The 57,671-nt window shown below is 39.9% G+C and carries 47 protein-coding genes (1 of these 47 running past the window's edge); 23 read left to right on the forward strand and 24 right to left on the reverse strand.

Going from position 1 to position 57,671, the window contains the following annotated elements; genetic code table 11:
* The first annotated feature begins 192 nt into the window (after positions 1-192).
* The gene (locus B3600_RS10160; protein ID WP_286752851.1) at positions 193-423 is read left to right on the forward strand and encodes a hypothetical protein; all 231 of its coding nucleotides are present in this window, start codon (positions 193-195) and stop codon (positions 421-423) included.
* A gap of 906 nt (positions 424-1,329) precedes the next feature.
* On the forward strand, positions 1,330-2,352 hold the full coding sequence (locus B3600_RS10165) for a LacI family DNA-binding transcriptional regulator (RefSeq protein ID WP_286752852.1): 1,023 nt from the start codon (positions 1,330-1,332) through the stop codon (positions 2,350-2,352).
* 147 nt (positions 2,353-2,499) lie between these two features.
* On the opposite strand, the gene uxuA is transcribed toward B3600_RS10165, so the two are convergent.
* The 9 genes from uxuA to ettA form a co-directional block, all read right to left on the reverse strand.
* Entirely contained in the window at positions 2,500-3,660 is a 1,161-nt protein-coding gene (gene uxuA / locus B3600_RS10170) for a mannonate dehydratase (protein WP_286752853.1), read from the reverse strand.
* A gap of 12 nt (positions 3,661-3,672) precedes the next feature.
* The gene (locus tag B3600_RS10175) at positions 3,673-4,491 is read right to left on the reverse strand and encodes an SDR family oxidoreductase (protein WP_286752854.1); all 819 of its coding nucleotides are present in this window, start codon (positions 4,489-4,491) and stop codon (positions 3,673-3,675) included.
* Between the two features lie 79 nt (positions 4,492-4,570).
* Positions 4,571-4,762: a cbb3-type cytochrome oxidase assembly protein CcoS gene (gene ccoS, locus B3600_RS10180; protein WP_286752855.1), complete on the reverse strand. Its 192-nt coding sequence runs from the start codon at positions 4,760-4,762 to the stop codon at positions 4,571-4,573.
* Positions 4,763-4,767: 5 nt separating this feature from the next.
* Positions 4,768-7,161 carry a heavy metal translocating P-type ATPase gene (locus B3600_RS10185; RefSeq protein ID WP_286752856.1) on the reverse strand — a complete coding sequence of 798 codons (2,394 nt, stop codon included), beginning with the start codon at positions 7,159-7,161 and terminating at the stop codon, positions 4,768-4,770.
* Between the two features lie 9 nt (positions 7,162-7,170).
* Entirely contained in the window at positions 7,171-8,541 is a 1,371-nt protein-coding gene (gene hemN, locus B3600_RS10190; protein ID WP_286752857.1) for an oxygen-independent coproporphyrinogen III oxidase, read from the reverse strand.
* Between the two features lies 1 nt (position 8,542).
* The gene (locus B3600_RS10195) at positions 8,543-8,959 is read right to left on the reverse strand and encodes a lactate dehydrogenase (RefSeq protein WP_112374205.1); all 417 of its coding nucleotides are present in this window, start codon (positions 8,957-8,959) and stop codon (positions 8,543-8,545) included.
* A 369-nt stretch (positions 8,960-9,328) separates the two neighbouring features.
* A complete protein-coding gene (locus B3600_RS10200) occupies positions 9,329-10,396 on the reverse strand; it encodes a response regulator (protein ID WP_286752858.1) in 1,068 nt (355 codons plus the stop codon).
* Positions 10,397-10,450: 54 nt separating this feature from the next.
* Positions 10,451-11,653, reverse strand: coding sequence for a PAS domain-containing sensor histidine kinase (locus tag B3600_RS10205; RefSeq protein WP_286752859.1), 1,203 nt, complete (start codon positions 11,651-11,653; stop codon positions 10,451-10,453).
* 12 nt (positions 11,654-11,665) lie between these two features.
* A complete protein-coding gene (gene ettA / locus B3600_RS10210) occupies positions 11,666-13,348 on the reverse strand; it encodes an energy-dependent translational throttle protein EttA (RefSeq protein ID WP_286752860.1) in 1,683 nt (560 codons plus the stop codon).
* A gap of 185 nt (positions 13,349-13,533) precedes the next feature.
* Between ettA and B3600_RS10215 the strand changes: the two genes are divergently transcribed.
* On the forward strand, positions 13,534-16,059 hold the full coding sequence (locus B3600_RS10215) for an ATP-dependent Clp protease ATP-binding subunit (protein ID WP_286752861.1): 2,526 nt from the start codon (positions 13,534-13,536) through the stop codon (positions 16,057-16,059).
* Between the two features lie 135 nt (positions 16,060-16,194).
* Positions 16,195-16,614, forward strand: a complete 420-nt coding sequence (locus B3600_RS10220; protein WP_046672220.1) for a hypothetical protein — start codon at positions 16,195-16,197, stop codon at positions 16,612-16,614.
* Between the two features lie 47 nt (positions 16,615-16,661).
* Here B3600_RS10220 and recN read toward each other — a convergent pair whose 3' ends face one another.
* Complete coding sequence (gene recN / locus B3600_RS10225; RefSeq protein WP_286752862.1) at positions 16,662-18,323, reverse strand: DNA repair protein RecN; 1,662 nt, start codon at positions 18,321-18,323, stop codon at positions 16,662-16,664.
* A 287-nt stretch (positions 18,324-18,610) separates the two neighbouring features.
* On the opposite strand from recN, the gene B3600_RS10230 reads away from it, so the two are divergent.
* Both B3600_RS10230 and B3600_RS10235 read left to right on the forward strand, forming a co-directional pair.
* Positions 18,611-19,249, forward strand: a complete 639-nt coding sequence (locus B3600_RS10230; protein WP_286752863.1) for a sprT domain-containing protein — start codon at positions 18,611-18,613, stop codon at positions 19,247-19,249.
* A 67-nt stretch (positions 19,250-19,316) separates the two neighbouring features.
* Positions 19,317-19,730, forward strand: a complete 414-nt coding sequence (locus B3600_RS10235) for a hypothetical protein (protein WP_070567195.1) — start codon at positions 19,317-19,319, stop codon at positions 19,728-19,730.
* A 175-nt stretch (positions 19,731-19,905) separates the two neighbouring features.
* Here B3600_RS10235 and B3600_RS10240 read toward each other — a convergent pair whose 3' ends face one another.
* From B3600_RS10240 to B3600_RS10250, 3 genes are all read right to left on the reverse strand, one after another.
* Positions 19,906-20,166 (reverse strand): hypothetical protein, encoded by a 261-nt coding sequence (locus B3600_RS10240; protein WP_070567197.1) that lies wholly within the window; start codon positions 20,164-20,166, stop codon positions 19,906-19,908.
* 167 nt (positions 20,167-20,333) lie between these two features.
* Complete coding sequence (locus B3600_RS10245; RefSeq protein WP_286752864.1) at positions 20,334-21,347, reverse strand: PDDEXK nuclease domain-containing protein; 1,014 nt, start codon at positions 21,345-21,347, stop codon at positions 20,334-20,336.
* A gap of 170 nt (positions 21,348-21,517) precedes the next feature.
* Positions 21,518-23,698, reverse strand: a complete 2,181-nt coding sequence (locus tag B3600_RS10250) for a S41 family peptidase (RefSeq protein ID WP_286752865.1) — start codon at positions 23,696-23,698, stop codon at positions 21,518-21,520.
* 205 nt (positions 23,699-23,903) lie between these two features.
* Here B3600_RS10250 and B3600_RS10255 point away from each other — a divergent pair, with 205 nt between their 5' ends.
* From B3600_RS10255 to B3600_RS10265, 3 genes are all read left to right on the forward strand, one after another.
* Positions 23,904-24,107, forward strand: coding sequence for a hypothetical protein (locus B3600_RS10255; RefSeq protein WP_286752866.1), 204 nt, complete (start codon positions 23,904-23,906; stop codon positions 24,105-24,107).
* A gap of 142 nt (positions 24,108-24,249) precedes the next feature.
* Positions 24,250-25,035, forward strand: coding sequence for an esterase/lipase family protein (locus tag B3600_RS10260; protein ID WP_201639501.1), 786 nt, complete (start codon positions 24,250-24,252; stop codon positions 25,033-25,035).
* A gap of 10 nt (positions 25,036-25,045) precedes the next feature.
* The gene (locus B3600_RS10265) at positions 25,046-25,600 is read left to right on the forward strand and encodes a hypothetical protein (RefSeq protein ID WP_286752867.1); all 555 of its coding nucleotides are present in this window, start codon (positions 25,046-25,048) and stop codon (positions 25,598-25,600) included.
* Here the strand turns inward: B3600_RS10265 and B3600_RS25575 are convergent.
* Complete coding sequence (locus B3600_RS25575) at positions 25,597-25,800, reverse strand: WGR domain-containing protein (protein ID WP_083296024.1); 204 nt, start codon at positions 25,798-25,800, stop codon at positions 25,597-25,599. The genes B3600_RS10265 and B3600_RS25575 overlap by 4 nt on opposite strands.
* A 74-nt stretch (positions 25,801-25,874) precedes the next feature.
* On the opposite strand from B3600_RS25575, the gene B3600_RS10270 reads away from it, so the two are divergent.
* Positions 25,875-26,753 (forward strand): hypothetical protein, encoded by an 879-nt coding sequence (locus B3600_RS10270; protein ID WP_201639503.1) that lies wholly within the window; start codon positions 25,875-25,877, stop codon positions 26,751-26,753.
* A gap of 394 nt (positions 26,754-27,147) precedes the next feature.
* A complete protein-coding gene (locus B3600_RS10275) occupies positions 27,148-27,675 on the forward strand; it encodes a hypothetical protein (RefSeq protein ID WP_070567618.1) in 528 nt (175 codons plus the stop codon).
* Between the two features lie 69 nt (positions 27,676-27,744).
* Here B3600_RS10275 and B3600_RS10280 read toward each other — a convergent pair whose 3' ends face one another.
* Positions 27,745-30,096, reverse strand: a complete 2,352-nt coding sequence (locus B3600_RS10280; protein WP_145327573.1) for a BamA/TamA family outer membrane protein — start codon at positions 30,094-30,096, stop codon at positions 27,745-27,747.
* 8 nt (positions 30,097-30,104) lie between these two features.
* Here B3600_RS10280 and B3600_RS10285 point away from each other — a divergent pair, with 8 nt between their 5' ends.
* A complete protein-coding gene (locus B3600_RS10285) occupies positions 30,105-30,854 on the forward strand; it encodes a TrmH family RNA methyltransferase (protein WP_070567214.1) in 750 nt (249 codons plus the stop codon).
* Positions 30,855-30,879: 25 nt separating this feature from the next.
* Here the strand turns inward: B3600_RS10285 and B3600_RS10290 are convergent, their stop codons facing one another.
* Entirely contained in the window at positions 30,880-31,260 is a 381-nt protein-coding gene (locus B3600_RS10290; protein WP_112374217.1) for a VOC family protein, read from the reverse strand.
* 221 nt (positions 31,261-31,481) lie between these two features.
* On the opposite strand from B3600_RS10290, the gene B3600_RS10295 reads away from it, so the two are divergent.
* The 5 genes from B3600_RS10295 to B3600_RS10315 all read left to right on the forward strand — a co-directional run bounded on the left by B3600_RS10295 (position 31,482) and on the right by B3600_RS10315 (position 37,808).
* Complete coding sequence (locus B3600_RS10295) at positions 31,482-32,657, forward strand: MFS transporter (protein WP_286752868.1); 1,176 nt, start codon at positions 31,482-31,484, stop codon at positions 32,655-32,657.
* A gap of 108 nt (positions 32,658-32,765) precedes the next feature.
* Positions 32,766-33,680 carry a hypothetical protein gene (locus tag B3600_RS10300; protein ID WP_286752869.1) on the forward strand — a complete coding sequence of 305 codons (915 nt, stop codon included), beginning with the start codon at positions 32,766-32,768 and terminating at the stop codon, positions 33,678-33,680.
* Positions 33,677-34,354, forward strand: coding sequence for an ATP-binding cassette domain-containing protein (locus tag B3600_RS10305; protein WP_286752870.1), 678 nt, complete (start codon positions 33,677-33,679; stop codon positions 34,352-34,354). The genes B3600_RS10300 and B3600_RS10305 overlap by 4 nt, the downstream gene beginning before the upstream one ends.
* Before the next feature lie 26 nt (positions 34,355-34,380).
* Positions 34,381-34,929: a GNAT family N-acetyltransferase gene (locus B3600_RS10310; RefSeq protein ID WP_201639506.1), complete on the forward strand. Its 549-nt coding sequence runs from the start codon at positions 34,381-34,383 to the stop codon at positions 34,927-34,929.
* A 143-nt stretch (positions 34,930-35,072) separates the two neighbouring features.
* Complete coding sequence (locus B3600_RS10315) at positions 35,073-37,808, forward strand: DNA gyrase/topoisomerase IV subunit A (RefSeq protein WP_286752871.1); 2,736 nt, start codon at positions 35,073-35,075, stop codon at positions 37,806-37,808.
* A gap of 96 nt (positions 37,809-37,904) precedes the next feature.
* Here the strand turns inward: B3600_RS10315 and msrA are convergent, their stop codons facing one another.
* Positions 37,905-38,420, reverse strand: a complete 516-nt coding sequence (gene msrA, locus B3600_RS10320; protein ID WP_286752872.1) for a peptide-methionine (S)-S-oxide reductase MsrA — start codon at positions 38,418-38,420, stop codon at positions 37,905-37,907.
* A 151-nt stretch (positions 38,421-38,571) separates the two neighbouring features.
* The gene (locus B3600_RS10325) at positions 38,572-39,603 is read right to left on the reverse strand and encodes a N(4)-(beta-N-acetylglucosaminyl)-L-asparaginase (protein WP_070567228.1); all 1,032 of its coding nucleotides are present in this window, start codon (positions 39,601-39,603) and stop codon (positions 38,572-38,574) included.
* Between the two features lie 420 nt (positions 39,604-40,023).
* On the opposite strand from B3600_RS10325, the gene B3600_RS10330 reads away from it, so the two are divergent.
* The 4 genes from B3600_RS10330 to B3600_RS10345 all read left to right on the forward strand — a co-directional run bounded on the left by B3600_RS10330 (position 40,024) and on the right by B3600_RS10345 (position 47,133).
* Positions 40,024-41,250 carry an NlpC/P60 family protein gene (locus tag B3600_RS10330; protein ID WP_112374222.1) on the forward strand — a complete coding sequence of 409 codons (1,227 nt, stop codon included), beginning with the start codon at positions 40,024-40,026 and terminating at the stop codon, positions 41,248-41,250.
* Positions 41,251-41,258: 8 nt separating this feature from the next.
* Positions 41,259-42,314, forward strand: coding sequence for a dipeptide epimerase (locus B3600_RS10335; RefSeq protein WP_112374223.1), 1,056 nt, complete (start codon positions 41,259-41,261; stop codon positions 42,312-42,314).
* Between the two features lie 122 nt (positions 42,315-42,436).
* Positions 42,437-45,628 carry a SusC/RagA family TonB-linked outer membrane protein gene (locus tag B3600_RS10340; protein WP_286752873.1) on the forward strand — a complete coding sequence of 1,064 codons (3,192 nt, stop codon included), beginning with the start codon at positions 42,437-42,439 and terminating at the stop codon, positions 45,626-45,628.
* Positions 45,629-45,645: 17 nt separating this feature from the next.
* On the forward strand, positions 45,646-47,133 hold the full coding sequence (locus B3600_RS10345) for a RagB/SusD family nutrient uptake outer membrane protein (protein WP_286752874.1): 1,488 nt from the start codon (positions 45,646-45,648) through the stop codon (positions 47,131-47,133).
* A 54-nt stretch (positions 47,134-47,187) separates the two neighbouring features.
* Here B3600_RS10345 and B3600_RS10350 read toward each other — a convergent pair whose 3' ends face one another.
* The 6 genes from B3600_RS10350 to alaS all read right to left on the reverse strand — a co-directional run bounded on the left by B3600_RS10350 (position 47,188) and on the right by alaS (position 55,913).
* Positions 47,188-48,591 (reverse strand): M14 family zinc carboxypeptidase, encoded by a 1,404-nt coding sequence (locus tag B3600_RS10350; protein ID WP_286752875.1) that lies wholly within the window; start codon positions 48,589-48,591, stop codon positions 47,188-47,190.
* A 1-nt stretch (position 48,592) separates the two neighbouring features.
* Positions 48,593-49,648: a S66 peptidase family protein gene (locus B3600_RS10355; RefSeq protein WP_286752876.1), complete on the reverse strand. Its 1,056-nt coding sequence runs from the start codon at positions 49,646-49,648 to the stop codon at positions 48,593-48,595.
* A 9-nt stretch (positions 49,649-49,657) separates the two neighbouring features.
* Complete coding sequence (locus B3600_RS10360; RefSeq protein ID WP_286752877.1) at positions 49,658-50,995, reverse strand: dihydroorotase; 1,338 nt, start codon at positions 50,993-50,995, stop codon at positions 49,658-49,660.
* Positions 50,996-51,232: 237 nt separating this feature from the next.
* Entirely contained in the window at positions 51,233-51,928 is a 696-nt protein-coding gene (locus B3600_RS10365) for a response regulator transcription factor (RefSeq protein ID WP_046672195.1), read from the reverse strand.
* 103 nt (positions 51,929-52,031) lie between these two features.
* Positions 52,032-53,129: a TlpA family protein disulfide reductase gene (locus B3600_RS10370; protein ID WP_070567241.1), complete on the reverse strand. Its 1,098-nt coding sequence runs from the start codon at positions 53,127-53,129 to the stop codon at positions 52,032-52,034.
* A gap of 168 nt (positions 53,130-53,297) precedes the next feature.
* Complete coding sequence (alaS, locus tag B3600_RS10375) at positions 53,298-55,913, reverse strand: alanine--tRNA ligase (RefSeq protein WP_286752878.1); 2,616 nt, start codon at positions 55,911-55,913, stop codon at positions 53,298-53,300.
* Positions 55,914-56,335: 422 nt separating this feature from the next.
* Here alaS and B3600_RS10380 point away from each other — a divergent pair, with 422 nt between their 5' ends.
* Both B3600_RS10380 and B3600_RS10385 read left to right on the forward strand, forming a co-directional pair.
* Positions 56,336-57,184, forward strand: coding sequence for a universal stress protein (locus tag B3600_RS10380; protein ID WP_070567245.1), 849 nt, complete (start codon positions 56,336-56,338; stop codon positions 57,182-57,184).
* A 10-nt stretch (positions 57,185-57,194) separates the two neighbouring features.
* Positions 57,195-57,671: the 5' portion of a universal stress protein gene (locus B3600_RS10385; protein ID WP_286752879.1), read on the forward strand. It continues 366 nt past the right edge of the window; 477 of the gene's 843 nt are visible here — the first part of the coding sequence; its start codon is at positions 57,195-57,197; the stop codon falls past the right edge of the window.

The following is a 57,671-nucleotide window of genomic DNA, read 5'->3' on the forward strand; positions in this document are numbered from 1 at the left end:
ATTTTAAATCCTGCCAAACTCACTTAAACCCTTCTTTTTTTCATGATTCCTTCTTTCGAAGTAACCGTCCCTCCCTTGCGGAGTGGTGCAAAGATAGGGAGTTTACTAACAAACTTCCAAGCCTTTTGTTCTTATTTATTTCATTTTGCCCTTAACTACCTGTAACGGTGCGAGATTCTTTTTGTAAAACAGGTGATCGGAAGGCTGGGAACGTCGGCTCCGGGACAGAATGGGGACGGGAACCGGGATCTAACCTGGACATTGCAGGGGAACCGCGGCGAGCTGCGTACATACCGGGAACCGGGCTTTGGCACAGGCTTCCCTGGGGAAAAAGGAATGGTGCTGGAAATTGGATCGTACCGCGGAAACCGGGCTAACCCTGCTGTGTTCCCACTTCCCGGGGAAAGAGAAACGGTATCGTGAACAGTAAAGGGGGTATTGTTAGGCCTGAAAGATGCAAAGGGCATTCTTCGCTCTGCTTTTGCCCAATTGAAAACGGTGTGCCGGCTATTGATAAAGCCAGAACAATGGCAGAACACAGGCTGCCGGAATACCTTCTTCTGTAGCTATACTTTTCTACCTGTTTACTTAGGTTTAGTTTAGAGTTAACTTAGGGTTTGTTTAGGTATAGTATAGGTCAGAGCTAAACTAAACCTAACTTAATACTAAGCTAAATATAAACAAAAGCTAAACTAAGGAATAAAGCATCCTTAACTCTCCTTTATTTACTGGGGAAGCATGGCTCATTTAGGGCAAACTAGGGTTCTGCCTCGTGGACAGGGCTCCGGCTGCTACGCAGGGCTTGCGGGAACCTTCGACTCCCCTCCCCACCTGCTTCGTACCATGCTCGGGGCAGATTTGCCCTGCAACCGTGTTCTGTCCGTGTTGAGTCCGTGTTGAGTCCGTGTTGAGTCCGAGTCTGGCATGGATTCAGGTTACTTTCAAGGTAGCCGCACCCTGCCCGCAGGGCGAAACTAAGCCCTAGCTAAACCCTCGCTAGGCCCATTCAGGATGGATTCTGGACTGGTTCAAGATCGAAAACGAAACGAACCGCAGCGCGACATCTTACCTAGAAATACCGAAAAATAGCCAAAAAAACACCAAACACTCGGACTCGCATAGGTTACATGGGCCGAAAAGCCCTTGGTTAGCTTCGTGTATGTTGAACTTCTTTTTAATTTTGAAGAGGGATTGGAAAAAGGAAATCCTGCCAATCAAATCCATTGGCGAAGTCCCAGCCGACCATAGATAATGGCTAATTATGAAGATAAAAACGCATTTATACATTTTTTTATGTAGATTTATCTTCTTAAAATAACCACCAGAGCGATGAGCAGAACTACCCTGAAAGATATAGCGTTGGCACTCAATATTTCTGTTTCGACGGTTTCCAAAGCATTATCAGACAGCTACGAAATAAGTGAAGCGACTAAAAAGATGGTTCAGGAATATGCCAAAAAGCATAATTTCCACCCAAATAAGTTGGCACGGAGCTTAAAAATAGGTAAATCCAATACAATAGGGGTTATTGTATCCAACATTAGCAATACATTCGTTTCACAAATCCTCGATGGAATTCAAATAGCCTCTCAACAGACGGTCTATGACGTTATTTTCATGCAAAGCCGGGAAGACGAACGGATCGAAAAAAATTGTATTGACGTCTTACGCATGCGCGGTATTGATGGCTTAATGATATCTCCAGTCTCTTCTGATTCAAATATTGAAGAACTAAAAGCACTGATAAAATCGCAGATACCTGTGGTTATTTTTGATCGCATCAATCACCAGCTTGATACATTCAAGGTCGGGGTCAATAATTTCCAAGGTGCATATAACGCCACAAAACACCTCATCGAACAGGGCAAAAAAAATATTTTGCATATCACGGGAAAGAACTTAGGGGTGGCAGCCGAACGATTAAATGGCTTTAAATCTGCTTTATCAGATGCGGGTATTCCTTTTGATAATAGGCATTACATCGAATGTAGCTTTAATAATACCACGGATATCGACCAAACAATAAGAGAGATTTTGCTCAAAGAATATCTTGAACATAAAAATATTGATGCAATTTTTGGAGCAACAGATATTATTACAACCCGAACATTGGGTATCTTGGCTGAACTTCAGATTCAAGTTCCTTCCGAAGTTGCCGTTATCGGTTTTTCAAACACACAAATTGCTGCTTCGTTAAATCCAGCGCTATCCACCGTTGTACAACCTGCAACAGAAATTGGAGAATTAGCAACAAATAAATTAATGGCGACCATTAACCAAACAAGACCAGTGCATGAATTTGAAACGATTGAGCTTCCGACACAGCTCATCATTCGTAAATCTTCTTTATAATTTCAGTCACTATAAGCTTCGAAGAGGCATTTAAAAGTAAAACAGCCGAGAAACATGAAGAACATCGCTTCTAATTTCCCGGCTGTTTTTTTTATTAACGGTCCAGACCAAAAGTTATTAATCACAAATTAAACTTGCCCCTTGGTATTATTCACCGATAATACCATATTCCAAGCCCCGTAATTCTGCAAGCCCTCTCAATCTTCCAATAGCAGAATACCCAGGATTTGTGACTTTATTCAGATCATCCAACATCTGATGACCATGATCTGGTCTGAATGGAATAGCGGTAGATCTCAATTGATTTTCAGCGACCAAAATTTTCATAACTTTAAACATATTTACATCACCATCCAAATGGTCTGCCTCGTAAAAACTCCCGATAGCATCTTTCTTCACATTACGCAAGTGAACAAAATTTACCCGCCCTTTGATATTTTCCAAGATCGCTGGCAAATCGTTGGTCTGACTAGCCCCCAAAGATCCCGTGCAAAAACAAACGCCATTAAATTGCTGCGGAACTGCATTCAGAAAATACTCAAAATCCTCACCGTTACTGGCTATGCGAGGCAAACCTAATATCGGATATGGTGGATCATCCGGATGAATCGTCATGCATATACCATTCTCTTCGCAGGTTGTCGCAATTCCCTGAAGAAAATAAACCAGATTATTGCGCAAACCGTCTTTTCCAATATGCTTATAGGTATCAATGCTTGCTTTCAATGCCTCCAATTCCACATTCTTCTCCCCCGGAATTCCCATTAAGACAACATTTGCCAATTCATCTTTTTGCTGTTCCGAAATTTCATCAAATCGCAAAGATGCACGTTTTACAACATCTTCGGGATACGCTGCTCGAGCTTCATCACGTTTTAATATAAATATATCAAAGAGTGCCAAATCAATCCAATCAAAATACAATGCTTTTGAACCATCCGCCATGGTTAAGTCCAATTGTGTACGTGTCCAATCCAGCACGGGCATAAAATTATAACAGATTGTTTTGATACCACATTGGGCGAGATTGATTAATGTCTCATTATATTTCTGGAGGTATTCTTCTACTTGAGCTCCTTTTGTCTTAATCTCCTCGTGTACTGTCACACTTTCCACCACAGACCAGGTAAGACCCGCATCTTCTATAATGCGTTTTCTTTCTTGAATATCGGCAAGTGGCCATACCTCACCGTGAGGAATATGATGTAATGCCGTAACAATGCCAGTAGCTCCAGCCTGTTTGATATCCTGTAAAGATACGGGGTCATTGGGCCCATACCAACGCCAGGTTTGTTCTAATTTTTTCATCTTAAAATTTAATTAAACGCCACACCATGCATTAAAACCACCATCGACAAAGACAGTCTCTCCCGTCACAAAGGCAGATGCATCGCTCAATAGATAGATTAAAGTACCTTTTAACTCACGGGGGTCGCCCAAACGGTTATAGGGCGTTCCATGAAGGATACGTTTGGTACGGTCGCTATAAGTACCGTCTGGATTGATCAATAAGTTTTTGTTCTGCTTGGTTAAGAATACGCCGGGAGCGATTGCATTAACCCGGACTTGATCGCCATAACGCTGAGCGAGTTCGGTGGCCATCCATTTTGTATAACCATCGATACCGTGTTTTGCCACAGTGTAGCCCAAAACACGTGTAAAAGGACGACTGGCTGTGAGGGATGATATATTGATGATGACACCCTTTCCGCTTTCGGCAATCACACGACCAATAATATGCGTAGGAATCATTGTACCATACAGATTAAGCTCAATTGCTTTAATGGTATCCTGAATATTGCTCGCGAATAAATCTTGATCGGCACCAATTGTTGCACCGGGAATGTTGCCTCCAACGGCGTTTACTAAAGCGTCTATCCTACCCCACTTTTGCAAAACTTCATCTTTCGCCCGAGTGACATCCTGTTCGTTCATGATGTCAACTTCAACAAATATAGCTTCGCCACCAACGGACTCGACCTGTTGGACACGCTCTGCTCCGATTTGTCCATTACGTCCAAGGATCGCGACTTTGGCTTCTGCCTCGGCCAAAGCCTCAACAAATGCCTCGCCTAAAATCCCTGTACCTCCCGTAATTACAACTACCTTATCTTTTAATGAAAATGGATTATTATGCATGTATTTTTATTTCAAATTGGTATTTATCCCCAATTTTATTGATAATAACCTTAATTACAAAAAAAAGTAATTGATTTAATTACGATAACGTTTTAGTTACGCCGCCCTCCTTATCTTCTTCTTCTTCTGTCGTTTCATCATCAAACAGAATCCGTATAGAAGGTGTATAGGTATCATTATGCTGACCGGTTTTATTTGCCCAGAAAAAAGCACATAGAAAAATCAACGCCAACAAAACACTACAACCGATCAAAATATACATTATTTCCATAACAACTATAGTTTACGGCGTTTGGCATACCATCTCGTCATGAGACTTGTAAAGGAGATGATCGTTACCGTACTGATTGGCATTAGAATCGCTGCAAATAATGGCGACATAATACCCTGCACGGCAAAGCTCAATCCAATTACATTATATAAAAGAGATATTCCAAAGCTCATATGTATTACTTTCACCGCATCTTTACTAAAAGCAAAGAAATCTGGCATTTTTGAAAACGACTCCCCATCCAGTATTGCATCGCAACCAGGGGAGAAGTTATTGATATCATCACTCACGGCGATGCCCAAATCTGCTTTACGCAATGCCCCTGCATCATTAAGGCCATCACCAATCATACAGACATGCTTTCCGTCTACCTGAAAATTTTGAATTGTTTTCAGTTTTTCCATGGGTGATTGATTAAAAAGCAAACTTGCGTTTGACGGAAAAATTAACTGCAGCGCATCCAGGCGTCTATCGTTATCGCCCGAGATCAAATGAAGGTCATATTCAACTTTAAAATCTTCAATCAACGCCGAAAGGCCATCACGCCAGGATTGCTCCATGGTAAAATACCCTTTTAACTCCTCACCTATGCGAATAAAAACCACAGACCCATCTGTTTTAATATTACCGATATTCAGAAAGTTAGCACTACCGATTTTAATTTCCTTACCACTTACATTAGCCTGCATCCCCTTTCCCGGAAATTCCTTAAAATCCTGTACCGAAATATCAGCAGAGACATTCAGCCACTTGACAATCTCACGGCTCAATGGATGGCTAGAGTTTCTACATACCGCATTCAGTAACTTTTTGTCAATTGCTGAAAGACTACCTTCAAAATAAATTGAAGTTGCTTTAGGCGATGATATTGTGCCAGTTTTATCGAACACCAAAGTATCAATCGTTGCCATCTGCTCAATTGCGGCCGTATTTTTCACATAGAACTTATTTCGATCAAAAATACTTAGCGCTGCAGAAAGGGTAAATGGAGAGCTCAACGCCAGCGCACATGGGCATGCAATAATCAATACCGCCGTAAAAGCTCCCCAAGCCCTACTTGCACTACCATCAACGGCCCAAAATAAGGCAGCCAATAGTGCAATAGCCAATAAAACAACAGTAAAATATTTACTTATAAAGTTGACAAATGTTTGAAAATGTTTGTCATAATCTTTATAATTCTCATTATTCCATAATTTGGTCAAATAGGACTGTGAAATCGGTTTGACCACTTCAAGTTCTATCGCTTCCCCCGTCTGGCGTCCGCCGGCATAGATAATTTCGCCTAAGGTCTTACTGACCGGACTTGATTCTCCCGTTACAAAGCTAAAATCTATCGCAGCATCGCCTTTTAAAAGCATGGCATCAGCGGGTATAATTTCATTGTTCCGAACCAAGATACGGTCACCGATATGAACGTCAGCTAATTGTACAGGTTTGTCCCCTGATTCCGTCAATACTGTTACAGCCACGGGGAAATAACTCCGGTAATCCCGTTCAAATGAGATATGATAATAGGTACGTTGTTGTACCCATTTTCCGATCAATATAAAGAATACAAGACTACAGAGTGTATCCGTAAAACCAGCTCCTGTCTGTGTGATCACCTCAAACGCGGAACGCAAAAATAACACGAGGATTCCTAGAGCTAATGGCACATCCAGATTCAATCTCTTTTGTTTCAGACTCCAATAGGCCGATTTGAAATAATCCGATGCACAATACAATAAAACAGGGAGACCAAAGGCCAGGTTTATATAACCAAAGAAATTGGCATATTCCTTTTCAAAACTCCCCATTCCAAAATAATCAGGGAAACTGAATAACATAGAATTTCCAAAACAGAAACCGGCAACAGCAATTTTTGCGACCAAAGGATTCAAATTATTTCTATTCCCTTCCTTTACAACATCCTGCAAAGTGATTTTAGGGTCATAACCGATATTGACCAAAAGATAAACCAGGTCTTTCAATGGCAGCTCATTGTGATTGAATGTAATGCTCGCCTGTTTCTTCATAAAGTCCACGCGCGACTGCAGTACGTTGGGATTTAGTTTATATAAATTTTCCAGCAACCAGATACAAGAGCTACAGTGAATAGCCGGAATATAAAAGGTGATGATAGTCATCTTATCATCTTTATAATCCACTAATTTACCGGCAATCTGTGGTTCATCCAGATAGGAAAAATCTTCTTGCTTGGATTTATTTGATTTACCCGGGTGCTGATTATAGCGATAATATTGCTGCATACCACTATCGTTCAGTACTTGGTAAACGGTCTGACATCCCAGACAGCAAAAATCATGATGATCGAGCTGATAACCCGTTTCCTCAATTTTATCGCCGCAATGGAAACATTTTTCTGCAAGTTGTATTTCATCCCTTAGCTCTGCCATACCTTCGTTCTAAATTGCCTGACTAAATAATTGATTTTGTGCTTTTGAACGCAATAATCGCTGATCAAAGGCCATACAGATATTTCTTAAAAAAGAGCGTCCAATAGCAGTACATTGAATTAAGTCGCCGGTTATGGAAACTAAACCATCTGCAACAAGTTCAGACAATTCGTCGATAATCTGCCCATTCAACGGCGCACCTGTCGGCAACTGCACTTTACCTTTACACATCATATCGAGGATATAACGCCTTACAAGAAGATCCTCCTCGTTGAGTATATGTCCTTTTACAACGGGCAATACCCCTGCGTCGATAAGTTTATGGTATTCTTCTACGGTCTTCACATTTTGGGCAAAAGCCCCCCAAGCATCACTGATCGAAGAGACGCCAATACCGATTAACAGGGGGCTAAACCGATCAGCATACCCCATAAAATTGCGATGTAATCGCTCTTGTTGAAAAGCCACAAATAACTCGTCCTCTCTTTTCGCAAAATGATCCATACCGACATCTTCATAGCCATGGGCTAAAATCATTTTTTTCCCAAGATTATACAGGGCAAGTTTGGCCGCACCATTCGGTAGATCTGCTTCGGTATAATGTCGTTGACCGGGTTTTATCCAAGGCACGTGGGCATAGCTATAAAAAGAGATCCGGTCTGGAGCGAGCAGCATCGACTTTTGAATGGTATCGGCGACGGTCGCAAGCGTCTGCTTAGGCAATCCGTAAATCAGGTCAAAATTAATGGACTCAAATCCGATTTTCCGCGCATTCAGCATAACCTCTTCCACTTCCGCTGATGTTTGATGCCGGTTGATCACAAACTGTACAAGTGGATCAAAATCCTGTATTCCCAGGCTCAAGCGCCGAAATCCCAGGTCAAATAAAGTTTGTAGATGCGCGATCGTTGTATTGGCGGGGTGAGCTTCAAAAGAGAATGAATGATCAGGAGCCAGGTCTGAAAGTTTAAGGATTTCCTCAATCAGTACCCTCAAATTATCTGGGTGGAAAAAGGTCGGAGTTCCACCACCCAAATGTATTTCTGCCAATAACGGTCTTTCTCCTTTAAATAGAGCGACGTACATTTCCCATTCCTTCAAAAGAGACGCAATATAAGGTTCTTCAACGCGATGGTTTTTTGTAATGCGCGTATTGCAGCCACAATACGTACAGAGGCTTTCACAAAAAGGAAGATGGATATACAGGCTGATTCCTTTCTCCTTCGATTGCCCAAAGGTATGATAGACTTGATTAGTCCATGCCGTCCGGGAAAATGCTTCATTATCCCAAAAGGGAACGGTTGGATAACTTGTATAGCGCGGTGCGGCAACATTATATTTCTGCACCAATTCTTCCATTATAACCTGCGATGTAATCATTTTATTTTATTTTTTTTGCACAGTCGTTTAGACAACAACAGGCTTTACCCACACATTTTTCTATTCCCCATAAGTTGAGATTCCGGACGGTCTGCTCAGCCAGTCCTTTGGGACTCTGATCTTCGAACGGCGCATTGGCAATCTGAATATGCAGATCTCCAGCTTTCACTAAATCGATATGAGCAGTATCTTTACTCCGGGTCATAATTTTATTGATCCCTAACCCTTTTAAATTAAGTAGCATGCTCTCGTCCAAAATATCGCTCACGGAAATAACTACCGCATCTTTTCCACGCGCATAATTCTGTGTCTCCGCATTTAATCCATTTGAAATCAAAGTTAAGTCATGTTGTTTGGCATTTGCCAATGCCCAAAACTCTTTTTCAAATGACCTTACATTATATACTACTACTTTCATTCTGATTCTACAATCACCAATTAAGGTTTATCCTAAGAACAAAAGTAAATTATGCATATGGGCAAAAAGATGATGTAGCACCACACCTTAAAATGATATTTATCACAATTCACAAAAACTTGCATGATTTCGCAAATACCAACAGCTGTGAAATCAACCGAAAGCTATTATCTGGCCAATAATCGCGTACAACACGGTCATTGAAACCAATGAAACCAAATTAGTTCAATAAAACGGCAAAGCGAGCTCGCATTGATACTTTAATGAAAGGACACAAATAAATAAACATAGACTATCAGAAAAAAGGCGTGTTCAGAAAAACTGAACACGCCTTTTTTTTGTTGATTTTTAAATCTTCGTTTCTGTCACCTACTGCTTCACATCCCGCAGGTTCTTGATGGAATTGATGTATATTTTGCCTTTTTCTTTTGAAATCAATTTTTCTTCTTTAAAATCAGAGAGCATACGGGAAACAGTTTCATTGGCTGTCCCTGCAATTGAAGCCAGACCATCCCGTGTCACGTCAATTGTACATGCATTGACCTCGTTTATATTGATTCCACTTTTTTCAGCAACACTGATCAACGCGTTTGCGACCCGCTTACGGACAGAATGATAGGCAAAGCCAAGCAATTGTTCTTCCTTTTCCCGTAAATCGACAGAAAGAAGCTTAATAAATTTACTGGCTATTGCAGGCTTTTTCCATAACAGCTCCAGAAAACTGTCTTTTGGTATCAAGACAATTTCACTTGGCTCAACTGCTTCGGCGTAGTCTTCATAATTATCATTCAACAAAATCGAGGCATAGCCAAAATAATTTCCTGAAATAAAAATACCCGTAGACAGCTCGCGTCCATCTTTATAAGACTTAAAACTGCGCACCTGTCCAGATTTCACAAAATAGACATATGTTGGCGAATCGTCTTTTTCATAAATAGACTGTTTTTTCTTCACGGTTTTCACGCGTGAATTAGCGAGAAGTTCATGTAGCAATAATACCTGCTCTTCAGCACTCAAACTCAAATCATCTTCCTGCGAAACATCTGCTGCCAGCTGCTCATGTCTTTTGAGGCGCACATCTATTGCATTCATCAATTCAACATCATCAAAAGGTTTGGTCAGATAATCGTCCGCTCCCATCTCCATCGCTTTGCGCATATCTGCGCGTTCCGCTTTGGCGGTCAGAAAAATGAACGGAATTTTGGCTGTACTTTCAATTTTGCTTAACATAAATAAGACGCCATAACCATCTAATTCAGGCATCATGATATCACAGAGAATCAGATCAGGTATATGTCTTGTTGCCAGGTCGACTCCAACACGTCCATTTTCGGCAGTAATGACATCATACCTTCCTGTCAACTCCAATATTTCGGTAGTCCCCTCTCGGATATCAATATTATCTTCAATAATTAGAATTGTCTTTTTATTTCTCATCTGCAATTATTTATTCTGTCCTTTTTATGTTTTAGACCCTTTTATGCTTTGCCTCTATTTATCAACACCGCTCTCCTTGAAGCGCACGCGGAATGAAGTTCCTTTATGTACTTCCGATTCAAATTCCATCTGACCTTCCATCAATTCGATATACCGTTTTACGATATTCAGGCCTAATCCTGTACCAGGGATATTACCTGTATTATGTGCTCTAAAAAAAGGCTCAAACAAATGTACTTGATCTTCCTCGGGTATACCAATACCATTGTCTTTCACGGATATTAAGCAGCCTTCGTCGTCAATACAGGTTGTAAATTCGATCAATGTGTCTTCTCCGGAATATTTGATTGCATTGGAAATTAAGTTGACCAAAGCGTTTTTCAACAGATTTGGATCTAAGGTAAAATGTCCAATTTCTCCCGTATGTTGGTATACAATATGCTGATTTTTCTTACAGATCAATTGCATTTCTTCGGTAATCTCTTCCGCCAATTCGACCAGATTGATGTATTGCTTATTCATGACAACGATACCAGCTTCCAGTTTCTCTAAGGATAGGAAATCATTCAGAATGCTGGTCAGCAATTGAACTGCACCTTTGATTTTATTGGTATGTTTAATGATATTAGTTTTATCATCCGGTCGCTCGGCATACTTTTCAATCAGCGAAGCTGAAAGCTGAACGGAGCTTAGAGGCGTACGAAACTCATGCGAAGCCATAGACACAAAACGCGATTTTAGTTGGCTAAGCTCAATTTCTTTTTCCAAGGATTTAGAAACCTCTGCCTTCGCCTTTTCAAGTTCGGACACCAAGGAGATCAGATCGCGCGTACGTTCACTGACTTTATGCTCGAGTTCGGCAGCATGTTGCTTGAGCATATCCTCGGCAGCTTTCTCACGCGATAAATCGTGAATAAAGCCTGTAAAGATATTCTTATCTTTTAACCAAACCTCACTGACTGCTAAGCGAAATGGAAATGTTTCTCCATTTTTCTTTAAGCCCATCACTTCGCGGCCGATTCCGATAATCTTCTTGTGGCCTGTGGTTTGGTAATTATGGATATAACCATCGTGATTGCCGCGATCAGGTTCAGGCATTAACATGGATATATTGTGTCCGATTACCTCTTCAGCCTGATAACCGAACAATTCCAAGGCAGCAGGGTTAATGCTTTCCACATTCCCCCTGTTGTCTATGGTTATTATTCCATCAATAGCGTGGTCTATTATAGCAGCCAAAAGCCTTCCGCTCTCCATGATCCACTCCTATTATTTAACTAATTTTTTGTATTTAATACGATGTGGCGTTACATCACCCACGCGTTTTTTACGGTTGTCTTCATATTCAGTATAGTTACCTTCGAAGAAATAAACCTGAGAATCGCCCTCAAAAGCAAGGATATGGGTACAAATACGATCCAGGAACCATCTATCGTGGGAAATAACAACGGCGCAACCGCCGAAGTTCTCCAAGCCTTCTTCCAGTGCCCGCAAGGTATTTACATCAATATCATTGGTCGGCTCATCGAGCAAGAGTACATTTGATCCCTCTTTAAGCGTGATAGCTAGGTGAACACGATTGCGTTCTCCACCCGAAAGCACACCTACTTTCTTTTGTTGATCAGCACCGTTAAAATTGAATTTGGAAACATAAGCTCTTGAGTTCACCGAGCGGTTACCCAACATCATATTGTCGCTGCCACCCGTAATATTTTCCCAAACCGATTTTTCCGGATCGAGGTCGTGGTGCATTTGGTCCACATAGCCCAATTTCACTGTTTCCCCGACTTTGAAAGAACCTGTATCCGGCGTTTCCTGTCCTGTGATCAAGCGGAATAAAGTTGTTTTACCCGCACCATTTGGTCCAATGATGCCTACGATACCTGCCGGCGGCAACATGAAGCTTAAGTTCTCAAATAAAATGCGATCGCCATAGGCTTTGGAGATATTCGTTGCCTCAATGACAGAGTTCCCCAGACGTGGCCCCGGCGGAATAAACAATTCCAATTTTTCTTCGCGTTCTTTCGTTTCCTCAGAAGCTAATTTTTCATAGTTATGCAAACGTGCTTTCGATTTAGCGTGACGTGCTTTCGGTGCCATACGCACCCATTCCAGCTCACGCTCCAGGGTTTTTTGACGTTTGGTTTCCTGCTTTTCTTCCTGCGCGAGACGTTTTGCTTTTTGATCTAACCAAGAAGAATAATTTCCTTTCCAGGGAATACCTTCACCGCGATCCAATTCAAGAATCCATCCAGCAACATTATCCAAGAAATAACGGTCGTGGGTAACGGCGATGACAGTTCCTTTATACTGTTTTAAATGTTGTTCTAACCAATCGATCGACTCGGCATCCAAGTGGTTGGTCGGCTCATCTAAGAGCAATACGTCTGGTTCCTGCAATAATAAGCGACATAATGCTACACGTCTACGCTCACCACCTGACAAATTGACAATCTTCGCATCTGGTTCAGGGCAACGTAAAGCATCCATTGCTCTTTCCAATTTCGAATCGATTTCCCAAGCGTTAGTGGCATCAATGATATCCTGAAGTTCACCTTGTCTTGCCAACAATTTGTCCATCTCATCGGCATTTTCATAAACCTCAGGCAGGCCAAATTTTTCGTTGATTTCTTCGTATTCCTGTAAGATGGCTGTAATTTCGGCAACACCTTCCTGTACCACTTCAAGAACAGTCTTTTCAAGATCCAATTGAGGTTCTTGCGCTAAATAACCCACAGAATAACCAGGGGAGAACACCACCTCGCCTTGATATGACTTATCCAATCCAGCGATAATTTTTAATAGGGAAGATTTACCTGATCCATTCAAACCGATCACGCCGATCTTCGCACCATAGAAAAAAGATAAATAGATATTTTTTAAAACTTGTTTTTGAGGCGGATAGATCTTGTTGACACCCGCCATCGAAAAAATGATCTTCTCGTCTGACATAAAATTTAAAAAAATTCGAAAACTCTTGTTATATTAACATACAAATGTAATCTTTTATACTGACATTTTGGACGTATAACGGTCATGGCTTAATTGTTGATGACATTATTTAAAATAATTTTAAGGTTTGAAATGCAGAATTTACTACATTTATATATCCTTAATATAAAACAGAAAGGTATTCAATGGAAGCAAAATTTTCACCGCGCGTAAAGGATGTCATATCGTACAGTAGAGAGGAAGCTTTAAGATTGCGTCACGATTATATAGGAACAGAGCATTTATTGCTTGGATTGATTCGTGAAGGCGATGGAATGGCGATAAAGATCCTTAAAAACATAGGCATTGACACGGCAGCACTACGTCAATCTGTGGAGGACGCAGTGAAGGGGGCATCGGTTTCACGAGCACCTATTGGCAATATGCCATTAACAAAACAGGCTGAAAAAGTTTTGAAGATCACTTATTTGGAAGCTAAAATATTCAAATCGGATATCATCGGAACGGAGCATCTATTATTGGCTATCTTACGGGATGAAGATAATATTGCTTCTCAGATTTTACAACAATACAATGTGACTTACGACATCTTCAAATCTGAAGTTGAGCAAAATAGAACGACGATCAAGGACGAAGCTCCGGGCTCTCCTACCGGCGATGATGATTTTGCAGAGGATGATCAATATATCCAACCTAAAAAAGTTTCGGATATTAAATCCAAAACTCCAGTATTGGACAATTTTGGCCGTGATTTGACCAAAGCTGCCGAAGAGGGTAAATTGGATCCTATTGTAGGTCGCGAAAAAGAGATTGAGCGTGTGTCTCAAATTTTATCCCGACGCAAGAAGAACAATCCGTTGTTGATCGGTGAACCGGGAGTTGGTAAATCAGCTATTGCAGAGGGACTTGCGCTTCGTATTGTCCAACGCAAGGTATCGCGTGTGCTCTTCAATAAGCGTGTAGTCACATTGGATCTAGCTTCATTGGTTGCCGGGACGAAATATCGCGGTCAATTTGAAGAACGTATGAAAGCGGTTATGAATGAACTGGAGAAATCACCGGATGTCATCTTATTTATCGATGAGATTCACACCATCGTTGGTGCAGGTGGCGCTTCAGGATCGTTAGATGCTTCCAATATGTTCAAACCTGCCTTGGCAAGAGGAGAAATCCAATGTATTGGTGCAACAACATTGGACGAATATCGTCAATACATTGAAAAAGATGGTGCTTTGGACCGTCGTTTCCAACGTGTAACGATTGAACCGGCTACACATGACGAAACAGTTGAAATATTGAATCGTATCAAGGAGAAATATGAGGACCACCACAACGTGACCTACACTCCTGAAGCAATCGAAGCCTGTGTGTCGTTAACAACACGTTACATTACAGATAGATTCTTACCCGATAAGGCGATTGATGCTTTGGATGAGGCAGGCTCTCGCGTGCACTTAAACAATATTCATGTACCGCAGTCCATTATTGACATTGAGAATAAAATTGAAGAGGTCAAATTGGAAAAGAATAAAGTCGTTCGCAGTCAAAAATACGAAGAGGCTGCGAAATTGCGTGATACGGAGAAAAAATTGATCGAGGAGCTCGAGAAAGAAAAAATCGCTTGGGAAGAAGAGACGAAGTCTAAACGTTATACTGTTTCGGAAGAAAATGTTGCTGAAGTAGTGGCCATGATGACAGGTATTCCAGTACAACGTGTTAGTCAGACAGACAGTCAAAAACTGTTGAATATGGCTGAATTGATGAAGGGAAGAATCATTGGTCAAGACGACGCTGTAGGTAAATTGGTGAAAGCGATACAACGTACACGTGCAGGTTTGAAGGATCCTAAAAAGCCAATCGGTTCGTTTATCTTCTTAGGCCCTACCGGTGTCGGTAAAACAGAGTTGGCTAAGGAATTAGCGCGATTTATGTTTGATACAGAAGATGCGCTGATCCAAATTGACATGAGTGAGTACATGGAAAAATTCGCGGTATCTCGCCTTGTTGGAGCGCCTCCAGGATACGTCGGCTACGAAGAAGGTGGTCAATTGACTGAAAAAGTACGTCGTAAACCGTATGCGGTTGTCTTACTGGATGAAATTGAGAAAGCTCACCCAGATGTGTTTAACCTCATGCTACAAGTATTGGACGAAGGCCAATTGACAGATAGTTTGGGTCGTAAAGTGGATTTCAGAAATACCATAATCATTATGACTTCAAATATTGGTGCACGCCAATTGAAGGAATTTGGTCAAGGTGTTGGTTTTACGACTGCGGCAAAATCGCAACAATCTGATGCACATTCACGTGGAGTTATTGAGACCGCTTTGAAAAGAGCCTTTGCTCCAGAATTTTTGAACCGTATTGATGATGTGATTGTGTTCAACTCATTGACAAAAGAAAACATCTTCAAAATCATTGATATTGAGTTGAGGTCATTGTTCAAACGTATCGCTGATTTGGGTTATACGATCAATTTGACAGATGAGGCAAAAGATTTCATTGCGGACAAAGGTTATGACAGTAATTTTGGTGCACGTCCATTAAAACGAGCAATCCAGAAATATTTAGAAGATCCGATTGCAGAAGAAATCCTCAAAGGAAATGTGCAAACTGGTTCAGTTTTGACCGTGAGCATTAATCCTGAAACCAAAGATATTGAGGTTTCTAGCTCAGATTCGAAGTCTTCGAAAGATACCGCTGAGAAGTAAGCTTTAGCTGTATCAAAAATAATTTCAATAAAATGCACCTTTATGGTGCATTTTTTGTTGTAAAGAAAGTTGGCGTTAAACTTTCGCACTATTTTATCGTCCTATAATAAAATTGTCACAAATAACACGAACAATATGAAAAGACTTTTATTAGCAGCATTAATTGGAACCGCAGCCTTGGTTTCATTTTCTTCTTGTAAGAAAGAATACGTTACAAACTATTTACCGGGAGTAACTTTTAATACGAAGGTAGTCTCCTCTTCTTGGGGAGTTGACAAAACCGGATATTCTTTCTCAAATGAATTGGACTTTCCCGAATTAGATGCAAAATATTTCGACTACGGACACGTGGGAGTAGCTGTATCATTTGATAATGATCCAAATTATTTCATTAACATTCCTTCAGCTATCGGCCCTTATAATTATCGCGTGGAGTATAAAATTGGTAAAGTATATCTCTATGCTGATTATGTGGGTAGCGACAATAAACCAGTCCGTCCGGACAATATGTTAGTAAAAGTAACATTAACGGATGCTGATAACGGTGGAAACTAAATAAAAAAGGTCTTAGAGAATCTCTAAGACCTTTTTTTATTTAGTAGCTATCCTTTCAGTAATAACTCTGCATGTTCAAGTGCCGCATCCGTTGGATTGGTACCACTGAGCATCTGAGCAATTTCCCTCACTCTCCCCTCCTGATCCAAACGAACAATGTTAGATATCGTCCGGTTGGCTTTATCTTCCTTATACACTTTATAATGCGCTGCACCTTTAGCTGCAATTTGTGGCAAATGGGAAATAGCAATGACCTGCATGTTCTCTGCAAGGCTTTCCATCACCTCCCCCACACGCAACGCTACTTCACCCGAGATCCCTGTATCAATTTCATCAAAAATAATAGTCGGCAAGGCAGAAGTTTTTGCAACCAAGGATTTGATGGCCAGCATCACCCTGGAGAGCTCTCCGCCGGAGGCAACCCGATGAATGGATTGTAATGCCTGTCCTTTATTGGCCGAAAATAAAAACTTTATTGAATCTATTCCCGATTCCCGCATATCCCCTTCCTTCAATGGTTCGAGATTAATTTGCAACAATGCATTGGGCATCCCTACATTTGACAAAGTAGCCTGTACATCTTTTGCGATTAAATCTAAGACTTTCTTTCTGGCTGCTGAGAGTTCTTCTCCTTTATTTTGAGCAATAGCTAATTTAGCAACTACTTCTTTCTCCAGTCGCTCCAATTGTTCATCCGAAGAATTTATGGCAAACAGTTTGGATTCAAGATCGTCACGCAATTTAATCAACTCTTCGACGGAGTCCACATGGTGTTTTTTCTGTAAGGAATACAATAGGCTTAGGCGCTCATTGATCTCCAATAAAGTACCTTCATCAATTTGAGTATCTTCTTCAAGCGAACTCAGCTCTGCTGCGACGTCTTTCAGCTCAATCCACGTACTCTTTAACCGTGCAGCCAAATCTGCCGCCTCAGGCAGAAATGAAACAATACCTTCCACTTGGCTCATCGCCTCTTTTAAACGGCTTAAAACTGCCGTATCTTCATTTACTAATAGATGTGACGCACCAGTTAATGCACGCTTGATATCTTCTGCATTTTCCAACTGCCGCTGTTGTACTTCGAGTTGTCCCTGTTCATCTGCTACCAATCGGGCGGCATCAAGCTCATCAAATTGAAACTGAAAATAATCCTGTTCAATTGCAGCCTTTTTTACCAGCTCTTTAAATTCTTCAAGTTCTTTTTTTGCTTTCTTATAAGCGAAGAAACTCTCCCGATAGCTTTGCTTCAGCACAAATGCTCCTGCCACACTATCGACCACAAGGAACTGAAAATCTTCTGTATTAATCTGCAATGTTGCATGTTGCGAATGCACATCAATCAACTGCTCACCTAAAGCTTTGAGGATAGCCAGTGTGACCGGTGAATCATTAATAAATGCCCGGGATTTACCATCGGGCGAGATTTCTCTTCGAATAATGGTGTGGTCCGCGTAATCAAGATCATTTTCCTCAAAAAAACCAAGTAGCTGATAAGACCCAACTTTAAATTCCCCTTCTATCACACATTTCTTGGTTGGGTCGAAAAAATGCTTCCCTTCGGCCCTATTTCCTAAGATCAGCGATAATGCGCCCATGATAATAGATTTACCGGCACCGGTTTCGCCGGTAATCATATTTAAACCTTTATCAAATTGGATTTCCAATTCGTTGATGAGCGCATAATTTCTAATATGTAAGGTATCTAGCATATTCTTGCAGGTCTATTTTACAGTTTGGAGGAAAAACCGTCCTCAATCGGATCCTATATTTATGAACCTTTCTGTAGGTAATTTACCTAAAACTCAGGCAATTTCAATATGTTTTATTTTAAAAAAACATAAATTCTCTTTACCGACTTTCTCAATTTTGACATTTACAAGCACTAAATACTAAAAATAATATCAATTATCCAAGCAAAAACGGAAAATAAAACTATTATTTTTAGCAACAACATTCTTTTTTTGACAAAAGAATGTTCTCATTCAGCACTATTGACATGAATAAATCCTATTTTTATGGCATGCAAGATTATAGTGCTACGCTCAAAAAATACATGCCCGAACAAGCAGCGCCGATTATATCCAACTGGATTAATCATACCCGCTGTTTATTTAAGATCTCTCGGTCAAGGAGTACCAAGCTAGGAGATTACCGTGCGCCGTTTAGAGGAAGCCCGCACCGCATCTCAGTCAACCATGACTTAAATTCCTATTCATTTTTGATTACGACGATCCATGAATTTGCGCATTTACAAACATGGAATAAACATCAGCATCGTGTCAAGCCACATGGTACAGAGTGGAAAAATAATTTCAAGGAACTGATGGAACCCTTCCTTAAATTGAATATTTTTCCTACCGATATCAGCAGTGCTATTCATCGTTATATGGAAAATCCTGCGGCTTCGAGCTGCACGGACCTTCACCTGTTTCGAACCTTAAAATCATACGATACCGTCAAAACCAGTGCCCTTACGGTGGAATCCCTAGAGGATGGTCATTTCTTTAGGTTGCAAAATGGTCGCTCATTTCAACGTATTGAAAAAATAAGAAAACGCTATAAGTGCATGGAATTGAGTAGCAAACGCATGTACTTATTTAATCCAATAGCGGAGGTATTTCTGCTCGAACAATGATTTTTGATAAATACATTCATTATATTTTTATCTTTGCTAACTTAGGAAATAAATAAAGAGAGCTTTTATGTTACACTTACACTCGACTATAGCAATTGTATTATTGCTAGCCCTGGTGATATCGATCGTGATCACCCTATCAAACTATTTAGGCAACAAACCGTACAACCGTAAAATTGCTTTATTGGGTTTCATTGCATCGCATATTCAATTATTGGTGGGATTGATCTTATTCTTTTATTTAAAGTATCCATCGATGATCTCTGGCGCCGTAATGAAAGATCCGACATTACGTTTTAAAATCATCGAACACCCTTTAACCATGATCATTGCTATTGTATTGATCACCATCGGTTACTCTAAAGCTAAAAAGATTGAAAATGCAAAAAAAGCAAACCAAACGGTTGTTATTTTCTATATCATCGGTTTGATTTTGATTCTTTCACGTATTCCTTGGTCTACTTGGTCTCTTTTCGCGTAGTCTGCGATAATCATACAAAAGAAGGCCTCACGATCGTGAGGCCTTTTTTGTGCCTTGTGGATCATGAAAGCATAACGGAACGGTATCGTCAACAATGAACTTGAGTTTAAAAAAAGGATTAAAATAAAAAAGCCCCAGTAAACTGGGGCTTTCAAATATCTTAGTTGACTTTTAATTAGTCACGGTTTTTTCCAAATCCCAAAATTCCGAAAACGGTTTTGAATGCGATAAGTGCACCTACGATCATAGCGATGTTAGCTATTGCGGAAAACAAAAAAGTTTGTTGGCCCAATGCCGTACATACATCCGGTACAAAACGGATAAATGTACCTATTAAACCTAAAGCGATCGCTACTACCAATGTTTTGTAGTAATGAGTTTGGTTCGCATTATTATCAGTTGTCTTTGGACCTCTTGGTTGTACAGTTTCTGCCATTTCAATTTCGATTTTATTCGATACAAATGTACAAAATAATCTATGTTAGAAAAATAAAAATGAAAAAAGCGGAAACACAGTCATTTCATCTCCCAATACTTATAGTTTACCTCAGTTTAGCGCATTTAAAATTTCCTTAAATAGCGCTATATAAACACTTGAAAGATCTACTCGGCGTCACTTTTACCCACAAAACTACTCAACTCTTTATTTACCTCATCCAGCAACTGTTGCTCTGTTGGTAGATAAAGCTCATATTGACTGGCAACAATCTGCTTTTGGTCTTCAGGAAGGGTAAATTTGACGACTGCATCGTTTTTGCTCGCACAAAGTAAAATGCCAACCGTTGGATGTTCATGCGGAAGCTTTTCTATACGATCATAGTAATTGACATACATCTGCAATTGACCGATGTCCTGATGCGTTAATTTATGGGTTTTAATTTCAATGATCACAAAACTTTGCAGCAGACGGTTGTAAAAGACCAGGTCAACGAAAAATTCATCGCCCTCGATATGGATCCGTTTTTGTCTAGCGACGAATGAGAAGCCATTTCCTAATTCGAGTAAGAACTCTTGAAGATGGGCAATAATGGCTCCCTCAAGATCTTTCTCATAGTAAGCGCTTTCGCGTTTCAAACCCAAAAATTCCAGTACCATTGGATCTTTGATAATCTCCTTCGCATCAGAAGGCATCTTTTCCTTTTTTGCTACAGCCAGTACACTTTCCTTATCGTTGCTAAGCAACAGGCGTTCGTATAGATTAGTATTGATCTGCCGCTCAAGCTGTCTGACTGTCCAATTATTCTTTATGGTTTCGGCAATATAAAACTCCCGCTGTTCCTCACTATTAAGACTTAAAAGCAGCTTATATTGGCTCCAACTCAATTGCGTCCACAGTGTAGACACAATTGGAAATGTGCGATAAAATTGGCGGTACCAATTTAGCTGTCTAGATGAAAAACCACTACCAAACTCAGGCTGTAATTCTGCTGAAAGATATTTTATGATGTATTTCCCATAATCCGCTCTATCCTTACCTTCCTGCTCCTGTTCAAAAATACGTTGGCCAATATGCCAGTACATCAATGTGCGCTGATGATCGACAGCACGAATCGCATTATCTTTGGACTGCGCAATAATTGCCTTTATATCGGATACTAAAGTTTGATCGGACAACATAATTGTTTATTTTCTTGGTATTACTTCTGTAAGTGAACAATACAAAGATAGCTAAAAAACAACTGTAATACTAAATATTTTAGTAAATAAATTAAAAAATAATTTCCTTTAGCATGTCTGACTTTAAATGTATAATACCTCAATAACAACCATCCTATGGAAGGCCTAATCTATTGACTTAGATACTCCAATGCTTTTTCCATTACCTCATCCCTACCTTCGCGAATCCCCTTGATACTCGGTTTGACAATCTCATCAATTTTAATACCTACCCGCTGGGTTTCACGTTGATCTGGATAATAAATCCCTAATCCAGAAAGCATTGTCCGCTGATTGCCCGGTAACTCTATGGAACTGACATTGCCATCAGCACCCGCTGTCGGTGATCCGAAAACCTTGACATTGGAAGCTGCCTGATAAGCCATCACATGATATTCCGCAGAACTCTGGGTATCTTCATTGACCAGAATAGCCACTTTCCCCTGATAGCAATCATTGGTATTCTCCCCAACTTGTAATGGGCTGCTCATTACAAAAGTGCCGGGATATTGAAGGCTCGTACTGCTAAAACGAACGAAATCAGTAGGCTTGGTCAACAACAAGGGTGTAAGCTTGAATACTAAAAAATCACCGGGATAATTGCGGTCATCAATCACAATACCTTTTACCTTGCTCCAGTTTGCCATATTTTCTGTGATCATCTTAGCACGCAGTAAACTGTGATTGATATACAAAATATTATTGTCCAGCATCTTAAAAGGCACGGTATCTCTTGAAGCAGGTTTAATTTGGCTAGAGGGTATCGCAGCAATATCTACTTTAATCGGCCGGCCATCACGCACTAACTCACAGGGCACAATCTCGCTATTGCTTGTCACAAGCTTTCGCGCCAGATCACGGTTGGCCACAGCTTCATCCGGTGTACTCATATAAGCCCAAAGCGAATCTCTGATTTCTTCAATCTTTTTATGTTCCTTACTGATGAGCACATCTCCTATGCTAAGTTTATCTCCGGATTTCTCACTATCAAAAACTTTAGTTACCACAGCTTTTCCTTCTATCATTCGGATCTCTACCGGCATACGGTACTTGCCATAATAATTTATCAGTCCTTTGGGCATGCTCCAGAGTCCGGTATGTGCATCTTTTACCTGGGATACCATCTTGAGAAGTGAAAGGCCATAAGAACGATCATCCCGACTCAGGATCATTTCGGGCACAGCGGTCTTTAAAACAGCATCCCATTTCGGATCCGTCAGATGTTTATAGGGGGAAAAATATTCGATCATATTCCAAAAGCGAAAGAGCGCCAATAAACGAAACCCCGCATCTGCAGAAAATACATTTTCATATTTTTTTTCATTCTTGAAAAGAACATTGCCAGCACCTCCAGCAAAACCAAAATAATGATGTTGATCAAAATTACTGTAGCGAATACGTCTTAATTTATTCTTGATATCATTGTTAAAAGAGAGACCATCAATCCAGCTATAATCTACTTCATGAACCACATTTTCAAGCTGTGGCTTGGCATAGTTGGCCGTGGCACCGAGACTGTCTAAGAGCATCGCATAATGAGCCTCAACAGATTTATTATCCTTTGCTCTAATAATAGCGTCAATGGACTTAAACAACTGCTGATCCCAATCATATTTTCCTTGCGCCACAGCGGGATGTCTATATTTCAGGAAACCCCATATTCTCCCTAAATCCACTAAGCGTTGATCAATCTCGGGCGTAGTATTAAAATCAGAAATCCCCGAACTTGCAGGTTCACTGATCCCCTTGGCAAATGGCACAAACATTCCTACTTCTTTGGTAATATCCTTACCATCTACAGTAATGAGCACATCATCAACCCACATCTTACCTTCCCCAGAAAGAAAAAATGCAATGGATATCCCTTCGGTCTGGTTTGGCACCAATTTAGTTTTCAGCTTAATATTTTCCCAGTTTTTTGTCCCATTCATTTGGCGGTTAGCCATATTGTCGAAAAAGACTTTGGGATCGATCCTTAGCATCATCGACGCATAAGACCCTGCGATGATATTCTCACGCTTGATCATCGCAGACACTTCAATGGAATCCCCCTTTAAATTTGATGGTAACCACATCATAATCCCTCCGAAAGCGCTGTTCTTTTTTATACTTTCAATCCGAAGCGCTCCTTTTGTACTATAATACGTATCGTGATCTATACGACTTTTAAAAATCGTCGTATCACCGATATTGAACCAGGGATTTGTAATCGGTTGTTCAAATGAAAAGTTAAAATTTTGTTGACTAAAAACAAAAGTAGATATCGTTATTAGAAAAACAACAAGAAAAAAAAATAGGCTATTAGATTTCATAATTGAAAATTTCCATTAAATTAACCATTTAATGAATTATTAACAAAAACTTTCTAACTTTTATACAACAATCTTTATCTACTTTTCTTCCGATATTTTAAAATTTTAGGTTCGTTATAAAAATCAACAGAAAAAGAGATACACGACAATTTACTTTTAATCTATCATCAAGTTTGACTAACTTCACTGACAAGAAGAAAAGCAAATGAAAATAGCTGACAATTATTTATCTGGTTTAAAGAAAGCATACAATAACAATGATAGCAAAGAAACCTGGGATCATTTTGAGCACATTAAACATGGTGCAAGCAAAACAGATCTAGCGAAACTCCAGGAAGCATTTCCGGCAATCCCTCAGGGACTGGTAGATTTGCTCGAATATGTCGACCGGACTTATTGGCGGACCTGACAATAGACTAGCCCTTTAATGAAAATGAGTCGAATAGCTTAATTATAGAACCTGTTCATATAATCAATCCAGATCAAAAAATAGCAAGATAAAGCTGATTTGCAAAACCTATTGGATGGATGAAGATGTATAAAAAAACTCAATGACTGCCTTTACATTAAGATATCCCATCATATTGATCCACGGCACGGCTGCTGGGGATAACAGTTTATTTTGGGGCAGGATCCCCAAGACTTTCAAAAAAAACAATATCTCATTTTTTTATGGCAAGACCGATGGTTGGGGCAGCGTGGCTAACAATGCACAGATGCTGAAAAGAAATCTGTCAGATCTTGCAGAAAAAACAGGTGCCACTAAATTTAATCTCATCGCGCATTCTAAAGGAGGGATCGACGCCCGCTATTTTATTTCAACGCTAAAGGGACATCAAATGGTAGCCTCCTTAAGCACAATATCCACACCACACTTAGGAACACCAATAGCAGACTATCTAATGGAAAAACATCTATCCAGAGATTCTGTTACAAAAAAACTGATCCAACGTCTTTCTTTCTTATTTGGAGGGCAATCTCCCGCACCAATCGAACTAATTCGAGATCTCAGTGTAAAAGAAATGCGTGTTTTCAACCAGCTCAACCCCAATATGGACAATGTATTTTATCAGAGCTTTGCTTCGACAATGACTAAGCCACAAGATGATTTGTTCTATGCTTTGAGTTTTAAATACCTGAGGCGACTGGTAGGTGAAAATGATGGGATGGTCCCATTAGAAAGTGCAGTCTGGGGAGCAAACTTTAAACATATTCATGCTTCTCAGGGTATCTCACATGCTGGTATTACTGATGTCATCCGTAAAAATATTGGGGATGTGGATATACCGCAAATCTATTTAGACATTATTCGTGGATTAGGAGCTTTAGGATTATAACGATTAACAAATGTATACACTATACGCGCTGATTTTTTTGATATGGTTTGGCATCCCTGGCCTATTCATCTATTTAACGTACTGGATCCTAAAAAAGTCTGGCCGTAAAAAGTTGGGAACTATCGTCTCGATTATTTTAATCTTGGCTTTTCTTATATTCACGCTATACTTGCTATTTGATGATCTATTATTCTCTAAATCTGATGCAAGAAAACTACTCAGCGAACACCATATCACGCTAAAAGATGATTTTAAAATTATTTCCAATCAAAGTGGCGGCTTAAGAGATTACACACATCAATTTGAACTATCTATCTCCGAAAAAGACAAACAATCTTTTATTGATCAACGAAGCTGGAGTGACAAAATGGATGAAAGAATAGAAGTTCATACCACTGCGGTAGACAGATATGAAGGTGACACGCTACGGGCTAATTATCACGACAAAAATTCCTATATTTATTCCATGTACCGTCCGAATGGCAAAGGTATCGTTCCGACATTTATAACTATTCGTGTATCAAAGAGTAAAAACACATTGACATACGAGGAGATCTTAGACTAATTCAATAACTGGCTGGCAGCCGTTGACTGTCGAACAGCGGATCCTCTTTCCTTGCTATCTGCATCTACAGCACCATTCTCAGAATAGCCTTTTTTAGTCTTCTCCGCAATTAGTTTTTCAGCATCCTTTAGACGGGCTTCCTCAGAATCAAAGGTTTTACTTTGCCCAGCCGTTCCGTTTCGTCCGTAGTTGACATCAATTAATTCGCTTACTGTTTAAATATAATGAAAGTAGCGCAAAAAAACGTATATTGACATTAAATCACAGACAGATCATGCGTATATATTTCTTATTCAGTTTTTCACTGCTATTAGTTACATTAACTTCAGAAGCCAAAATTTCAACAGTGGAAGAGTATACCCGAATATGGTCCGATCCCCCTTCTGACAATATGAAAAAGTACATGATTAAAATGGCTATTTCAGAAGGCTTAGATAAAAAATCCATAAAAATAGAAACCGATAGCTGGGGAGAAGTTATTCTTTCAGATATGTGGAGAAATACCATTAAATTTAGACGAGGTAGCCTGGGTGAATATACAACCGTAAATAAGAGTGGTATTAAACTGACTATAAAAGAAGACTTTTCAGGAAATATTGTCGTAAAAGATGAGGATGGAGGTGAAACTACTGTCAGAAAAAACAGTAGCGGCGATTTCGATCTTCCTAATCTAGACAGAAGTCCGTCCACAGTTTTTAAAAATATACACGGCAATTTAGAAATACGTGATGAAAAAGGAAATGTAAAAACTGTATCAAAAAATATTTTTGGAGGTCTCGACATCCGAGATAATCAAGGCAATAGCTCAACGATATCTAAAGATATTTTCGGCAATATGGAGATTCGAGATAACAAAGGTAATTCAAGCCGGATAACAAAAGATATTCTTGATAATCTCACTATCGAAAATAGCAATGGTCAACGTACCACAGTGAGAACTGATATTCTAGGTGGTAAAACAATTGAAGATAACAGGGGAAATCGTGTTTCCGTTCGAAAAGATATATTTGGAAATTATGAAGCTAGCGACAACAATGGAAATAGTGCATCCATGAAAAAAGACATTTTTGGCAAAATAGTTATTGATGATCCAAAAGGTATTTTAAATGACGCAGTGAAATTGCAATTGATCCAAGAACTTTCAAAGAACTAATTTTTTTCGAAAATTTACCTATTTTACAAGTGAATAATCCAAAATTACGATGGATCAAATATTATCGATTTAATTATAAATGAACTAACAAAACATCCTGAAATATCATACCGCAGGTCAAACACAAATGAGCTAAATATCTTTTGCACTCCTACTCAGGATTTTGACAGCACCTTTTTTTGAGGAATGATGAAAGGCTCAAGAACGTATTTACAAAGGTTTCAACATTCGCATAGTTAAAGATTTTCAAAAGAAAATTAAAATCCCTAAAATTGCAGTCTCATTTCAAGGAAATCGGATTTGATGTATTGATGCTATCAATCCTCCAAATGATATTAGCGCTATGCAAATAGACCCTAAAAAGGGAAAACGCGAATTGAATAAAAATAAAACGATGAAAAAGATTATATTTTTTCTGTTACTGATACCTTTTTGGGCAGCTGCTCAAGAACAAAATATCCAAAACTTTATCGTAAAAGAAAACCTTTCCAAAAATGGAAAACTGGCTGTAGTTGCATTGGATTCATTGGGAAACACCAATGAGACCATTAATGGCAATTACCTATTTACCATCAATGGTTTCTCGCAACCACTACAATTTCATGAGGGTGTTGCTGTCCCTAATCAGAAAATTGAGTCATCAACCTTTGTTTTCTTTAGCCATAAGAATCAACAAACTTCCAAGGGACGTTTATTCTATATCTATAAGAGCGATAGCGGACTCTCTCCTTTTGCCATTAGCGGATTGATGTTTTTGATTATCCCGGCCATTGTGTTAGGAATAGCTTACATGTTTAAAAAAGTGATTATGACGGCCATCGCGCTGGCTATAGTTTTCTTTTTATTCAACCATTCCCAAGGTTTGGATTTGAGTAAAATTTTTGAATCAATATTTTCAAGTCTCAAAAATCTCATCGGTTAACAAAGCGGTTTGTCTGAATGTCCCATCAACTGGTGGGATCAACGTAAATCATAACGAAACAGTTAGACATTAGAACGGCATACCGATTCCAAAATTGTATTGAATAAAATTGTACCTGTCGGGCCTATGGGTTTCATAATATTGGGCCTTAAATTCTTTGGAATCAAAGAAATGCTTGATAACCCATTGATCAGCACCTGAGAATTGCGGATCTTTTAGTTTAAGCCCGGCATCTAAGCGAATGACAAAATAGTCCGAATCGAAACGAAGTCCGAAGCCGGTACCAATGGCGACCTGCCCAAGAAATTTATTGAATTTAAACTCCCCCCCCGGATTTAGTTCTTCATCCTTCTTCAGTCGCCAAACATTTCCCATATCCAAAAATGTTGCTCCATTCATCTTTGCGCCCAGGAAGTTATTGAGTAACCTGAATCGATATTCGGCATTTGCTTCCAGTTTAATCTCCCCCAGTTGATCCAAATTACGCAGGTTTAAACGCAAATCCTCACTAAGACTCTGCCGGTTATAGGCACCTGGCCCCAAGGTACGTGCCTGCCATGCGCGTATGCCATTCATCCCACCGCTATAAAAGCTCTTTTCAAAAATCAACAGTTTAGAGTTATTACCATAAGGAATCGCTATCCCCGGATTAAAACGGAAAACAAACTGCCTATTTCCACCGAGATTTCGGTATAAACGATAATCGAATTCTGTCTTGGCGTATTGAAGAAAGGGCACACCGAATATTTTTTTCTCACCATCGGCATTCTTAGGCAATTTTGCCAAGGAGCTAATAAGATCCAATACGTTTCCACTCACGTCCAATGTTCCTCTGAAATATTGAAAGTCCTCCTTGCTATTCAATTTTTTACCATTCAGGATAAAGGTATATTGTGTCCCTAAACCAAAATACTGACGGTCGTTGCTACGTACATACAGCTGATAACCTTCCTGTACAAGCTTGTTCCGAAAATTGGAATCCAAGCGTCCATCCCGATACTCCAACACAATAGGCGTAAAACTATGGTACTTATTTTCTGTTTCATACCATGAGTAATTCAGCGACGTGATGAAATAGCGGTTTGAATAGGTTTTATCTTGATCGAACAACTGCAATGTCATCGAGTAGGTCGTTTTGGGCAAACCAAACTTTCCACCTGGATTAATATGAAAGGGAACCATCAGACGAGGAATAACCAAATTTACGCCCGCTTGAAAATCGTTATTGAATATTTTGCTGGAAAGCCCACCTGCGAGGCGCGGATCAAACAATACACCATAACGTAATTTCACTTCCAATTGCTCCGAACCACCAAAGATATTACGTTGAGAGAATGTATTTCCAATATTAAATCCGCTCATACCCGAACTAAAGGTATACTCGCCCTCTATCTGGTTTCCCATCCGCGGTCTTGGAACGAAATCATAGTGCACATCGAGTTTATTGGAATCTTTTTTGACAAACTGCATCTTGACAGAACGAAAACCATTCATCTCATACAATCGGTCATATGACTTATTTTCCTCCCGCAAGGAATAGTACTGACCTGAGCGTAGATACATATAGCGTTCCAAAGGTTTCCACCTGAAACTATTTGTTTCATCAACAAATAAAAGACGTTTTGCAGAATCTACTATACGACGAGGCTCCTTCTTCGACATTGTTCCATAATTCCTTATCGTCATATAAACACTATCTATTTGATACTTTTTATGTATCGTTGAGTCAGACGGATTTTCGACATTAATTTTCAAATCGATCAAAGGTCCATCGATCGTTGAATCTACCCCAGCACGCATATATTGCCTTACATAATCGTAATACCCATTGTTACGCATCGAAATATAAAGTTTCTCCCGCTCATCGAGCAACTTTGCGGCATCGTACTGGGTATTGGATTTTACAGCAGTTTTGGGGAGTACCTCCCGTTCAAATATTGCCTTAATATCTTCATCCTCAAATTTTCGATCTATATTTCTAACTTGATATGGGACACCTTCATCCACTTTAAAATCGATATGTGCTCGCTTTTTGGAAACTGAAATTGTTGGTTCGACCTTCGCTTTAAAATAACCTTTTGAAAATAGAAAGCGTCGGATTTGATTGGCGGATAAATCGACCATTGCCGAATCCAACAAATGAGGTGGTTCGCCAACATTCCGAATTTTCTTGGTTTTATAACGCCCGTTTTTAGTATTGAACGTATTGTAAATAAATAGATTTACCCTTGAATTAGGTCTTATTTGATTGGAAATATACGTTTCGGATGATTCTTTCAATGCAGGGGTGACACCAGAAATCTGTACTTTTGTAACCAGAGCTTGGTCATCGTCAAGATATTTTGAAGAACGGCATGATGCAAAAAATAACACTAAAAGCGTTATACTTGCAAATCCGATAAAACGAGGATACTTAATCATCAATAAAAATGTTGTCAAAAGCGCAAATCAGTCTAATAACGTCTCTACAAAATAAAAAGTATAGAAAACAACACGGCCTGTTTATCGTTGAGGGTATAAAATCCGTGATGGAATTTATTTCATCAAGCTATGAGGTTGAGTCTATTTTCTACACGGGCGACGCAAACACAAAAGTGGGTAAAATCTCGCATAATATAAAATCCTATGAACTAACGGATACTGAATTCCAAAAGATTAGTACACTGAAATCGCCACAAGGTATCCTCGCTTTGGTCAAACTTCCTTTACAGCAGAAAATTGTACCAAGTAATTTAAAAAACAAGTTTAGCCTTGTACTCGATGATGTGCAGGATCCAGGCAATCTGGGTACAATTATCCGCACGGCGGAGTGGTTTGGAATCGAACATATTATCTGTTCCATTGGAACTGTAGACGCCTACAACCCTAAAGTAGTGCAAGCAACCATGGGCTCACTGGCTAGACTGCAAATCCACTATACTGATTTAACGGATTTTATTCCGGCTACTGGATTAAAAGTGTATGGCGCCCTACTTAATGGTCAATCCATTTATCAGACTGTGTGGGCTAATGAGGGGCTAATTGTTATGGGGAACGAGGGAAATGGCATCAGTGATGAAATAATAGCGTTGATCGATCAAGCTATCACTATTCCGCGCATAGGCCAAGCCGAATCACTCAACGTAGCCGTTGCAACGACCATCTTCTGCAGCGAAATAGTCCGGCAACAGTTGATCTAGTAAGCTATATGATCTGAATTGCCGCTTATAACTTTTGATGTAGCCCGATCCTATTTCCTTCAGAATCTTCAATCTCCGCAACAGCAAATCCCAGATCGGCATGAAAAGTGGCGGGATATAGCTCTTTTCCACCCAAGCTCATGGCCCTTTCCAACGTAGTAGATATATTTTCTACATGTAAATAAAGGAGTACTCCCTCGCGTGTAGGTTTATAAATTTCGCCTTTCGCCAGGGCGCCAGTAATCCCAGATAAGGTTTCTTGAAATGGAAAGTAAGCCATGTGGTTATCGTCAAAATCTTCCTGTTCAAAGGTAAAATTGAATAACTGGCTATAAAACGCGATTGCGCGATTCAAATCCGATACCGGAATTTCAAAATAAACACCAGGATTTCTAAGTTCTTGCATGTTCTAAATAAAGGGTCTTCCCAAAAATAATCTTTTTTTAGGCACTAACGTCCTCGCCTTCGTATTTTCTATCTTATATAAAGAATTCTATTATTTTTCCACCAAAAGAAACCGCTTAATCGTTCCAAAAACTGTACATTTGCTCCATTCCCTAGAAGGATGGATAATCGCCACAATCCATTATTCTTTTTTGAATACTCACACACGATAAAAATAGCGCCATGCCAGCTGAACAGAAATCCATCTATACGCCTCAATTTATTTTACTTTGCTTAAGCTCACTCCTATTTTCTTCTAGCTTCAATATGATCATCCCCGAACTACCCAATTATCTGAGCAGTTTGGGCGGAGCAGAATACAAAGGGTTGATCATAGCGCTGTTTACATTGACTGCCGGAATTTCGCGGCCTTTTAGTGGTAAATTGACCGATCGCTGGGGACGTGTACCAGTCATGGCCATTGGATCCATTGTCTGTTTCATCTGTGGTTTTCTTTATCCCATTTTAACATCAGTCGCGGGCTTTCTATTCTTACGATTGATACATGGTTTTTCCACTGGTTTTAAACCTACCTCAACTTCTGCTTATGTCGCCGATCTGGTTCCACAAAAAAGATGGGGTGAGGCGCTTGGGATGCATGGATTGGCCTTTAGCGTCGGTACAGCTGTCGGCCCAGCAATTGGCAGCGCTATTTTCGAGGCCTTTGGTATCAATGTGATGTTTTATTGCTCTTCTTTCATGGCACTTCTCTCCATCCTTATCGTCATTAACATGAAGGAAACACTGGCGAAAAAAGAGAAATTCAATCTCTCCATGCTCAAAATAAACCGAAAAGATATCATTGAATGGCGTGCACTACCTGCGGGAATCGTCACGTTTTTATCTTACACCGCTTATGGAGTCATTTTAACCCTAATTCCCGACTGGAGTGAATACCTTGGACTCAAAAATAAAGGGCTATTTTTCCTAGCCTTCACCATTGCGTCAGTATTGATACGTTTTGTTTCCGGCAAAGTTTCGGACCGTTATGGAAGACCTAAGGTTATTGTTGTCGGAATAGTTATTATCGCGATTGCACTCGTTGCTATTGGCATTGGAAATAGTTTCATTGGCATGATGATCGGCGCAAGCATCTATGGTGTAGGCACGGGTATACTCTCCCCTGCTGTGAATGCCTGGACGATTGACCTTAGTTTACCCGAACATCGCGGCAAGGCGGTTGCAACCATGTATATCTCCCTTGAAGCCGGAATAGGACTTGGCGCACTGCTTGCTGGATTGTACTATAGTGATGTTATCCTACGAATTCCAGTCATTATGTATGCCAATGCAGTAGTTTTGCTACTTGCTCTGACCTATATGCTGAGCTGGCAGAAAAGACACAGGGCCGTAAAATAAAGAAATTCAAGCGTCAAAACGACCAACAATCGATCGTTGCAAGGCCGAAATAAAAATAAGGGAACAGTCCCTTGTTTTTAACTTCGATTTTTTACTTTTGATCGTATCATGGTTAGCAATTATTTAAAGCTTCAATATACTTTACTGTATCGGTATATTCGCGCTACAGGACTGCCGGTTTGGCTCGCCTTTCTCCTGTTGTTTGGATTATGTTATTTTGCTTATTATGCATTGGTTCAATATCCGCTTTTTGGTTGTTATGCCCTACTGCTTGGCAATTTCCAAGCACTGTTTCTGCTCACAGAAAAAAACAGAAATGACTTTCTCAAAAATACATACAGTAAATACGATTTCCACAAAATCAGAATATTGGAAAATGGCTTGTTAACGCTGCCGTCCTTCATCATTCTTTTCCTCCACAACCAATGGGGCTATGCAGTGTTATTAGCTATTTTGGCTATTATCTTTGCATTTTTGACATTTAAGGCTTTCGGAAAATCTATTCCGACACCTTTCGCAAAAAAACCTTTTGAATTTATCATCGGATTCCGACGGAGCTACCTGCTCTTGCTTGTATTGTATCTCTTGGCCGGAATCGGCTTTTATGTGGCCAATTCCAATCTTGTTTTATTTTGTGTGGTTTGCATTGCGCTCGCCTGTGTTTTCTATTATCAATTACCGGAACCTATTTTTTACCTTTGGAATAACCATTATACACCAACAGTCTTTCTGATGCGAAAGTTTAAAAGAGGAATTTTACAATGTCTACTCTTGGTACTGCCCCTTCTTTTTCTGTATGTTATAATCTTTCCATCGGATTTATTTAATGTCTGTATTGTATTGGGCGGAATATTACTTTTGCTTCCTTTTGCAATCACCTTAAAATACGTCGCTTATCCACGGGAGATCAATTTCCCCGAAGGTTTTGCATTGGCACTTTGTTTTAGCTTTTACCCCTTGATCCTCGCGCTCTTGCCCTTCTATTATATCAAAGCAATCAACAATCTAAAAAACCACTTATGATCGAGCTTACGAATATCAGCAAGTCCTTTGGACGGCATCAAGTGCTCCACGAGATTACTTACACTTTTGAAAGCGGAAAAGTATACGGTATCGTCGGTGAAAATGGCGCCGGAAAGACAACGCTGTTTCGTTGTATTGCTGGACTGGAAACCGCCTCGGGAAGTATAAAATCTGATTTGGCGCCGCTCAAAAACAATTTAGGTTACCTGACCTCCGATCCGTATTTTCTTTCTAAGCTCACAGGGGAAGAGTATATTTATCTGCTGACAGATGCACGTGGTAAACAAATCAAGAATCTAAGTGAAAGAAATATTTTTGAGTTGCCCTTAAAAGAGTATGCGAGCGCCTATTCCACGGGAATGAAAAAAAAACTAGCCCTGACAGCTACTTTACTTCAGGACAATAATTACTATATCCTTGACGAACCTTTTAATGGCATTGATCTACAAAGCAGCATTATGCTTACGGAGATTATATTACGCTTAAAAGCAATGGGTAAAACGATCCTAATTTCGTCGCATATCTTTTCCACACTAAAAGATACCTGCGATGAAATCTTGGTACTCGAAAATGGCAGAATCAGTAAATCTGTTAACAAAGAACTGTTCGGAGACTTTGAGGAGGAAATGAAAGACAAAATACTACAAAAAGATATCGACAAATTGTGGCTTTAGCATGCCTAACACTTGAGATAAACAATATGGAAAAACACTTACCTATACTGGAAACTGAACGTTTAATTATCCGTCCAATAGAGATGGATGATGCCGCTTATTTTTTCGCGATGGATTCACAGCCGGAGGTTCATACCTTTCTGAATAAGGAGCCTGTTCAATCCATTGAAGAAATGAAAAAAGCCATCGCGCATATTCAACAACAATATGAAAAATACGGTATAGGCCGTCTAGGGGTCGTTGAGAAATCAAGCAATCAATGGATAGGCTGGACGGGATTTAAATATATTGATGAATTGGAGAACGGACGTATCGGTTTTTTAGACCTTGGTTACCGTTTCAGAACGGAATCTTGGGGAAAAGGCTATGCGACAGAAGCTGCACAAGCCTGCATGCAATATTATAGAGAACAGCTGATCCATTTTGAAGTACATGCCATCACACATACGGGAAATCTGGGTTCAAGACATGTCTTGGAAAAAGTAGGATTTCAGGTGACTGAAGAATTTCATTTCGATCTATGGGATATTCCCTGTTATTGGTATGATTTGGCCACTGACAACGAAACAAGCTAATTATATTAGTTTTAAAAACTAATTTTTTTAACTTTTCATAGTTTCGCTGGGATAAAACAAAATGGTTTTGTATTTTTACACGTTCGAATAAAATACTATTTCGAACATTTCTGTATTGTACAATTTAATCTATTGCTGAGTAAATGAGTGACGAAACGAACTTCCCAACGGAAGATAATCAAGAAGAACTGGGATCAGGAAAAACAGAGAGCGGAAGTCAGACGATACCTTTATCAGGACTATACGAAAACTGGTTTTTGGACTATGCATCCTATGTTATCTTGGACAGAGCCGTACCACATATCAATGACGGTTTGAAACCCGTACAACGTCGTATCCTCCATTCCTTAAAGGAAATGGATGATGGAAGATATAATAAAGCTGCCAACGTCATTGGTAACACGATGAAATATCACCCACATGGTGATGCTTCTATCGGTGATGCCATGGTACAATTGGGACAAAAAGATCTCTTGATTGACTGTCAAGGTAACTGGGGTTTCCCAATTACGGGTGACTCTGCTGCTGCTCCACGGTACATCGAGGGAAGATTATCCAAATTTGCAAATGACGTTGTCTTCAATCCCGAAACGACTGAGTGGCAATTAAGTTACGATGGACGGAATCGCGAACCTGTCACCCTTCCTGTAAAATTCCCGTTATTATTGGCTCAAGGTGCCGAAGGGATTGCTGTTGGTTTAGCGACCAAGATTATGCCCCACAATTTCATTGAGCTAATTGACGGATCAATTCAGGTATTACACGGTGAACGTCCGAATATCTTCCCAGACTTCCCTACGGGTGGTATGGCCGACGTTTCAAATTATAATGAGGGGCAACGTGGTGGTAAAATCCGTGTACGTGCAAAAATTGAAGAACGCGACAAAAAGACGCTCGCAATTACAGAAATTCCATTTGGAACGACAACCGGCGGTCTGATTGAAAGCGTGGTTACCGCAAACGATAAGGGAAAAATTAAGATCAAAAAAATCGAGGACAATACAGCGGGAAATGTAGAGATCATTGTACATTTGGCTCCTGGAATTTCTCCCGATGTAACGATCGATGCATTATATGCCTTTACCGCCTGTGAAGTCTCTATCTCTCCTAACACCTGTGTTATCAAGGATGAGAAACCTCACTTTATGAGTGTCAACGACATTCTGACTGAAAACACAATAAACACCAAAAATTTATTGAAACGAGAATTGGAGATTCGTTTAAACGATCTTCAAGAAAAAATCTTCTTCAGTAGTTTATTAAAAATATTTATTCAAGAGGGGATGTACAAGCATCCGGATTATGAAAATGCAGGTGACTTTGAGGTTGTTGTGCAAGTTCTGAATCGCTTATTTGAGCCTTTTTTCGATCAATTTTACCGCGAGATACGTCCAGAAGATTACAAAAAATTGATCGATAAACCAATGAGTAGCATTACACGTTTCGACGTTAAAAAAGCGGACGAAATGATGAAAACACTCGAAAATGAGATCAAAGAAGTCAAGCGTCATCTACGTCAATTGACGGAATATGCCATTGCATGGTTTGAGAAATTGCGTGAAAAATATAGTAAAGACCGCGAGCGTAAAACCGAACTGCGCGTATTCGATAAAGTAGAAGCGACCCAAGTTGCGCTAGCAAATACCAAACTATATGTCAATCGCGAAGAAGGATTTATTGGTTCGGGAATGAAGAAAGATGAGTTTGTATGCGACTGTTCGGATATCGACGATATTATTGTATTCCGAGAAGATGGCAAATATGTTGTCAGTAAAATTCAGGATAAAGTATTTGTTGGAAAAGGAATTATCCACGTTGCTGTTTTCAAAAAAGGTGATGAACGGACAATCTATAACGCCATCTATAAAGAAGGTGAAACTGGAACCAGTTTTATCAAACGTTTCTCGGTAGTAGGAGTTACGCGAGATAAAGAATATGATGTGTCCAAGGGATCCAAGGGCTCAAAAATACTGTATTTCACAGCCAATCCAAATGGTGAAGCGGAAATTGTTAATATACAGCTTAAACCGCACACAAAATTGCGTAAGTTGAATTTTGACATGGACTTTGCCGAGATTGCAATCAAGGGTCGTGCTTCACAAGGAAATATCGTATCAAAATATCCTGTCAAAAAAATCAGCTTTAAAAGCTCTGGAGTCTCCACACTAGCAGGACGAAAAATATGGTACGATACCATCATGAAACGTCTAAACGCAGATGAGCGTGGACAATACCTTGGCGAGTTTGACGGCGACGACAAGATATTAGTAGTCCTTTCGGATGGTAGCTACGAATTAGCAAACTTTGATCTAAGCAACCACTTCGACGAGAAAATGATCCGGATCGAAAAATATTATCCAGACCATATCTATACAGTCGTGCATAAGGACGGCAAGAGCGGAACGTACTTTGTCAAACGTTTTAAATTTGATGATCAGCCTATTGGAAAACGCATTTCCTTTATTAATGAAGATGCGGGGTCTAAGCTGATCCTGATGAGTAATGCGGCTGAACCGATGGTCAAATTGGAGATTTTAAAAGGCAAATCCCAAACCGAAGAAACGCTTGATCAGCCTTTGACTGAAATTATTGATGTAAAGGGAATAAAAGCGCAAGGAAACCGCCTATCTTTCCATACCGTAAAATCGGTTACACTATTGACAGCGGATGAAGATTTAAGTCAAAAAAGTAAAGAAAAGGCAGCCGAATCAAGTACTGATACCACAGAACCAACAGTTGATAGTACGACGACAGAAGTTGACAGTTCCGTGAACGAAAAAGAGGTCGAGTCAACCGAAAAAAATGACGACATCAAATTGGAGATCACCAATCCAAATGATATTCAAATCGATGATAAAGGACAGATGGAAATGTTCTAACTCGTATTAAATACACAAAAAAAGCTCGAATAAATATTCGAGCTTTTTTTTGGGATACAACACCTTAAATATTGTCTTTTTAAAAATATTGTCTTTTTAAGCTTTAAATTCTTTTAGGAATTTTTGAAGTTTTGGAGCAATGACTACTGAACAAAATGGATTTTCAGGATGATCATTGAAATAATTATGATGATAATCCTCTGCCAACCAGAATGTCGCGGCTGGTTCTACTGCTGTGACAATAGGGTCCTCGTAAACATCCTCATTTTCCAATTCATCGATAAAATTCTGCGCTAAGATCTCTTGTTCTTCATTATGATAAAAAACAACTGATCGATACTGCGTACCCACATCGTTACCTTGACGGTTTAATGTTGTCGGGTTATGGGTCTTAAAGAAGATTTTCAAGAGATCTTCGTAATTCACCAGCTCTTCGTCATATTCTAACTCGACAACCTCAACATGATCAGTTGTCCCCGTACAGACCTGCTCATAAGTCGGCTTATCTACATGTCCCCCCATATAACCAGGTAATACCGATGTTACCCCTTCAGTGTTTTGGAAAATAACTTCTGTACACCAAAAACATCCTCCTCCAAATGTTGCTTTCATACTTTTATAACCTTGCGTATTTTACTCTTACTTTTATAAACCTATAGCCGATGCATCAGCTGCGGCTATAAGTTTAGACAAATATAATGATTAATCGGCAATGATATACCTTGCTATCATCGCTCCTCGAACCCGTAAGCCCCTATTTTTACTATTTATAGTAGTGCTTTCCTTTAATCAATAAATCTTGTTGTTTACTGTCACAAACCGCATAGGAAAAACCTTGTTGTAGCGCATAGGCACCATATTCCCCTTTTTTATTAATTGCTAAGAATCCAACTTGGATTTCCTTTGCAATTGCAGGCTTCTTCTTAACGATACGCATAACAGCTTCCTTACAGGCATCTTCGGGAGAATAACCCTGACGCATCAATTCGACTACCAAAAAACTACCTACATTTCGGATAACTTCTTCACCAACTCCGGTCGAAGTAGCACCCCCAACTTCATTATCGACATAAAGTCCGGCTCCAATAATAGGGCTATCTCCTACCCGACCATGCATCTTGAAAGCCATACCACTCGTGGTGCAGGCTCCAGAAATATTTCCATTGGCATCCAACGCCAACATACCGATCGTATCGTGGTTGTATTGATTTCCCGGCAAACGTTCTGCGGCAAAAGATTGGTTTTCAATATTGGCTACAGGTTTGTATTTTTTCTCTTTCAACCATTCCTTCCAGGCCTTTTCACCTTCCGGGGTCAGTAGATTTTCTTCCTTAAAACCATTTTCTAACGCAAATTGCAATGCGCCTTCGCCTACTAGCATGACATGGGGTGTTTTTTCCATAACCAGCCGTGCTACAGATATTGGATGTCCAATTTTTTCCATTCCGGCAACAGCACCGCAGTTACCATCCGCATCCATGATACAAGCATCAAGTGTGACGTGACCGTCGCGATCGGGATAACCACCTTTACCCACTGTCATATTCTTGAGATCAGCCTCGGGTACACGCACACCTTGTTCTACCGCATCCAATGCCTTGCCTCCTTTGGACAATATTTCCCAAGCGGCTTTATTTGCTGCGATCCCAAAGTCCCAAGTTGAAATTACAATAGGGTATTTTTTAACACTGCCTTTTGCTGCAATCGTCAATCCTTTCGCATCAAATGCGGTTAATGTCCCCATTGTCGTCGCAGCAATCAAACCTTGCCGAATAAAATCACGTCTTGAACTCATTTCCTTATTACTATTTTATAAAACTATCGCTATTTATTAATCCGGCAAAAAACAATCATTAAAACTGCCTTCAGTCTACCGAATACAAGAAATTTTCATCATTGACTGTACAAGAGCATCACTTTCTTTTCTAGCATATTACACTATCTTGCATCAGATCTCCCCCAAACCTACTTCGTCAATATCCGCTGTAAAATGTTATGCTACATTTTTACAGCTTCGCCGTAAACGGAAGAAGAATGTTGCCGTCACAATCAATAAGCAATATTACAAAATGGTTTTAGCAAATAGATGATTTAATTAAAATTAAACCTAAACATTCGTTTTTTAGCAACATAACATCAAAATCACTTAAAAATCGACAATAAAAATTGACTTATATTATGAATTAATCCTATCTTTAGAAACAAACTAATTCGCATGAAAAACACTCTTAAATTCGCTATTTTAGCTTATGCAAGCCTTATAGGGGTTGAAAGCAGTCAGGCGCAGCAGCTAGATTCCACGACTTATTTCACGATCAAAGAGTTGCAAGAAAACGTAAAACGTGAATTTGCTCCCGATAAAAGAACCAAGATCGTGGCCATCCAGAAAGCGGATATAGCACAGAACCAATATGTGCTCGAAACAACTGAAAAAGATGCTAAATTCGTTTTAGAGCAAAAGGCAAAAGATATATCAGCCAATATTCAAGTACAGCTCTTGCCCGATGCAAGTGTAGGCGAAAAAACGACTGGAGTAATCAGACTCTCCGTCGCAAATATGCGCACATTTCCAGATAATGCTGCCGAGCTGACTAGCCAGGTTTTATTAGGAACGCAAGTTGACCTTCTGCAAAAAAAGAGCGGTGACTACCGTGTCCGTACACCCGACGGCTATATCGCATGGGTTCCTAGTTCGTCTATTGAAGCCATGGACAAAACCATGCTGGCCAATTGGCGACAAGCGGAAAAAGTGATTTATACAGCTGAATTTGGAAAATCATATTCTGAACCCAATGAAAAAAGCCAGCGGGTATCTGATCTCGTTTATGGTGACATCCTTCAATTGAAAGGACAGAAAGGCAATTTTTATGAAATTGCCTATCCGGATGGACGTTTAGGTTATATTAAAAAATCAGAAAGTCTAACCTTAAAAAATTGGTTTGAAACACGCCAACCTACGGCGGAAAATATTATTGCCAGTGCAAAAACAATGTTGGGTCTACCCTATTTATGGGGTGGGACATCAGTAAAAGGCGTAGATTGCAGCGGTTTTACTAAAACAAGTTTCTTTATGAACGGCTTCGTAATTCCGCGAGATGCATCGCAACAAGTACTTGCAGGTGAAAAAATCGACATTTTAGATCAAGAAGGGCATTTCGACCCTGAGAAAGCACTTAAAAATCTGAAACCGGCAGACTTATTATTCTTTGCGGCAGGCAAAAATAGCAATCCTAATGCGCGTGTAACACACGTTGCACTCTATATCGGCAATGGAACCTTTATTCATGCTGCAGGCTTGGTTCGGATCAACAGCATGCTAAAAGATGCGGCTAACTATGATGATTTTCAAACCCGAACTGTGGTTGCTGCACGCCGTTACCTCGGAGTTCACGATAGCGCAATACAGAAAGTCGTTGAAAACAATTATTACAACAATAAATAAACATAGCGATGAGCAATCAATCTGAATGGATTAGTAAAGATTTTGGGGCCTTTAAATTAAGGTTTCGGCCTTACACGCTAACTTTGCGCCATGTCTTTACAGTAGCTTCCTTTAGCCGAAGCACAACACCGGTTGTATTGACCGAATTAGAGTATGATGGCGTTATCGGTTATGGCGAAGCGAGTATGCCACCCTATCTTGGCGAGTCGCAAGATAGCGTGATTTCGTTTTTGAATCAAATTGATCTCACAGGTTTTAACTCACCTTTTCAAACCGAAGAGATTCTGCATTATATTGATCAGCTTGCTTCGAAAAACACGGCTGCAAAAGCGTCCATTGATATTGCCCTACATGATATCCTTGGTAAAATTATGAACCAGCCCTATTATAAAATCTGGGGGTTAAATCCTGACCTTATCCCACCGACGTCCTACACCATCGGAATCGATACAGAAGAAATGATCCGCCAAAAAGTTGCCGAGGCTGATCAGTTTAAAATTTTAAAGGTGAAGCTGGGGCTCGACACCGACAAAATGATTATTGATACCATCCGTCAGGTTACGGATCGACCATTATGCGCCGATGTGAACCAGGGTTGGAAAACACGTGAAGAAGCCTTGGAGATGGCGTATTGGCTTGCAGAAAGAAATGTTTCTTTCTTAGAACAGCCTATGCCTAAAGAGCAGATCGATGATAATGCTTGGTTGACAGAACATAGCCCAATTCCCACAATCGCCGACGAAGGATGCCAACGACTGGTCGATGTGCCGGGTTTAAAGGGGGTTTATTCGGGTATTAACATTAAACTGATGAAATGCACGGGCATGCGCGAAGCGAAGCGAATGGCAGAACTTGCTCGTTCTTTGGAAATGAAAGTCATGATCGGCTGTATGACAGAAACTTCTTGCGCTATCAGTGCAGCGGCACAACTTGCACCTTTAACAGATTGGGCAGATCTAGACGGTGCTTTATTAATTGCAAATGATATATACGACGGCATGACCGTGGTAAATGGCAATTGCCTTCTCCCCGACCGTCCGGGAATTGGAATTGTAAGAAAATAACCCTATATTCAGTGCAATGTTTTTTTCTTAAAGAAAAGATTGCACTGAATTGCTATCGCAAGTTTGACCAACACTCGACAGCACCAAAATATTAACAACTAAATTAATCAATTCACACTTTTATGAAACAACATGTGCTCACAACGTTGTGTCTCATAGCCTGTAGTTCGATGCAGTCTTTATATGCACAACAGATCCAAATTGCTGGTAAAATAACAGACAGCAACGGAAAACCAATTAGCGGAGTTACAATACAAGTAAAAGGCGCAAATCAGGGAACTTCAACCAACGAGAATGGCTCATTCACCTTAACTGCAAATGCTAATGCTATGCTAACGATTTCTGCTGTGGGATATAAACCACAAGAAATCCAAGTGAATGGCCGAAAAACGATCAGCATCTCCCTCTCTGGTAATGAACAAGCATTGGATGAAGTTATGGTCGTCGCTTATGGTACCGCTAAAAAAAGTACCTATACGGGTTCGGCGGCAACTGTAAAAGCCAAAGACATTGATAATGTTCCTGTCACTTCATTTGAAGGCGCTCTCAGCGGACGTGTTGCTGGACTTACTGTATCAACTCCCTCAGGCCAAGCTGGATCTACTCCAAGTATACGTATTCGGGGTATCGGTTCTATGAATGCCTCCAATGAACCATTATATGTCATCGACGGAGTTCCTGCAAACTCGGGTTCAGGCGGGCAGATGGGCGATTACATCTACACCTCCAATAATGTCATGGGCAATTTAAATCCCGATGATATCGAAACAATTACAGTACTGAAGGATGCTGCAGCATCATCTTTATATGGCTCTAGGGCAGCTAATGGTGTCATCCTAATTACGACAAAAAAAGGAAAAACAGGAAAGCCTACAGTAAATTTTAAGAGCTCACTTGGTTTTACGCCTACATGGGCAACAGACAATTACGAGACCGCGTCACCTCAAGATCAGGTCAATATGCTCTATCAGATCTTTTATGACTATCGCACCTCAAATGGAAAAACTGAAGCGGAGGCCAATACTTATGCTTTAACGCAGCTGAATAATAAATTCAATAAACACGGTTATCGTTTTGAAACCAATGGCACCGGACGATATGACAATGTGAGTATACTGGGCATGACTGACGGTATTGAAAACAGAGAGGGCAAATATTACGATTGGGATAAGGCATTGTTCCGTACCGGTATTTATCAAGACAATAATCTTTCACTTTCAGGAGGAACTGATGCCACAAAGTATTTTTCTTCTTTAGGTTATACAACAGATAAAAGCCGGATCCGAGTCAATGATTTCGAACGTATTTCAGGACGTTTGAATTTAACACAAAAAATAGTCGATAATCTCGAGTTTGGAACAAATATTAACATTGGCCACAACAAAAAAAAGGGATTTAATGACACTAGAAATACCGGATCAAATTATTTCCTTCAATCCCGAAATCTGTTATGGCCTCTATATTGGCCGACAAACTATAAAACTGGAGAGGATTGGACAGATCGTTACGGTAGCTATGCTTACAATGCGGACTATTATGACAAACAGTGGGACAACAGCTCCAAAACAAACAAATTAGGGGTTATCAGCAACTTAACCTGGAATATACTACCCAGTTTAACAGCCAAAACTGTATTCTCATATGATTACACAGACATGAAGGACTACCTATATTATAGCGCCAAGCATTTCAATGGCGTCAGTGATGGTGGGGTCGTTCACCAGTTTAACACCAATATGTTAAAACTGGTCAGCTCCAATACCGTCAATTACAACAAATCCTTCGACAAGCATAACCTGAATTTATTAGCTGGTTTTGAGGTTGAGAAGAATAAGACGGATTTCATGCGCACAACAGGAAGAGGCCTGGGATCTGCTGAGCTACCTTATATTTCGTCTGCGGGTAAATTTGAGGCCAATGCATATAGTTGGGGTTATAATCTAATGTCATATCTCGGAAGAGCCGAATACAACTATGACAACACCTATTTCTTAGCAGCGTCTTACCGCCGTGATGGTTCGTCTAAATTGGGACCTAAAAACCGATGGGGAGACTTCTGGTCTGTATCAGGTGCATATAGCTTAAAAAATCTACCTGCTTTTAAAGAAAATGATGCGATCAATACCTTACGTCTTAAAGCCTCATACGGTATTAATGGTACATTGCCCAGTGATAATTTTGGATGGAGAAGGCTTGTATCTTTCAACAACTTTAACTACAAAGGCCAGCCTGGCGGAAATCTGATATCAAATCCCGACCCGGACATCACCTGGGAAACGTCCTATACCACCAATGCGGGGCTGGAATTTGGCTTCCTAAAAAATAGGATTACGGGATCGGTAGAATATTTTAACAGAACATCCAAAAATCTGTTACAGGACGTCCCTACATCACAAACGACGGGATTTAGTACTGTATTAAGAAATGTAGGTCAGATCAACAACAAGGGATTAGAAATTGAATTGGCTGGCGATATCATTAAAAAAGAAGATTTCAGATGGAGTGCCAACGTAAACGCCGCATTTATCACCTCTAAAGTCCAAAAACTTAACGACAAACAAGATATCATCTGGTATGATCCTACAGGGTCAGTCGGAAATGACACAAAAGGGAGCGGGGACGCGAGGGCCCAATTTATCTATAGAGAAGGACAGTCCACACTAGCTTTTTATGGTTATGAATGGGCTGGTGTAGATCAAAAAAATGGAAAAAACGTTTATTATACTAACAATAACCAAACTGGTACTGATATTTTCGATTATAACGGACGCAATGCGACTTACGATTTCAATAAAGCGGACTATACAATCATTGGAAATGGTGTTCCAAAAGTCAGCGGTGGTTTAAATACAGATTTCGAATATAAAAATTTCAATTTGGGCTTCAATTTCATTTACAAAATTGGTGGAAAGCTCTACGACGGTGCATTCAAGGATGTGGCCGATGACGGTTATTATTGGGAAAGAATTCGCTCCGAGTATGCATTTGAGCACATGTGGACAGATAACAATACTGGAGGTACGCTACCAAAATTAGATGGCAATGACTTAACAGATCCTCAAAAATACAGTTCAAGACAATTGCATGATGCTTCCTTTCTGAGATTAAAGAACATCAACTTTGGTTATAGGCTACCTAAGAACTTCCTAAATAAAGTCGGATTCAGCAACGCGCGTGTCTACTTTAATGGCACGAATCTATTGACTGCATCTAAATATAAAATTGCGGATCCTGAAGTCGGTCAATATTCAACTCGCGGATGGGAAACACCAATTGGGAAAACCTACACATTTGGAATTGAACTAGGTTTTTAATGCTTAAATTTTACACAATGAAAATATTCAAAATATCCATTATAGCAGCTGCTCTATTGACGTCGTTCAGCAGCTGTAAAGATTTCCTGGATGTCGAACCTGGAAATTCAATTGACGCAAATACGGGATTCAATAGCGCAAGCGATGCCCGAAACAGAATCAATGGACTTAGCCGGCTTATCGCTTCGTCCAGCTATTACGGTCGAAATTTCGAACTCTATGGTGAAGTTAAAGGCGGCGATCTCACCGTCTATTCACAAGGAAGAGGTTTGGATCAATTGTATTCTTTCAATCAAGATGCCGAAACCAACAACTTCGGTGGCTTCTGGTCCCAAATCTATAATTGTATCGCACAGACAAATGATGTTTTGGAAAAAATAGACAAAGTTGATGCTGCTTCCAAAGCACAATATGCGAATGCACAAGGGCAATTATTGACGTTACGTGCATTGTTTTATTTTGACCTCGTCAGATTATATGGCAAATCGTATACACACGACAAAACTTCCAAAGGGGTGCCAATTGTGATCAGTTCCGCATTATACAGCAACAAACCTACCCGCGCCACTGTAGAAGAAGTCTATACACAAATCTTAAAAGACCTCAAGGCTGGCCAAGAGCTGCTAAGCGCAAATAAGAAGCCAGACAATGGTTATATCAACTATTATGCAAATTTGGCTATTCAAAGCCGTGTCTATCTGACTATGGCAGACTACGAAAATGCTTATCAGAAATCCAACGAGATCATTACCGACAATGTATACAAATTGTATGAAAATGAAAAGTGGGCAAGTTCATGGGCAAGTATGTATGGCAGTGAATCTATCTATGAACTCGGCATCAACGAAGGCGAGGCAGATCTTGGAACGGCTAGCTTAGGCTATTACCTCATGCGGAGAACGGGTGGTCAGGGCGGTATGTTTTACGCCAGTGATTATTATTTGAATCGATTAAAGGAAGATACCGGCGACGTCCGCTGGGCAATTTTAGGTCGTGATGAAAGCTCAGTTACCCGTATGGGAGCAGTATATAAAAACTTAGGCAGCGTCAACACCAACACATCGCTCCCTTTAAATTCATTGGGAGATAAAGGAAATACCAATAACACGGCAGTTAATATCAAGGTCGTTAGACTGTCGGAAATTTATCTTATTGCTGCCGAAGCTGCATTAAAAAAACCGACATCTGACCCTACAAAAGCTGCTGGATTCTTAAACGCTATCAGCAAACGTTCTCCAAATCGTGTGGCATTTACTGCTGGCTCCATTAGTGAAGATGCTATTCTAAAAGAAAAAAGTAAAGAATTGTTTGGGGAAGGACATCGTTATTGGGACATGATCCGTCTGAACAAAAAGATTACTTTCAACGACGATTTTCAGGGTTTAACAATCAAAACTCGGCCAAAAGAAATTGATCGTACGTTTGAAAAATATATATTACCGATTCCGCAATCTGAGATAAATGCCAACCCAATACTAAAAGATCAACAAAATTCGGGTTATTAATTTCAATAAACAAAAAAGGTCATTCTAGAATGACCTTTTTTGTTTATTGAAAAGCTAATAGACACAATTTTTATAATTCAGATCCTGACTAGCAACGGCAAGGTCGAGGACATAACCATTGATTATGGCGTACCTGATATCTTCGTCCGTACCAATAAAAAAATTTGCCATAGAACCGAGTTTAGGCAGTCTCTCAGACAAGAAATTTTCACTGGACACGATATTAATCGGAAAATGGTGCAATTTACCAGCAGTTTCGCCATCCTTAATATGAACCGTGGCTATTCCTTTACGCAATAGACCCTGAATAAGGTTGTGATCCAATTGGCTAATTAGAAGTGCATTATCATATTTCTTAGCGGGGATAAACTTAAGTCTCGAAACATCCAGATCTAGATATCCATAAAAATCCTGCAGATCGCCAATATCCTCGACTACCCCCACTACACAATAGTCAGATCCTATCGTCTTTTCATTTTGCCGAATGGCAATATCAACAACAATTTGGGCTCCATCCTGCTCAATGGTCAAATTTCTCAGTAACACATCATGGAGCTTTTCATCATTGAAGGGAATCGTATCGTAATCGGTAATCGAATACTGTTCAAAGGATTGGTCAGCAATCTCCTCAAATGCTTTTAACAATGCGACGAAATTACATTTTCTGACCATCATTTTTTCGCTATCACCTACATAAGCTCCTGATTCAATTAAAACAGTACGAACTCCCCATTTTTGAAAGTTATCGCCAAAGCCACGTGGTGTATGTTCATCGTCATACTTTGCGACCGCATCGGGTACAACCTCTTGAAGGATCTTATTTATTCCCACAATTACACGCATGGCATCCGCCCGAGTTGCATTGATATTCCGCGCATAATCATAAGCTGGGGCCAACAAGGAAATTGCCACTGGCGTATTTGTCCCAGGAATATTGTAGTAATTGTTTTGGTTGTGCAGGTTAAAGGCAAAATCAGGTTTTAACAACATGGCTTGCTTCTTCAATAGGGCTCCCTCTACAGTTGCAGTAGCCCGAGCGTCCCTGTTCATATCCACATCCATTGCCGTCCTACGTTGAAACCGCTCAGTACCATCTGGGTTTAGCATCGGAATAAAATATAGCGTCAATTTTGATGCTATCTCATTTCGATATGCATCAAAACCATCATCTTTCCCGCCAAAGAAATTAAACAGATCAAATAATGCCATTGTCGTTGTAGGCTCATCACCGTGCATTTGTGACCATAAAAGTATTTTGATTGGCCCTTGACCATATTGTAACCGATAGATCGAACGGCCTTCACTTGATTGACCAATTTCCGTTACAGCAAGGTGTCCAGCGCTGCTGATATTTTCCAATAACGGTAATATATCGGCATGTTTAAATCTTCTATGCATCAAAGCCCTTTCTTCATACAAAGAAAAGGCTTTGATTAAATCGTTCTTTACAAATTTCATATTAATCTCTTAATGCAGGCTCCATTAAGGCAATTGTTCCTAGAGAAGCATCCACATGAACTTTTGCACCTACGGGTAAGATAAACTGTTCGGCAATATGCCCAATGACTGCCCCTGTATAAGCCGGAATTTTCAAAGGTTTGATATAATCATTGAACAGTTGATCAAGTGTTACGGATCCATAGCCAGCAGATGGTTTGCAATTGGTGCACTTGCCAAAAATAAAGCCCTTAATTACGCCTAATATACCCGCATTTTTCAATTGACAGAACATCCGATCTACCCGTTCCATATCTTCGTCTACCTCTTCAATAAAAAGAATTTTATCTTTAAAGTCCGGCAGATAAGGTGAACCACATAATCCGGTCAATACGGTCATATTCCCACCCAACAATATTCCTTCTGCTATGCCAGGATGAATCGTTGCTATTCGGTCTTTGGTCTGTACAATGGTATCCCCCTTCAACTTGGGATTCTCAAATATCGCTGGCTGATTGGCAACAAACTGGGCTTTAAAAGCCTCTGCAAGTTTTTGGGTCCATGTACTGATACCTACTGCGCCATGAAATGTAACAAGTCCTGTTTTTGTATACAGGGCCAAAAGAAGCGCTGTTATATCTGAATAACCCAATAGAATTTTGGGGTTATCGGAAATCAGTTTATAATCTAGCCGATCCAAAAGGCGCGAAGTACCCGATCCGCCCCTGATACAGACAATCGCTTTGACAGTCTTATCTGCAAACATATCGTGTATGTCGGCAATACGCTCCTGATCGGTACCGGCCAAATTACCATAGCGGCTGCGGATATGTTTACCCTCTTTTACTTTAAAACCCTGTGTCTCGAATATTTCACGCGCAATGCTAATGGACTCTTCCTCATCCAATACACCTGCAGGTGTAATTAAACCTATGGTATCCCCCAATTTTAACCTCGTTGCAAGCAAAGCCGCTTGGCCGTACAACTCATTTTTGTCTCCGGTTGGCAATCCCATTCCCGATACAGGAATAGACAACATGCTTAAAGCAACCGATTTTAGAAAGGCTCTTTTTTCCATTGTTAAATACTATCGGTTGAACAACAGACGTTCACCAGCACCTTTCTCAATAAGTTGCCCATTGGAGAAAGCAAGTTTACCTGACACGAAAGTATGTTCAATCGTTGAGCTAAATGTGTGTCCCTCAAATGGTGACCAGCCACATTTTGACAGGATATTTGCTTTCGAAACCGTATAAGGTTTATTCAGATCGACCAACACAAGGTCGGCCCAATATCCCTCACGAATGTAACCTCTATCTTCGATTTGGAACAATGTAGCCGTATTGTGTGCAGATTTTTGCACCAATTGTTCCAGGGTCATTTTTCCCGCTTTGACCATATCCAACAAGGCTTGCAATGCATGCTGTACAAGAGGTCCTCCGCTTGGCGCTGAAGCATAGGGCTGCGATTTTTCCTCCATTGTATGCGGAGCATGATCTGTCGCTATCACATCGATATGCCCATCTAATAAAGCTTTTAGAATTTGGTCGCGATCATTGGCTGTTTTTACAGCTGGATTCCATTTGATAAAATTACCTTTTGAAGCATAATCCTGATCAGAAAACCAAAGGTGATGGATACAAGCTTCAGCCGTTATTTTTTTATCCTTTAATGGAATATCATGACTAAATAATGCAATTTCTTTGGCTGTTGATATATGAAGGATATGCAAGCGTGTATTATGCTTTTTTGCCAATTCGACAGCTTTCGACGAGGATAAATAGCAGGCTTCCTCAGAACGAATCAATGGATGCATCTCAATTTTCAATCCATCCTCACCATATTTTTCCTTAAATAGGGCCAGATTTGCCTTTATCGTCGCCTCGTCTTCACAATGCGTAGCCACCAAGGTCGGAGCATTCGCAAAGATCCCTTCCAACGCTTTTTCATTATCCACCAACATATTCCCTGTAGATGACCCCATAAAAACTTTGATACCACAGACATCCCTTGGATTAGTTTTAAGCACCTCCTCAAGATTATCATTAGCCGCCCCCATAAAGAATGAGTAATTGGCCGATGCATTTTTTGCTGCAATATCATATTTATCTTGAAGCAACTGCTGAGTCAACGTATTCGGGACAGTATTAGGCATTTCCATGAAGGAGGTTGTCCCACCAGCAACTGCGGCGCGGCTCTCATGCCATATATCCGCTTTATAAGTTAACCCGGGTTCTCTAAAATGAACCTGGTCATCGATAAGTCCCGGTAGCAAGTGTAGCCCCTCAGCATTTATCTCCTGATCAGCAGGATGATTAATTTCCTGAGCAATCATTTCGATTCGACCATTGCTGATATATACGTCAGCAACCTCAACTTTACCTTCATTGACTAGTTGTGCAGATTTTATAAGAATAGATGACATGTTGAAATTTTTACTTTGCTTTAGGTCAAAAGTAAAGATTTGTTGCGGTGATATCAAGTCATCTCGAGAAAGAGTTCCCTATAACGATGGCAATTCCTTCACTAAATCCGCTCCTTTCTCTTATGTTAAATTGGAAACATCTGCCCCAGATTTGTCCAGATTTGGCGCAAGGCGAATCGTATAGAATCTATACTGCGGAAAGTTAATCAATAAAAAAAGAGGCTTTGGCCTCTTTCTCTATTCTTTATCAAATTTGTATCCCACTCCTTTTACAGTGGTTACATAATCGTCTCCTATCTTTTCCCGCAGCTTGCGGATGTGAACGTCAATTGTACGGTTAGTCACAACAACAGAATCTTCCCAGATGCTCTTTAAGATCTGTTCACGCGTAAACACCTTATTCGGTTTTGAAGCCAACAAATATAATAGCTCAAACTCTTTCTTTGCAAGAACGATCTTTTGTTCCCCTTTGTAGACTAAGAAAGAATCTCGATCAATAACCAAATCGGCAATTTCAATTTTATCCTGAACGGCAGCATCTGACTCTTCGGAAGCATTTCTTCTTAAGATAGCATTGATGCGACTCATTAGCGCACGCGGTTTGATCGGCTTTGCAATATAGTCGTCTGCACCGACATGAAATCCTGCGATCTCCGAATACTCTTCGCTTCTAGCAGTCAAAAACACCATAAATGTACTTTTGAATTCAGGCATTGCGCGCATGATGCGACAAGCTTCAATTCCGTCCATCTTTGGCATCATCACATCCAAAATGATGAGGTCCGGATTTACTTGTTTGGCAACGTTGATTGCCTCTTCCCCATTTTGCGCTGTAGAGACCTGATAACCTTCACGATTTAAGTTGAATGCAATTAAATCCAAGATATCTTTTTCGTCATCAACAATTAAAATCTTTTGTTTCGAAGAACTCATTTGTCTTATTTTTTTTGCTAAATTATAAACAAAATGATAACAATCAGTTAATCTAATGTTACCAAATTATTAAGTAATATAATATTTAACAATAACAGATTGATTATTTAATTGTTTTCTTCAAAAATGCCTCCAGCTCCTCGCCGCGCAGGTTCTTTGCTATAATAATGCCGTTCGGATCGAGAATATAAGAGGTAGGCAAGGCTTTCACTCGGTAATCAATCACAACTGGTGAGCTCCAAGCTTTCAAATCTGATACATGTGTCCAGGTTAACTTGTCATCTTCGATAGCACGCATCCATGAGCCAGGATTATCATCAAATGAAACGGAGAGTATATCAAAGCCTTTAGCGTGGTAAGTATTGTACAACCTAACGAGATTGGGGTTCTCCTGGCGACAAGGCATACACCATGAAGCCCAGAAATCAACCAAGGTATATTTTCCTTTAAAACTCGACAATTTTACCTCTTTGTTGGAAGGCGTAAATGAAGTCAGTTCGGGAGCAGGTTGTCCAATAGCCATTTTTTTTAGCTTTTGGGTCTCCTCCTTAAACTGTGTCACATATCTGTTCTCCGTAAATTCATTTTTTATTTTCTCTGCATAGGTAATGATTTCATTTTCGGCGACTTCGGGATCTAAGGTAGAGATCGCATAAAAACCAGCAAGATCATTGTGTTTATTAGCGAAATCGACGGCTTTTTTTGTATATGTACGCAATTCCTCCGCAAACTTTGATTTATATTCAGCACGAATCTTTTCGATCTCAGCTGCTGTTGAATTGGCTGTCAGCTTAGAAAACACCGTCTGTAAGGAGTCCTGTAGATAATCGCGATAATTTCGCTCTTTGGCAAAAGGCTGTATCGTCTTTGACAATTCAGACCCATCCACTTGATAATCATTTACATCTTTATGAAGATCTGTCTTAAATGTGATCGTCTCCCCCGGAGAAGCAATCAAATCGTACCGATTTTTACCTACACGCAAGGACAACAGTCTGGATTGGCTAGCAGGTCGTACGAACTGAAATTTGTTATTATCGCCAAAAAACATTGAATCTAGCTTGGTATCACCTTCATACAATGAAATAACTTTGATATTGCCAGGATTTTCGACATTTCCAGCGATGGTAAATTGCTCTTTATTTTGGCAACCCATCATCAAACCAACGATCCCTACTGCTAAAAAAACTGCCTTTTTCATCCGTTTATTTTTATTTGTTAAGTACCTATTCCCAATTACGCAAATGGCTTTGCTCTGTTTGATTCACGCTACATGTCACAGCTTTAAGAATCGTGAAAACTATCCGATTTATTCGGATCTCCCAAGGAAGGCGCCGAATAAATCCGATGGCTTGGTATTGTATAAAATTTATTTCAAGAAATCTATTGCTCGCTCAATTGCAACCTTTAATCCGGCAGGGTTCTTACCTCCAGCTGTTGCGAAAAATGGTTGACCACCTCCGCCGCCTTGGATATCCTTAGCCAAATCACGAACAATATGACTTGCGTTCAACCCTTTTTCTTTGGCCAATTCATCTGATATGACGACGGTCAAACTCGGTTTACCTTCAAACTCAGCACCAATGACCAAAAACAAGTTGTTAACAGCTCCCTTTACCGCATACGCCAAGGTTTTCACAGCTTCGGCATTGGGCAGATCAACAATTGTGGACAAGAAGTTTATAGATCCAACTTGTTGAATCTTCGCTTCCAGATCTGACTTCAATGCCAAGGATTTTTCTGTAATACTTTTCTCGACTTCTTTCTTCAAAGCGCCATTCTCGTCGATGATTTTACCTAATGCAGAAACGAAATCCTTTGGATTATTCATAAGCTCTTTCAGGTGATGAACCAATTCGAAATGCTCACGGATAACCGAAGCTGAACGAGTTCCGGTAATTGCTTCAATACGACGTACACCGGCTGCAACAGCAGATTCAGAAACAATTTTGAAAAACCCGATTTGACCAGTTGCTTTGACATGCGTACCACCACACAATTCTTTAGAATATTGATCTTCAAAGGTGATCACACGAACAAAATCGCCATACTTTTCACCAAATAGTGCTGTTACACCAGAATCTAATGCCTGTTGATAAGGGACATTACGTTCCTCTTTCAACGGAATATTTTCACGAATTTTAGCATTGACAATATCTTCAACTTGTTTAATCTCTTCGTCAGTCATTTTCGCAAAATGAGAGATGTCAAAGCGTAAAATATCGGCGTTGACCAATGATCCCTTTTGATTCACATGGCTTCCTAGCACCTGTTTTAGCGCAGCATGTAATAAATGGGTCGCCGAGTGATTGTTTTCAGTATCGATTCTTTTGGATTTATCGACCTGAGCAACAAATGTTCCTTTCAATTCTAATGGCAATTTGTTTGTAAAATGTACAAATAGACCATTTTCCTTTTTTGTATCCGTGATATAAATCTTCTCGCCCGTTTCCTCGGAAACCAATTCTCCAGAGTCACCAACCTGGCCACCACCCTCAGCATAAAAAGGACTGACAGAAAGCACCAATTGGAATTGCTCTTTATTTTTTGCTACAACCTTACGGTATTTAATAACCTCTGTAACGGCAGTTAATGTGTCGTAGCCTACGAATTCAAATCCCTCATCATCATTTACCACAACCCAATCACCTGTATCTATAGCAGTGGCAGCACGAGAACGATCCTTTTGAATTTGAAGTGCTTGGTTGAAACCTTCCATATCAACCGTTAACCCTTTCTCCCGGGCCAATAATTCAGTTAAGTCGATCGGAAATCCGTAAGTATCATAAAGCTCGAAAGCAAAATCTCCATTAATTACGCTGTGGTCCTCTACATAATTTTCAAATCGTTGGACCCCCGTAGACAATGTTCTTAGGAAAGAAACTTCTTCCTCTAAGATTACCTTCTGTACAAAATCCTGCTGTTGAATCAGTTCGTCGAATACACCGGCAAACTGTGATGCCAAGACAGGGACGAGTTCGTTGATAAAAGGAGTCTTAAAACCTAAAAATGTATAAGCATAACGTACCGCGCGACGTAAAATACGACGGATCACATAACCAGCTTTATTGTTAGATGGCAATTGACCATCGGCAATTGCAAAACTAACCGCACGAATGTGATCAGACACTACACGCATAGCAATATCAGACTTTTCATCTATACCGTATTTTATGCCTGATTTCCCAGAAATAAAATCAATGGTAGGTGTAAATACATCCGTATCATAATTAGATGTCTTTCCCTGGATGCATCGCACCAAACGCTCAAAGCCCATTCCCGTATCAACATGTTTAGCTGGGAGCGACTGAAGTGAACCATCTTTCAAGCGATTAAACTGCATAAAAACAAGATTCCAGATCTCAATTACCTGAGGGTGGTCGGCATTGACCAAACTCTGTCCTGAAGTGTGTGTACGCTCTTCTGCACTGCGCATATCGAAATGAATTTCGGAACAAGGCCCACAAGGCCCAGTCTCTCCCATTTCCCAGAAATTATCTTTCTTGTTACCAAGGAGAATTCTATCTTCGTCAATCCATTCCTTCCAGAAATCGAAAGCTTCCATATCACGTTCTAAACCTTCTTTTGCATCCCCTTCGAAAATGGTTACATATAAACGATCTTTGTCTAACTTATATACTTCTGTCAACAGCTCCCAGGCCCAAGCAATAGCTTCTTTCTTAAAGTAATCACCAAAGCTCCAATTTCCTAACATCTCAAACAATGTATGGTGGTAGGTATCAATCCCTACTTCTTCCAAATCATTGTGTTTGCCGGAAACGCGCAAACAGCGTTGTGTATCGGCAACACGCGGAAATTTGATGGGTGCTTCACCAAGAAACAAATCTTTGAATTGATTCATCCCCGCATTGGTAAACATTAATGTAGGGTCATTTTTTACAACTACTGGTGCTGAAGGTACTATCTGATGCCCTTTACTTTTAAAAAAGTCCAAAAAGGCTTGACGAATTTCTCTACTTGTCATTTAATTATCTAAAAATATGTGCAAACTTACTCAAAATTGGTAGGTTATGCAATGTAGAATTCCATATATTGACCTTGAAACGACCGTTTTCTCTAAACGAGAAAAACTCCAATATTGACTTTTCAAACAAAAAAATCAGGAGATAACATACAGACAGTTAGAGTACAGGTATTTTATAGGTGACAAAAATCACAAACTGACATTAAATACAACATTTTAAAAGCGTTATTCGTTATTCATATTTGTCTAAAGCTCGTCAAATTCAACATGTAAAACAACAAAAACTATTTGACTTAAGGTCATCCACAATTACATTTGTTTTATTACATTTGATAGTAAAATAGGGAATCTAGTACACTTTCGCGCACATTCCCTAAAGGCAAAATAAATAAGATTAGATTTTGTAGATTAAATTCCTTCTAATGAAAAAAAACATTCTACTACCGGTAGATTTTTCGGCTCATTCTAATAATGCTGTAGATTACGCAGTGGACCTTGCCCTCGAAAAGGGGTATTCACTCCATCTTTACCACAATTATACTTCAGCTTCTGCAGTATTTGAGGAGGAAAACAGCCGTAATGAGGCTGATTCTCCAACATTCAAAGCTGATATCCTTATTAAAAATCTGGCAGAATCAATAAAATTAAAACATCCCACGCTTGAAATAACAACACAATGTGAGCGCGGTATGATTACAGAAACACTACCCGAGCTCGCCACTCCTAATCGATTTGATTTTGTCATCATGGGAACTAAAGGCATCACCAATGACGACAGCCAGCTAATTGGCAGCACAACCTATGTTATTAGCAAAAAAGCCAAAATACCTGTCTTGGCCATTCCAACTGAAGCATCCTTTACCCCTATTGACAAAGTTGGCTTACTGTCTAATTTTAAAGAAGAAGAGGTACAAACCGTACAGGATTTTGTGAACATTATCGGCAAGGATTTTGAATTAAAATTGATGCATGTTCACTACGATCATTCCTCAGAAAACAGAATCGAAGACAAGCTTGAAGTATGGAAATATAAGATCAAAAAATATATCGGTGTGACCAATATTGCTATCGAAGTCGATTCAATACAGGGTGATATTGAGGACCTCGATACCGTTCCGGAAGTCATTAATGAGATGATCCATGAGGAAAAGATCAAAATATTATTGGTGACACGATCGAGAAAATCGTTCTTTGAACGTGTCTTCACGCGTTCAGTTGCAAAAGCACTATTTAGTCATCCGTTAGTTCCAATATTTTTCACTAAAGCATAACCTTATAGCCATGTCTAAACTATTAATACCTGTAGATTATTCCGAAAACGCACGAGTTGCCGCATTTTATGCCGCTCAAATCGCAGTGACAACAAACGATGAGATTACACTCTTTCATTCGTTCACTTCACATATCAACAAATTTGCAAATGCGAAGCATTTAGTAGACCCTACCGAGGGAGAAGCCCGCCATCAGATGGAAAAACTTGTAGCTGAACTTCTACAGGATTATCCTTCGCTTAAAATTTCTACCTTATTTGCTAACGGTATTTTAGCGGAAACACTGGATAAACAAGAGATAAAAGAGGTCTATCAAACGGTGATTATGGGTACAAAAGGCGTGACTGGACTTGAATCTGTATTGATTGGAAGCAATACATATGATGTCATTAAAGAGTCGAAGATCCCTGTTTTAGCCATCCCGAAAAACGCGATAAAATTGAAAAATGATAACATTGCGTTATTGACAAATTTCAAACCCGGTGAA

Source organism: Sphingobacterium sp. UBA2480 (genome assembly GCF_002341965.1).
In the GTDB taxonomy this organism is placed as follows: Bacteria; Bacteroidota; Bacteroidia; order Sphingobacteriales; family Sphingobacteriaceae; genus Sphingobacterium; species Sphingobacterium multivorum.

Coding starts and splice junctions, on each gene's coding strand:
- B3600_RS10300 (WP_286752869.1), top strand. CDS start 32,766: ATGGTTAGCAATTATTTAAAGCTTCAATATACTTTACTGTATCGGTAT.
- B3600_RS10205 (WP_286752859.1), bottom strand. CDS start 11,653: ATGGAGAGCGGAAGGCTTTTGGCTGCTATAATAGACCACGCTATTGAT.
- B3600_RS10365 (WP_046672195.1), bottom strand. CDS start 51,928: ATGAGTTCTTCGAAACAAAAGATTTTAATTGTTGATGACGAAAAAGAT.
- B3600_RS10235 (WP_070567195.1), top strand. CDS start 19,317: ATGTTACACTTACACTCGACTATAGCAATTGTATTATTGCTAGCCCTG.
- msrA (WP_286752872.1), bottom strand. CDS start 38,420: ATGAAAGCAACATTTGGAGGAGGATGTTTTTGGTGTACAGAAGTTATT.
- B3600_RS10270 (WP_201639503.1), top strand. CDS start 25,875: ATGCGTATATATTTCTTATTCAGTTTTTCACTGCTATTAGTTACATTA.
- B3600_RS10215 (WP_286752861.1), top strand. CDS start 13,534: ATGGAAGCAAAATTTTCACCGCGCGTAAAGGATGTCATATCGTACAGT.
- B3600_RS10345 (WP_286752874.1), top strand. CDS start 45,646: ATGAAAATATTCAAAATATCCATTATAGCAGCTGCTCTATTGACGTCG.
- B3600_RS10230 (WP_286752863.1), top strand. CDS start 18,611: ATGAATAAATCCTATTTTTATGGCATGCAAGATTATAGTGCTACGCTC.
- B3600_RS10335 (WP_112374223.1), top strand. CDS start 41,259: ATGAGCAATCAATCTGAATGGATTAGTAAAGATTTTGGGGCCTTTAAA.
- B3600_RS10340 (WP_286752873.1), top strand. CDS start 42,437: ATGAAACAACATGTGCTCACAACGTTGTGTCTCATAGCCTGTAGTTCG.
- B3600_RS10295 (WP_286752868.1), top strand. CDS start 31,482: ATGCCAGCTGAACAGAAATCCATCTATACGCCTCAATTTATTTTACTT.
- B3600_RS10330 (WP_112374222.1), top strand. CDS start 40,024: ATGAAAAACACTCTTAAATTCGCTATTTTAGCTTATGCAAGCCTTATA.
- B3600_RS10325 (WP_070567228.1), bottom strand. CDS start 39,603: ATGAGTTCAAGACGTGATTTTATTCGGCAAGGTTTGATTGCTGCGACG.
- alaS (WP_286752878.1), bottom strand. CDS start 55,913: ATGACAAGTAGAGAAATTCGTCAAGCCTTTTTGGACTTTTTTAAAAGT.
- B3600_RS10275 (WP_070567618.1), top strand. CDS start 27,148: ATGAAAAAGATTATATTTTTTCTGTTACTGATACCTTTTTGGGCAGCT.
- hemN (WP_286752857.1), bottom strand. CDS start 8,541: ATGATTACATCGCAGGTTATAATGGAAGAATTGGTGCAGAAATATAAT.
- B3600_RS10250 (WP_286752865.1), bottom strand. CDS start 23,698: ATGAAATCTAATAGCCTATTTTTTTTTCTTGTTGTTTTTCTAATAACG.
- B3600_RS10165 (WP_286752852.1), top strand. CDS start 1,330: ATGAGCAGAACTACCCTGAAAGATATAGCGTTGGCACTCAATATTTCT.
- B3600_RS10315 (WP_286752871.1), top strand. CDS start 35,073: ATGAGTGACGAAACGAACTTCCCAACGGAAGATAATCAAGAAGAACTG.
- B3600_RS10175 (WP_286752854.1), bottom strand. CDS start 4,491: ATGCATAATAATCCATTTTCATTAAAAGATAAGGTAGTTGTAATTACG.
- B3600_RS10285 (WP_070567214.1), top strand. CDS start 30,105: ATGTTGTCAAAAGCGCAAATCAGTCTAATAACGTCTCTACAAAATAAA.
- B3600_RS10280 (WP_145327573.1), bottom strand. CDS start 30,096: ATGATTAAGTATCCTCGTTTTATCGGATTTGCAAGTATAACGCTTTTA.
- B3600_RS10255 (WP_286752866.1), top strand. CDS start 23,904: ATGAAAATAGCTGACAATTATTTATCTGGTTTAAAGAAAGCATACAAT.
- B3600_RS10195 (WP_112374205.1), bottom strand. CDS start 8,959: ATGAAAGTAGTAGTATATAATGTAAGGTCATTTGAAAAAGAGTTTTGG.
- B3600_RS10265 (WP_286752867.1), top strand. CDS start 25,046: ATGTATACACTATACGCGCTGATTTTTTTGATATGGTTTGGCATCCCT.
- B3600_RS10310 (WP_201639506.1), top strand. CDS start 34,381: ATGGAAAAACACTTACCTATACTGGAAACTGAACGTTTAATTATCCGT.
- recN (WP_286752862.1), bottom strand. CDS start 18,323: ATGCTAGATACCTTACATATTAGAAATTATGCGCTCATCAACGAATTG.
- B3600_RS10200 (WP_286752858.1), bottom strand. CDS start 10,396: ATGAGAAATAAAAAGACAATTCTAATTATTGAAGATAATATTGATATC.
- B3600_RS10185 (WP_286752856.1), bottom strand. CDS start 7,161: ATGGCAGAGCTAAGGGATGAAATACAACTTGCAGAAAAATGTTTCCAT.
- B3600_RS10290 (WP_112374217.1), bottom strand. CDS start 31,260: ATGCAAGAACTTAGAAATCCTGGTGTTTATTTTGAAATTCCGGTATCG.
- B3600_RS10380 (WP_070567245.1), top strand. CDS start 56,336: ATGAAAAAAAACATTCTACTACCGGTAGATTTTTCGGCTCATTCTAAT.
- B3600_RS10305 (WP_286752870.1), top strand. CDS start 33,677: ATGATCGAGCTTACGAATATCAGCAAGTCCTTTGGACGGCATCAAGTG.
- B3600_RS10245 (WP_286752864.1), bottom strand. CDS start 21,347: ATGTTGTCCGATCAAACTTTAGTATCCGATATAAAGGCAATTATTGCG.
- B3600_RS10370 (WP_070567241.1), bottom strand. CDS start 53,129: ATGAAAAAGGCAGTTTTTTTAGCAGTAGGGATCGTTGGTTTGATGATG.
- B3600_RS10240 (WP_070567197.1), bottom strand. CDS start 20,166: ATGGCAGAAACTGTACAACCAAGAGGTCCAAAGACAACTGATAATAAT.
- B3600_RS10220 (WP_046672220.1), top strand. CDS start 16,195: ATGAAAAGACTTTTATTAGCAGCATTAATTGGAACCGCAGCCTTGGTT.
- uxuA (WP_286752853.1), bottom strand. CDS start 3,660: ATGAAAAAATTAGAACAAACCTGGCGTTGGTATGGGCCCAATGACCCC.
- ccoS (WP_286752855.1), bottom strand. CDS start 4,762: ATGGAAATAATGTATATTTTGATCGGTTGTAGTGTTTTGTTGGCGTTG.
- B3600_RS10260 (WP_201639501.1), top strand. CDS start 24,250: ATGACTGCCTTTACATTAAGATATCCCATCATATTGATCCACGGCACG.
- B3600_RS10355 (WP_286752876.1), bottom strand. CDS start 49,648: ATGGAAAAAAGAGCCTTTCTAAAATCGGTTGCTTTAAGCATGTTGTCT.
- B3600_RS10360 (WP_286752877.1), bottom strand. CDS start 50,995: ATGTCATCTATTCTTATAAAATCTGCACAACTAGTCAATGAAGGTAAA.
- B3600_RS10350 (WP_286752875.1), bottom strand. CDS start 48,591: ATGAAATTTGTAAAGAACGATTTAATCAAAGCCTTTTCTTTGTATGAA.
- ettA (WP_286752860.1), bottom strand. CDS start 13,348: ATGTCAGACGAGAAGATCATTTTTTCGATGGCGGGTGTCAACAAGATC.